The 54,196-nt window shown below is 69.4% G+C and carries 61 protein-coding genes and 1 riboswitch (1 of these 62 running past the window's edge); of the genes, 37 read left to right on the top strand and 24 right to left on the bottom strand.

The annotated features are described in order from the left end of the window. The first annotated feature begins 145 nt into the window (after positions 1-145). The 3 genes from LYSHEL_RS09540 to LYSHEL_RS09530 are packed head-to-tail and all read left to right on the top strand — an operon-like array spanning position 146 to position 2,322. Positions 146-1,648, top strand: coding sequence for a M20 family metallopeptidase (locus LYSHEL_RS09540; protein ID WP_213433817.1), 1,503 nt, complete (start codon positions 146-148; stop codon positions 1,646-1,648). A gap of 50 nt (positions 1,649-1,698) precedes the next feature. After that, positions 1,699-2,019 carry a hypothetical protein gene (locus LYSHEL_RS09535; protein WP_213433816.1) on the top strand — a complete coding sequence of 107 codons (321 nt, stop codon included), beginning with the start codon at positions 1,699-1,701 and terminating at the stop codon, positions 2,017-2,019. A 42-nt stretch (positions 2,020-2,061) separates the two neighbouring features. Continuing rightward, the gene (locus LYSHEL_RS09530) at positions 2,062-2,322 is read left to right on the top strand and encodes a GlsB/YeaQ/YmgE family stress response membrane protein (RefSeq protein WP_213433814.1); all 261 of its coding nucleotides are present in this window, start codon (positions 2,062-2,064) and stop codon (positions 2,320-2,322) included. Between the two features lie 46 nt (positions 2,323-2,368). Here the strand turns inward: LYSHEL_RS09530 and cysN are convergent, their stop codons facing one another. Genes cysN through LYSHEL_RS09515 form a run of 3 tightly spaced genes read right to left on the bottom strand, consistent with a single transcriptional unit; the run spans position 2,369 to position 5,976 of the window. Beyond that, positions 2,369-4,270 (bottom strand): sulfate adenylyltransferase subunit CysN, encoded by a 1,902-nt coding sequence (gene cysN / locus LYSHEL_RS09525; RefSeq protein WP_213433812.1) that lies wholly within the window; start codon positions 4,268-4,270, stop codon positions 2,369-2,371. Then, positions 4,270-5,169, bottom strand: coding sequence for a sulfate adenylyltransferase subunit CysD (cysD, locus tag LYSHEL_RS09520; protein ID WP_213433810.1), 900 nt, complete (start codon positions 5,167-5,169; stop codon positions 4,270-4,272). Before cysD ends, cysN begins: the two co-directional genes overlap by 1 nt. 60 nt (positions 5,170-5,229) lie before the next feature. After that, on the bottom strand, positions 5,230-5,976 hold the full coding sequence (locus LYSHEL_RS09515) for a sulfite exporter TauE/SafE family protein (RefSeq protein WP_213433808.1): 747 nt from the start codon (positions 5,974-5,976) through the stop codon (positions 5,230-5,232). A gap of 117 nt (positions 5,977-6,093) precedes the next feature. Between LYSHEL_RS09515 and LYSHEL_RS09510 the strand changes: the two genes are divergently transcribed. After that, positions 6,094-7,137: an aminoglycoside phosphotransferase family protein gene (locus tag LYSHEL_RS09510; protein WP_213433806.1), complete on the top strand. Its 1,044-nt coding sequence runs from the start codon at positions 6,094-6,096 to the stop codon at positions 7,135-7,137. After that, a complete protein-coding gene (gene murU, locus LYSHEL_RS09505; protein WP_213433804.1) occupies positions 7,134-7,865 on the top strand; it encodes an N-acetylmuramate alpha-1-phosphate uridylyltransferase MurU in 732 nt (243 codons plus the stop codon). The genes LYSHEL_RS09510 and murU overlap by 4 nt, the downstream gene beginning before the upstream one ends. Here murU and hda read toward each other — a convergent pair. Genes hda through LYSHEL_RS09490 form a run of 3 tightly spaced genes read right to left on the bottom strand, consistent with a single transcriptional unit; the run spans position 7,825 to position 10,746 of the window. Next, entirely contained in the window at positions 7,825-8,523 is a 699-nt protein-coding gene (hda, locus tag LYSHEL_RS09500; protein ID WP_213433802.1) for a DnaA regulatory inactivator Hda, read from the bottom strand. The two genes, murU and hda, sit on opposite strands and share 41 nt — an antisense overlap. Before the next feature lie 5 nt (positions 8,524-8,528). Continuing rightward, positions 8,529-9,677 (bottom strand): AI-2E family transporter, encoded by a 1,149-nt coding sequence (locus tag LYSHEL_RS09495; RefSeq protein ID WP_213433800.1) that lies wholly within the window; start codon positions 9,675-9,677, stop codon positions 8,529-8,531. A gap of 1 nt (position 9,678) precedes the next feature. Next, positions 9,679-10,746, bottom strand: coding sequence for a DUF2066 domain-containing protein (locus LYSHEL_RS09490; RefSeq protein ID WP_213433798.1), 1,068 nt, complete (start codon positions 10,744-10,746; stop codon positions 9,679-9,681). A 124-nt stretch (positions 10,747-10,870) separates the two neighbouring features. Here LYSHEL_RS09490 and purM point away from each other — a divergent pair, with 124 nt between their 5' ends. The 4 genes from purM to LYSHEL_RS09470 are packed head-to-tail and all read left to right on the top strand — an operon-like array spanning position 10,871 to position 14,077. Then, positions 10,871-11,905 (top strand): phosphoribosylformylglycinamidine cyclo-ligase, encoded by a 1,035-nt coding sequence (gene purM, locus LYSHEL_RS09485; protein ID WP_213433796.1) that lies wholly within the window; start codon positions 10,871-10,873, stop codon positions 11,903-11,905. An 11-nt stretch (positions 11,906-11,916) separates the two neighbouring features. Continuing rightward, a complete protein-coding gene (gene purN, locus LYSHEL_RS09480; RefSeq protein WP_213433794.1) occupies positions 11,917-12,585 on the top strand; it encodes a phosphoribosylglycinamide formyltransferase in 669 nt (222 codons plus the stop codon). Beyond that, positions 12,582-13,376: a DUF3108 domain-containing protein gene (locus tag LYSHEL_RS09475; protein WP_244858497.1), complete on the top strand. Its 795-nt coding sequence runs from the start codon at positions 12,582-12,584 to the stop codon at positions 13,374-13,376. Before purN ends, LYSHEL_RS09475 begins: the two co-directional genes overlap by 4 nt. Further along, complete coding sequence (locus LYSHEL_RS09470; RefSeq protein ID WP_213433793.1) at positions 13,376-14,077, top strand: DUF3108 domain-containing protein; 702 nt, start codon at positions 13,376-13,378, stop codon at positions 14,075-14,077. The genes LYSHEL_RS09475 and LYSHEL_RS09470 overlap by 1 nt, the downstream gene beginning before the upstream one ends. A 110-nt stretch (positions 14,078-14,187) precedes the next feature. Here the strand turns inward: LYSHEL_RS09470 and murA are convergent, their stop codons facing one another. Both murA and LYSHEL_RS09460 read right to left on the bottom strand, forming a co-directional pair. Further along, positions 14,188-15,465, bottom strand: coding sequence for a UDP-N-acetylglucosamine 1-carboxyvinyltransferase (murA, locus tag LYSHEL_RS09465; protein WP_213433791.1), 1,278 nt, complete (start codon positions 15,463-15,465; stop codon positions 14,188-14,190). A 1-nt stretch (position 15,466) separates the two neighbouring features. Further along, complete coding sequence (locus LYSHEL_RS09460) at positions 15,467-15,700, bottom strand: BolA family protein (protein ID WP_213433789.1); 234 nt, start codon at positions 15,698-15,700, stop codon at positions 15,467-15,469. Between the two features lie 63 nt (positions 15,701-15,763). On the opposite strand from LYSHEL_RS09460, the gene LYSHEL_RS09455 reads away from it, so the two are divergent. From LYSHEL_RS09455 to ptsP, 13 genes are all read left to right on the top strand, one after another. Beyond that, complete coding sequence (locus tag LYSHEL_RS09455) at positions 15,764-16,768, top strand: KpsF/GutQ family sugar-phosphate isomerase (RefSeq protein ID WP_407075183.1); 1,005 nt, start codon at positions 15,764-15,766, stop codon at positions 16,766-16,768. Positions 16,769-16,782: 14 nt separating this feature from the next. Continuing rightward, complete coding sequence (locus LYSHEL_RS09450; RefSeq protein WP_213433786.1) at positions 16,783-17,358, top strand: KdsC family phosphatase; 576 nt, start codon at positions 16,783-16,785, stop codon at positions 17,356-17,358. Further along, positions 17,355-17,939, top strand: coding sequence for an LPS export ABC transporter periplasmic protein LptC (lptC, locus tag LYSHEL_RS09445; RefSeq protein WP_213433784.1), 585 nt, complete (start codon positions 17,355-17,357; stop codon positions 17,937-17,939). The genes LYSHEL_RS09450 and lptC overlap by 4 nt, the downstream gene beginning before the upstream one ends. Next, positions 17,920-18,453: a lipopolysaccharide transport periplasmic protein LptA gene (lptA, locus tag LYSHEL_RS09440; RefSeq protein ID WP_213433782.1), complete on the top strand. Its 534-nt coding sequence runs from the start codon at positions 17,920-17,922 to the stop codon at positions 18,451-18,453. The genes lptC and lptA overlap by 20 nt, the downstream gene beginning before the upstream one ends. After that, a complete protein-coding gene (gene lptB / locus LYSHEL_RS09435) occupies positions 18,453-19,172 on the top strand; it encodes an LPS export ABC transporter ATP-binding protein (RefSeq protein ID WP_213433780.1) in 720 nt (239 codons plus the stop codon). The genes lptA and lptB overlap by 1 nt, the downstream gene beginning before the upstream one ends. 46 nt (positions 19,173-19,218) lie before the next feature. After that, complete coding sequence (locus LYSHEL_RS09430; protein WP_213433778.1) at positions 19,219-20,661, top strand: RNA polymerase factor sigma-54; 1,443 nt, start codon at positions 19,219-19,221, stop codon at positions 20,659-20,661. A 79-nt stretch (positions 20,662-20,740) separates the two neighbouring features. Further along, positions 20,741-21,061, top strand: a complete 321-nt coding sequence (hpf, locus tag LYSHEL_RS09425) for a ribosome hibernation-promoting factor, HPF/YfiA family (protein ID WP_213433776.1) — start codon at positions 20,741-20,743, stop codon at positions 21,059-21,061. Positions 21,062-21,071: 10 nt separating this feature from the next. Beyond that, positions 21,072-21,548: a PTS sugar transporter subunit IIA gene (locus tag LYSHEL_RS09420; protein WP_213433774.1), complete on the top strand. Its 477-nt coding sequence runs from the start codon at positions 21,072-21,074 to the stop codon at positions 21,546-21,548. Further along, positions 21,548-22,495, top strand: a complete 948-nt coding sequence (hprK, locus tag LYSHEL_RS09415; RefSeq protein WP_213433773.1) for an HPr(Ser) kinase/phosphatase — start codon at positions 21,548-21,550, stop codon at positions 22,493-22,495. The genes LYSHEL_RS09420 and hprK overlap by 1 nt, the downstream gene beginning before the upstream one ends. Before the next feature lie 52 nt (positions 22,496-22,547). After that, entirely contained in the window at positions 22,548-23,393 is an 846-nt protein-coding gene (gene rapZ, locus LYSHEL_RS09410; protein ID WP_213437752.1) for an RNase adapter RapZ, read from the top strand. 58 nt (positions 23,394-23,451) lie between these two features. Then, complete coding sequence (locus LYSHEL_RS09405; protein ID WP_213433772.1) at positions 23,452-23,844, top strand: PTS sugar transporter subunit IIA; 393 nt, start codon at positions 23,452-23,454, stop codon at positions 23,842-23,844. An 18-nt stretch (positions 23,845-23,862) separates the two neighbouring features. Next, a complete protein-coding gene (locus LYSHEL_RS09400) occupies positions 23,863-24,132 on the top strand; it encodes an HPr family phosphocarrier protein (protein ID WP_213433771.1) in 270 nt (89 codons plus the stop codon). Then, entirely contained in the window at positions 24,132-25,853 is a 1,722-nt protein-coding gene (gene ptsP / locus LYSHEL_RS09395; RefSeq protein ID WP_213433770.1) for a phosphoenolpyruvate--protein phosphotransferase, read from the top strand. The genes LYSHEL_RS09400 and ptsP overlap by 1 nt, the downstream gene beginning before the upstream one ends. Positions 25,854-25,862: 9 nt before the next feature. Here ptsP and LYSHEL_RS09390 read toward each other — a convergent pair whose 3' ends face one another. The 8 genes from LYSHEL_RS09390 to LYSHEL_RS09355 form a co-directional block, all read right to left on the bottom strand. Next, positions 25,863-26,357, bottom strand: a complete 495-nt coding sequence (locus LYSHEL_RS09390; RefSeq protein ID WP_213433768.1) for a hypothetical protein — start codon at positions 26,355-26,357, stop codon at positions 25,863-25,865. Further along, positions 26,354-27,106: a tetratricopeptide repeat protein gene (locus LYSHEL_RS09385; RefSeq protein ID WP_213433766.1), complete on the bottom strand. Its 753-nt coding sequence runs from the start codon at positions 27,104-27,106 to the stop codon at positions 26,354-26,356. Before LYSHEL_RS09385 ends, LYSHEL_RS09390 begins: the two co-directional genes overlap by 4 nt. Continuing rightward, complete coding sequence (gene mgtE, locus LYSHEL_RS09380) at positions 27,103-28,464, bottom strand: magnesium transporter (protein WP_213433764.1); 1,362 nt, start codon at positions 28,462-28,464, stop codon at positions 27,103-27,105. The genes LYSHEL_RS09385 and mgtE overlap by 4 nt, the downstream gene beginning before the upstream one ends. A gap of 111 nt (positions 28,465-28,575) precedes the next feature. Next, positions 28,576-29,523, bottom strand: coding sequence for an aspartate carbamoyltransferase catalytic subunit (locus tag LYSHEL_RS09375; RefSeq protein WP_213433762.1), 948 nt, complete (start codon positions 29,521-29,523; stop codon positions 28,576-28,578). Further along, the gene (ruvX, locus tag LYSHEL_RS09370) at positions 29,520-30,002 is read right to left on the bottom strand and encodes a Holliday junction resolvase RuvX (RefSeq protein ID WP_213433760.1); all 483 of its coding nucleotides are present in this window, start codon (positions 30,000-30,002) and stop codon (positions 29,520-29,522) included. Before ruvX ends, LYSHEL_RS09375 begins: the two co-directional genes overlap by 4 nt. Before the next feature lie 4 nt (positions 30,003-30,006). Continuing rightward, positions 30,007-30,573 (bottom strand): YqgE/AlgH family protein, encoded by a 567-nt coding sequence (locus LYSHEL_RS09365; RefSeq protein ID WP_213433759.1) that lies wholly within the window; start codon positions 30,571-30,573, stop codon positions 30,007-30,009. Positions 30,574-30,668: 95 nt separating this feature from the next. Continuing rightward, the gene (locus LYSHEL_RS09360) at positions 30,669-31,799 is read right to left on the bottom strand and encodes a PilT/PilU family type 4a pilus ATPase (RefSeq protein WP_213433758.1); all 1,131 of its coding nucleotides are present in this window, start codon (positions 31,797-31,799) and stop codon (positions 30,669-30,671) included. 16 nt (positions 31,800-31,815) lie between these two features. Then, entirely contained in the window at positions 31,816-32,853 is a 1,038-nt protein-coding gene (locus tag LYSHEL_RS09355) for a type IV pilus twitching motility protein PilT (RefSeq protein ID WP_213433757.1), read from the bottom strand. 146 nt (positions 32,854-32,999) lie between these two features. On the opposite strand from LYSHEL_RS09355, the gene LYSHEL_RS09350 reads away from it, so the two are divergent. From LYSHEL_RS09350 to LYSHEL_RS09340, 3 genes are read left to right on the top strand one after another with little or no spacing between them, the layout of a single operon-like run. After that, positions 33,000-33,677: a YggS family pyridoxal phosphate-dependent enzyme gene (locus tag LYSHEL_RS09350; protein ID WP_407075182.1), complete on the top strand. Its 678-nt coding sequence runs from the start codon at positions 33,000-33,002 to the stop codon at positions 33,675-33,677. Positions 33,678-33,687: 10 nt separating this feature from the next. Further along, positions 33,688-34,518, top strand: a complete 831-nt coding sequence (proC, locus tag LYSHEL_RS09345) for a pyrroline-5-carboxylate reductase (RefSeq protein WP_213433754.1) — start codon at positions 33,688-33,690, stop codon at positions 34,516-34,518. After that, positions 34,505-34,981: a DUF4426 domain-containing protein gene (locus LYSHEL_RS09340; RefSeq protein WP_213433753.1), complete on the top strand. Its 477-nt coding sequence runs from the start codon at positions 34,505-34,507 to the stop codon at positions 34,979-34,981. The genes proC and LYSHEL_RS09340 overlap by 14 nt, the downstream gene beginning before the upstream one ends. Before the next feature lie 3 nt (positions 34,982-34,984). Here the strand turns inward: LYSHEL_RS09340 and LYSHEL_RS09335 are convergent, their stop codons facing one another. Both LYSHEL_RS09335 and pdxH read right to left on the bottom strand, forming a co-directional pair. Beyond that, positions 34,985-35,776 carry a cobalamin-binding protein gene (locus LYSHEL_RS09335; protein WP_213433751.1) on the bottom strand — a complete coding sequence of 264 codons (792 nt, stop codon included), beginning with the start codon at positions 35,774-35,776 and terminating at the stop codon, positions 34,985-34,987. Next, on the bottom strand, positions 35,776-36,387 hold the full coding sequence (pdxH, locus tag LYSHEL_RS09330; protein ID WP_213433749.1) for a pyridoxamine 5'-phosphate oxidase: 612 nt from the start codon (positions 36,385-36,387) through the stop codon (positions 35,776-35,778). The genes LYSHEL_RS09335 and pdxH overlap by 1 nt, the downstream gene beginning before the upstream one ends. Positions 36,388-36,419: 32 nt before the next feature. On the opposite strand from pdxH, the gene LYSHEL_RS09325 reads away from it, so the two are divergent. Genes LYSHEL_RS09325 through hemE form a run of 4 tightly spaced genes read left to right on the top strand, consistent with a single transcriptional unit; the run spans position 36,420 to position 39,427 of the window. After that, positions 36,420-36,962 carry a shikimate kinase gene (locus LYSHEL_RS09325; protein WP_213433747.1) on the top strand — a complete coding sequence of 181 codons (543 nt, stop codon included), beginning with the start codon at positions 36,420-36,422 and terminating at the stop codon, positions 36,960-36,962. Beyond that, positions 36,959-38,038 (top strand): 3-dehydroquinate synthase, encoded by a 1,080-nt coding sequence (gene aroB / locus LYSHEL_RS09320; RefSeq protein WP_213433745.1) that lies wholly within the window; start codon positions 36,959-36,961, stop codon positions 38,036-38,038. Before LYSHEL_RS09325 ends, aroB begins: the two co-directional genes overlap by 4 nt. Before the next feature lie 38 nt (positions 38,039-38,076). Further along, entirely contained in the window at positions 38,077-38,334 is a 258-nt protein-coding gene (locus LYSHEL_RS09315) for a WGR domain-containing protein (RefSeq protein WP_213433743.1), read from the top strand. A 31-nt stretch (positions 38,335-38,365) separates the two neighbouring features. Beyond that, positions 38,366-39,427, top strand: a complete 1,062-nt coding sequence (hemE, locus tag LYSHEL_RS09310) for a uroporphyrinogen decarboxylase (RefSeq protein WP_213433741.1) — start codon at positions 38,366-38,368, stop codon at positions 39,425-39,427. On the opposite strand, the gene LYSHEL_RS09305 is transcribed toward hemE, so the two are convergent. Continuing rightward, entirely contained in the window at positions 39,428-40,531 is a 1,104-nt protein-coding gene (locus LYSHEL_RS09305) for a M23 family metallopeptidase (protein WP_213433739.1), read from the bottom strand. Positions 40,532-40,692: 161 nt separating this feature from the next. Here LYSHEL_RS09305 and LYSHEL_RS09300 point away from each other — a divergent pair, with 161 nt between their 5' ends. From LYSHEL_RS09300 to LYSHEL_RS09290, 3 genes are read left to right on the top strand one after another with little or no spacing between them, the layout of a single operon-like run. After that, complete coding sequence (locus LYSHEL_RS09300; protein WP_213433737.1) at positions 40,693-41,370, top strand: YceI family protein; 678 nt, start codon at positions 40,693-40,695, stop codon at positions 41,368-41,370. After that, positions 41,367-41,972 (top strand): cytochrome b, encoded by a 606-nt coding sequence (locus LYSHEL_RS09295; protein WP_213433736.1) that lies wholly within the window; start codon positions 41,367-41,369, stop codon positions 41,970-41,972. Before LYSHEL_RS09300 ends, LYSHEL_RS09295 begins: the two co-directional genes overlap by 4 nt. Continuing rightward, positions 41,962-42,522, top strand: coding sequence for a YceI family protein (locus LYSHEL_RS09290; RefSeq protein WP_213433734.1), 561 nt, complete (start codon positions 41,962-41,964; stop codon positions 42,520-42,522). The genes LYSHEL_RS09295 and LYSHEL_RS09290 overlap by 11 nt, the downstream gene beginning before the upstream one ends. A gap of 2 nt (positions 42,523-42,524) precedes the next feature. Here LYSHEL_RS09290 and LYSHEL_RS09285 read toward each other — a convergent pair whose 3' ends face one another. Further along, positions 42,525-42,749, bottom strand: coding sequence for a glutaredoxin family protein (locus LYSHEL_RS09285; RefSeq protein ID WP_213433732.1), 225 nt, complete (start codon positions 42,747-42,749; stop codon positions 42,525-42,527). A 74-nt stretch (positions 42,750-42,823) separates the two neighbouring features. On the opposite strand from LYSHEL_RS09285, the gene LYSHEL_RS09280 reads away from it, so the two are divergent. Both LYSHEL_RS09280 and LYSHEL_RS09275 read left to right on the top strand, forming a co-directional pair. Continuing rightward, entirely contained in the window at positions 42,824-44,206 is a 1,383-nt protein-coding gene (locus tag LYSHEL_RS09280) for an L-serine ammonia-lyase (RefSeq protein ID WP_213433730.1), read from the top strand. A 72-nt stretch (positions 44,207-44,278) separates the two neighbouring features. Continuing rightward, a complete protein-coding gene (locus LYSHEL_RS09275) occupies positions 44,279-46,489 on the top strand; it encodes a putative bifunctional diguanylate cyclase/phosphodiesterase (protein ID WP_213433728.1) in 2,211 nt (736 codons plus the stop codon). Here LYSHEL_RS09275 and LYSHEL_RS09270 read toward each other — a convergent pair. Genes LYSHEL_RS09270 through metX form a run of 3 tightly spaced genes read right to left on the bottom strand, consistent with a single transcriptional unit; the run spans position 46,414 to position 49,639 of the window. Further along, positions 46,414-47,433 carry a homoserine dehydrogenase family protein gene (locus LYSHEL_RS09270; protein WP_213433726.1) on the bottom strand — a complete coding sequence of 340 codons (1,020 nt, stop codon included), beginning with the start codon at positions 47,431-47,433 and terminating at the stop codon, positions 46,414-46,416. The genes LYSHEL_RS09275 and LYSHEL_RS09270 overlap by 76 nt on opposite strands. Further along, entirely contained in the window at positions 47,430-48,623 is a 1,194-nt protein-coding gene (gene metB / locus LYSHEL_RS09265) for a cystathionine gamma-synthase (RefSeq protein WP_213433725.1), read from the bottom strand. Before metB ends, LYSHEL_RS09270 begins: the two co-directional genes overlap by 4 nt. Continuing rightward, the gene (metX, locus tag LYSHEL_RS09260; protein WP_244858496.1) at positions 48,620-49,639 is read right to left on the bottom strand and encodes a homoserine O-succinyltransferase MetX; all 1,020 of its coding nucleotides are present in this window, start codon (positions 49,637-49,639) and stop codon (positions 48,620-48,622) included. Before metX ends, metB begins: the two co-directional genes overlap by 4 nt. Before the next feature lie 83 nt (positions 49,640-49,722). Further along, positions 49,723-49,840, bottom strand: a riboswitch (SAM riboswitch). A 150-nt stretch (positions 49,841-49,990) separates the two neighbouring features. On the opposite strand from metX, the gene LYSHEL_RS09255 reads away from it, so the two are divergent. The 3 genes from LYSHEL_RS09255 to LYSHEL_RS09245 all read left to right on the top strand — a co-directional run bounded on the left by LYSHEL_RS09255 (position 49,991) and on the right by LYSHEL_RS09245 (position 53,709). Then, the gene (locus tag LYSHEL_RS09255) at positions 49,991-51,124 is read left to right on the top strand and encodes an NHL repeat-containing protein (protein ID WP_213433724.1); all 1,134 of its coding nucleotides are present in this window, start codon (positions 49,991-49,993) and stop codon (positions 51,122-51,124) included. 2 nt (positions 51,125-51,126) lie between these two features. After that, on the top strand, positions 51,127-52,041 hold the full coding sequence (locus LYSHEL_RS09250; protein ID WP_244858495.1) for a peptidoglycan DD-metalloendopeptidase family protein: 915 nt from the start codon (positions 51,127-51,129) through the stop codon (positions 52,039-52,041). Positions 52,042-52,104: 63 nt separating this feature from the next. Next, the gene (locus tag LYSHEL_RS09245) at positions 52,105-53,709 is read left to right on the top strand and encodes a peptide chain release factor 3 (protein ID WP_213433723.1); all 1,605 of its coding nucleotides are present in this window, start codon (positions 52,105-52,107) and stop codon (positions 53,707-53,709) included. Here LYSHEL_RS09245 and LYSHEL_RS09240 read toward each other — a convergent pair. Next, positions 53,706-54,196, bottom strand: partial view of an aspartyl/asparaginyl beta-hydroxylase domain-containing protein gene (locus LYSHEL_RS09240; protein WP_213433722.1) — the 3' portion only. 112 nt of this gene lie beyond the right edge of the window; 491 of the gene's 603 nt are visible here — the last part of the coding sequence; its start codon lies beyond the right edge, outside the window; it ends in the stop codon at positions 53,706-53,708. The genes LYSHEL_RS09245 and LYSHEL_RS09240 overlap by 4 nt on opposite strands.

Below are 54,196 nucleotides of genomic sequence, written 5' to 3'. Positions count from 1 at the left end.
CCCGTCCTGCCCCGCCCCGCCCCATCCGGAATGCCCCCGCCCGCGTGTCCGGCATCGGCGCGACCGCATGTCAGGGATGTCTGAACCGGCTTCGCGGGCCACCCGGTAGAATGCGCGGCTCGCCTCCCCCAGGATTGCGCGCAACATGGATTCCAACTTCGACGCCCCCGCCATCGAGCGCCATGTCAGCGAGAAGTGGGACGACGACATCGTCCCCCGCCTCGTCGATTACATCCGCATCCCCAACAAGTCGCCGATGTTCGACACCGACTGGGTGGCGCACGGCTACATGGATGCCGCCGTCAAGCTGATGGAAGACTGGGCGAAGGCGCAGTCCATTCCCGGCATGGTCGTGGACGTGGTGCGCCTGGAAGGCCGCACGCCGCTGATCTTCCTCGAGATCCCCGCCGCCAACGGCGGCAGCGACGACGACTGCGTGCTGCTCTACGGCCACCTCGACAAGCAGCCCGAGATGACGGGCTGGGACGACGACCTCGGCCCGTGGACGCCCGTGATCAAGGGCGATCGCCTGTACGGCCGCGGCGGCGCCGACGACGGCTACGCATTGTTCGGTTCGCTCGCCGCGATCCTCGCGCTACAGGCGCAGAAGATCCCGCACGCGCGCTGCGTGATCCTGATCGAAGCCTGCGAAGAATCCGGCAGCTACGACCTGCCCGCCTACGTCGACCACCTGGCCGCACGCATCGGCATGCCCTCGCTCGTCGTGTGCCTCGATTCGGGTTGCGCCAACTACGACCAGCTGTGGTGCACCACCTCGCTGCGCGGCCTGGCCGGCGGCAACCTCACGGTGAAGGTGTTGTCCGAAGGCGTCCATTCCGGCGACGCGTCGGGCATCGTGGCTTCGAGCTTCCGCATCCTGCGCCAGTTGCTCTCGCGCATCGAAGACGAGAAGACCGGCCGCATCCTGCTCGACGGCTTGCACAGCGAAGTGCCCGCCGAGCGCCTCGTGCAGGCGAAGGAAGCGGCGAAGGTCGTCGGCACCGCGGTCTACGACAAGTTCCCGTTCCTGCCCGGCATGGTGCCGATGGCCGACGACCTCACCGAACTCGTGCTCAACCGCACCTGGCGCCCCGCGCTGTCGGTGACGGGCGTCGACGGCATGCCGGCCCTCTCGTCGGCAGGCAACGTGCTGCGTCCCTTCACCGCGGTGAAGCTGTCGCTGCGCCTGCCGCCCACGCTGGACGGCAAGCGCGCCGGCGAACTGCTCAAGCAGACGCTCGAACGCGATCCGCCCTACGGCGCGCAGGTCACGCTGGACCTCGAGAAGGCTTCCACCGGCTGGAATGCGCCCGCGATGTCGCCGTGGCTCAACCAGGCCATCGACGATGCGAGCCGCGAGTTCTTCGGCCAGCCCGCGATGTACATGGGCGAAGGCGGCACGATCCCCTTCATGGGCATGCTCGGCGAGAAGTACCCGGACGCGCAGTTCATGATCACCGGCGTGCTGGGCCCGCATTCCAACGCGCATGGCCCGAACGAATTCCTGCACATCCCGATGGGCAAGCGCGTCACCGCGTGCGTCGCACGGGTGATCGCGCGCCACCACGAAGCGGGCACGCGCGGCGAGACCCGCCGCAGCGCGCACGTGGCCGGTGGCAGCGACCACGGGGACCACGGCTGCTGCTGATCCACCGCAACTAGGCGATCCAACGTCCGCGAACCAGGGGAGCGCGCGCGATGACCCAGGGACCGATCGAGTTCGTCCTGGCCGCGCGCGCCTTCGGCGACATCGGCCATGGCTGGCCCGCGCTGATCGTCATCGGCTGCCTGGCGGGCCTGGTCGCCCGCTGGATGACCTCCTCGCAGAAACGCATCGGCCTGCTGTCGTCGTTTGCGCTGGGCATCGCGGGTGCGGCGCTGGCGTGGTTCGCCACGCGCTGGGCCGGTTACACGCCCGCCGGCCCCGGCATGCGCTTCGTCGTTGCCCTCGGGGGCAGCCTGGTCCTGGCGATGCTGGGCGGCGCAATGGGCAGAATGCTGCGGCGCACACCACGCTAGCATCCCCCCGGCGCCATCCCGGCGCGGCTGGAGGGGCACACCATGTTCGACGGACTCCTGATGTACCTGGTCGGCGGTGCGGTGATCGGCATCCTTGCGCGTTTCTTCAAGCCGGGCGCGGACCCGGTGGGCTGGATCATGACGATCGTGCTGGGCGCGCTGGGTGCGCTGGCCGGTGGTTACATCGCAGGGATGCTCGGCGTCGGCAATCGCATCCTGGTCTGGGTGATCGCGATCGTCGCGGCCATCGTGCTGCTGTTTCTGTGGGAAGCCATCCGCGGCAAGCGTCCGCGCGCGGCCTGATCCAACGCAGCCTGCAACGAAACGCCCCGCATCGCGGGGCGTTTTTTTATCCGCGACCGAGCAGCATCGCAACGACGCGTTCGGCCAGTTCCTCGGCCGGCGCACTGGTCGTATCCAGCACCAGCTCCGCCGCCTCCGGCGCTTCGTAGGGCGAATCGATGCCGGTGAAGTTCGGCAGGTCGCCGCGCCGCGCCTTCGCGTAGAGGCCTTTCACGTCGCGCGCTTCGGCCACGGCCATCGGCGTGTCCACGAACACTTCGAGGAACTCGCCTTCGCCGAACAACGCACGCGCCGTGCGCCGCTCCGCGCGGAACGGCGAGATGAAACTGACGAGCACGATCAGCCCCGCGTCCGTCATCAGCCTGGCCACCTCGCCCACGCGGCGCAGGTTTTCGACGCGGTCTTCGTCGGTGAAGCCCAGGTCGCGGTTGAGGCCGTGGCGCACGTTGTCGCCGTCGAGGACGAACGCGTGCAGCCCCATCGCCTGCAACCGGCGATCGACGAGGTTGGCGATCGTCGACTTGCCGGACCCCGACAAGCCCGTGAACCACACGCACCGCGGCGCCTGCCCGAGGCTGCGCGCGCGCGTCGCGCGATCCACGTCGATGTGCTGCCAGTGCAGGTTGCCTGCGCGGCGCAGCGCGAAGTCGAGCGTGCCGGCCGCGACCGTCGTGTTATCGATGCGATCGATGAGGATGAAGCCGCCGAGCGCACGGTTCTTCGCATACGGTTCGAACGCGATCGCCTGGTCGAGCGAGAGGTTCACGTAACCGACTTCGTTGAGGTCCAGGTGCGTCGCCGCGAGCGAGGCCTGCGTATCGACGTCGACCTTGTGCTTGAGCGCACTCACCGTCGCGCCCACGGTGCGCGTGCCCAGCTTCAGCCAGTACGGACGCCCCGGCAGCAATTGTCCTTCGCCCATCCACAGCACGTGCGCGGCGAACTGGTCCGACACCTCGGGTGCATCGTCGCCGGCCGCGATCACATCGCCGCGGCTCACGTCGATCTCGTCCTCGAGCACCAGCATGATTGCCTGCCCCGCGACGGCCGATTCGCGCGCGCCTTCCGGCCCGAGCACGCGCGCCACGCGCGATCGCCGCCCCGCCGGCAACACCACCACCGCACCGCCCGGCGCGACGCGCCCAGCGACCAGGGTGCCGGCGTAACCCCGGAAATCACGATCCGCGTCGCGACGATCCGGCCGCTGCACCCACTGCACCGGCAGGCGGAAGCCGCCTTCGGCTTCGACGCGGTCGACCTGCACCGTGTCGAGGTATTCCAGCAACGCCGGGCCGTCGTACCACGGCATCGCCTGCGAGCGTTCGATGAGGTTGTCGCCCTGCAGCGCCGACAACGGAATGCACTGCACGTGCGGGATCCCGAGCGACGATGCCAGCGCTGCGTACTCGTTCGCGATCGTTTCGAACACCGCGAAGTCGTAGCCGACGAGATCCATCTTGTTCACCGCCAGCACCACGTGCCGCAGCCCGAGCAGCGAGGCGATGTACGTGTGCCGACGCGTCTGCGGCAACAAGCCCTTGCGCGCATCGACCAGCACCACGGCGAGGTCCGCCGTCGACGCACCGGTGGCCATGTTGCGCGTGTACTGCTCGTGCCCCGGGCAATCGGCGACGATGAACTTGCGCCGTTCCGTATCGAAGAAGCGATACGCCACGTCGATGGTGATGCCCTGCTCCCGCTCCGCGGCCAGGCCGTCGAGCAGCAACGCGTAATCGATGTTCTCGCCCTGCGTGCCGTGGCGGCGGCTGTCGGCGGCGAGCGCGGCCAGCTGGTCTTCGAACAGGCGCTTGCTGTCGTGCAGCAGCCGCCCGATCAGCGTGCTCTTGCCGTCGTCCACGCTGCCGCAGGTGATGAAGCGCAGCAGGTCCTTGTGCTCGTGGCGGCGCAGCGCCGCGGCGATGTCGGTATCGTCGTAGACGCGCGTCATCAGAAGTACCCCTCCTGCTTCTTCTTCTCCATCGACGCACTGGGGTCGTGGTCGATCACGCGGCCCTGCCGCTCCGACGTGGTCGCCACCAGCATCTCCGCGATGATCTTGTCGAGCGTGTCGGCGTCGGATTCGATCGCGCCGGTGAGCGGATAACAGCCCAGCGTGCGGAAGCGCACGCGGCGCATCGCCGGCACCTCGCCTGCACGCAGCGGCAGTCGTTCGTCGTCGACCATCAGCAACGCGCCGTCTCGTTCCACCACCGGGCGCTCCTTCGCGAAGTACAGCGAGGGCACCGGGATGTTTTCCCGATAGATGTAGAGCCACACGTCGAGCTCGGTCCAGTTCGACAGCGGAAACACGCGCACGCTCTCGCCCGCGGCGATGCGCGTGTTGTAGAGGTCCCACAGTTCGGGGCGCTGATGCTTCGGGTCCCAGCGGTGCTGCGCGTTGCGGAAGGAGAACACGCGTTCCTTCGCGCGCGACTTCTCCTCGTCGCGGCGCGCGCCGCCGATGGCCGCATCGAACCCGTACTGATCGAGCGCCTGCTTCAGTGCCTGCGTCTTCATCACGTCGGTGTGCACGGTGGCGCCGTGCGTGATCGGCCCGATCCCGCGCGCGACGCCGTCGGGATTGGTGTGCACGCGCAGGTCCACGCCCGTCTCGGCCGCGCGACGATCGCGGAACTCGATCATCTCGCGGAATTTCCAGCCGGTATCCACGTGTAGCAGCGGAATGGGCGGCCGCCCCGGCGCGAACGCCTTCATCAGCAAGTGCAGCAACACCGAGCTGTCCTTGCCGATCGAATACAGCAGGACCGGATTGCGGAAGCTCGCCGCCACCTCGCGCAGGATGTGCAGGCTCTCGGATTCGAGGCGGTCGAGGTGGCTCGGGGTCATGCGGTTCTGCGCCATGCGTGGAACCGCGATCTTACGGAGCCCCGGCCGAAGGTGCGACGCTCACGCGGCGAAATGCAGGTAGAGCGTCCGCGTGCTCAGGCCGACGACCAGCAGGCCCACCACCACCAGCAGCCAGCGCGCATGCAGGCGCTTGACCAGCCACCCGCCGATCGGGGCCGCCGCCACGCCGCCCAGGGCCAGGCCCACCACGATCTGCCAGTGCGAGATGCCCAGCGTCATCAGGAACACCAGCGACGCCGTCACGGTGACGAAGAACTCCACCGCATTGACGGTACCGATGGTGAAACGGGCCTCGTTGCCGCGCGCGAGCAGGTTGGACGTGACCACCGGCCCCCATCCGCCGCCGCCGATCGCATCGACCAGCGCGCCGAAGAATCCCAATGGAATCAGGTGCGAGGTGACGCGCTTGGACGTGAGTTCGCGGAAGCCCTTCGCGATGATCACCAGGCCCATCACCAGCAGGTATCCCGCGATCCAGGGCTTGATCGCATCGCCCGGCAGGTGCACCAGGACATATGCGCCCACGGCCGCACCCAGCATGCCGGGTAGCAGCAGGCGGCGGAACAGGTGCTTGTCGATGTTGCCGAAGGCGTGGTGCGAGATCGCGGAGGTGCCGGTGGTGAAGCATTCGGCCGCGTGCACCGTGGCGCTGCTCAGCGCCGGCGGCACGCCCACGCCCAGCAGCAGGCTGGAGGCCGTCACGCCGTAGGCCATGCCGAGCGCGCCATCCACCAGCTGCGCGGCGAAGCCGATCACCACGTAGACGATGAAGTCGTAGGACAGCATTTCATTCACGGCGGGGGGACCGATGCGGGCGACAAGGGGAATGTACGCAAGAGTTCCGGACCGTACCGGCACGCAGGCTTCTCGCGCCGTGAAGGCCCGCCGGTTTACCCTTCGCGCATGACCGCCGACCCCGCTTCCGCGCCTTCGCGCGACGACCAGCGCCTCGCCTGGGCCCGCACCGCCACCGGCCACGCCGACCTGGGCCTGGCGCGCGCCTCCATGGATGCAGGCTTCCGCAGCTACTGGCGCACGCTGGGCCCCGAGCCGAGCCGCATCGTGATGGACTCGCCGCCCGACAAGGAAGACGTGCGCCCGTGGCTGCGCATCCGCGCGATGCTCGAAGCGGCCGGCGTGCGCGTGCCGCAGGTGCTGGCCGAAGACGCGGCGACGGGCTTCCTGCTGCTCGAAGACCTCGGCGCCGACACCTACCTGCATGTCATCCACGCCGACAACGCCGACGCGTTGTTCGACGATGCGATCACGCAGCTGCTGCGCCTGCAGGCCGCGCCGGTGCCGGACGACTTCCCGGCGTACGACGAGCCCCTGCTGCTGCGCGAACTGCGCCTGTTCGACGAGTGGTACCTCGGGCGACATCTCGCGCTCGTGCTCGACGACAGCGACCTGCAACGCCTCGAGCGCGTGCATCGCGTGCTGATCGACGCCGCGCTCGCGCAACCGCAGGTGCTGGTGCATCGCGACTTCATGCCCCGCAATTTGATGCCCGCGTCCGATGGGCCGGCCGTGCTGGATTTCCAGGACGCGGTGCGGGGCCCGATCGCGTACGACCCGACGTGCCTGTTCAAGGATGCGTTCCTGAGCTGGCCGGTCGAGCGCATCCACGGCTGGCTGGATCGTTACCACGCACGTGCGGCGGAGGCCGGATTGCCGGTGCCGTCGCTGGAACGCTTCCGCCGCGACGCCGACCTGATCGGCGTGCATCGCCATCTGAAAGTCATCGGCATCTTCGCGCGCCTGCACCATCGCGATGCGAAGCCGAAGTATTTGCAGGACGTGCCGCGCTTCTTCGCCTACCTGGACGACGTGTTGCCGAAGTACCCGGAACTCGCCCCGCTCGCCGAACTGATCGCCACGCGCGTGAAGCCCGCGATCAAGGAATACGGCCACTGGACCGAAGGCACCGCGGAAGACGCCACGCGATGAAGGCACTGGTCCTCGCCGCCGGCCTCGGCGAACGCATGCGGCCGCTGACGAACACGACGCCGAAGCCGCTGCTGGAAGCGGGCGGGAAGCCGTTGATCGCGTGGCACCTGGAGAAACTGGCGGCGATGGGCATCGTCGATGTCGTCGTCAACACGAGCTGGTTGGCGGCGCGGTTCCCGGATGTGCTGGGCGATGGATCGCGATGGGGAGTGCGGCTGCATTACTCGTACGAAGGCGCGACGCCGCTGGAAACGGGCGGCGGCCTCTTCAATGCGTTGACGTTGCTGGGCGATGCGCCGTTCCTTGCCGTGAATGGCGACGTGTGGACGGATTTCGATTTCGCGCGGTTGCCGAGCGAGCCGCGTGGCGAAGCGCATCTCGTGCTCGTCGACAATCCGCCGCAGCATCCGAACGGCGATTTCGCGTTGCGCGCCGACGGCACGGTGGCGTCGGACGGCGAAGCGCGCCTGACCTTCGCGGGGATCGGCGTTTATCGGCCGTCGTTGTTCGATGGCTGGCGCGGGATCGTCGGCAACGTGCCGGGTGTCGATGAGACACCGCCGCGGTTCAAGCTTGCGCCGCTGTTACGTCACGCGATGGGCCGCAACGCCATCGACGGTACGCATCACCGCGGCGCGTGGACGGATGTCGGGACGCCGCAGCGGCTGGCCGAACTCGATGCGTCGCTCAACGCGCGCCCAACGTCTCCTTCAAGAACGGCACCGTAATCCGCCGCTGCGCCGCCAGCGACGCGCGGTCGAGCACATCCAGCAACCCGGTCAGCGTCGCAAGATCGCGCCCCTGCCGCCGCAACAGCCAATCGATCGCCGCGTCATCCAGCATCAAGCCGCGGCGCTGCGCACGGTCGCGCAACACATCGCGCCGCCCCGCGTCATCCAGCGGCGCCAGCACGATCCGCGTGCATTGCTGCAGGCGCGAACGCAGATCCGGCAACGCCAGCGTCAACGCATCCGGCGACACCGTCGCGGTGTAGAGCACGGCGATGCCCGCACTGCGCGCGCGATTGTGGAAGTCGAACAACGCCACTTCGTCTTCGCGCTCGCCGGCGATCGCATCCAGGCCGTCCAGCGCCACCAGCGCATGCGTATCGAACGCTTCCAGCGCATCCCGCATCCGCCCCGCCGCGGCCCGCACCGGCACGTACGCGGCGCTGCGCCCCACGGCTTCCGCCGCCGCGCACGCCGCCAACGCAAGATGCGTTTTGCCGACCCCAGCAGGCCCGGCGAGGTACAACCAATCCGACTGCGCGACTTCCGCGAGCGCACGCACCTGCGCCAACGCGCCGTCGGGCGCGGCAACGAACGCTTCCAGCCGCTGGTCCGGCGGATAGCGCAACGCCAGCGGCAACTGCGGGGCGGGCGACATCTGCGTCAGGCGTGGTCGTCGTCCGGCGTCGGGCGTTCGATGCCCGCGTCGACGTACGCATCCAGTTCGATGCCGGGCGGCGCTTCGCCGGCGTAGAGGCGACTGCGCGTGTAACGCTCGTGCGCGTAGCGCAACAGCACGTTGACCACCGCGGCGACGGGCAGCGCGAGCAGCACGCCCAGGAAACCGAACAACTGTCCGCCCGCCATGATCGCGAAGATCACCGCGACCGGATGCAGGCCGATGCGATTGCCGACGAGGCGCGGCGTGAGCACGTAGCTCTCGATGACCTGGCCGACGCCGAACACGCCGAGCACCAGCGCCACGTGCTTCCAGTCGCCGAACTGCACCATCGCGGCGATCACGCCCATCACCACGCCGGTGGCGGGCCCGAGGTACGGCACGAAACTCACGATGCCCGCGATGAAGCCGATCAGCAGGCCGACGTTGAGGCCCACGGCCCACAACCCCAGCGCATACAGCACGCCCAGCGCGAGCATCACGCTGAACTGCCCGCGCAGGAATGCACCGAGCACGACGTCCGATTCCTTCGCCAGGCGCGTCACCGTGGCGATGTGGTCCCGCGGCACGAGCGCGGCGAAGCGTTCGACCAGCAAATCCCAGTCGCGCAGGAAGTAGAACGTGAGCACCGGGATCAGCACGATGTTCGCCACCCACGCGATCAGCGCGAACCCGGACGCCGACAGGTACCCGAGCATCGTCGTGGCGATGCCGCCCGCGCGCTCCCAGTGTTCGCGGATCAGTTGCACGATGCGATCCGGATCCAGCCACGAGGCGAGTTCCAGCCCCGTGCGGCGCTCGACCCACGGCAACGCGGTGCCGATGAACCAGTCGCGGTAGGTCGGCAGCGATTCCATCAGCGTGACGAGCTGGCGTTCGATCATCGGCACCAGCAACACCAGCGCGATGAGCAGCAGCATCGTCATCAGGCAGAACACGATCACGACCGCGGTGGTGCGCGACCAGCCGCGGCGTTCGAGGCGATCCACCGTGGGATCGCCCAGCCAGCCGAGCATCGCGGCGATCACGAACGGCGTGAGGATCGGGGCGAGCAGGAAGACCAGCACGCCCGCGATCGCGGCGATCAGCGCCCACTGCCAGCGGCGCGCGAGGGTGGCCGCGTGCAGGTCCATGTCAGCGCAGGTGCAGGACCGGGGCGTCGCCTTCGTCGGCCGTGAGCACTTCGCCGTTGCCCAGCGCGCGCTTCAGGCCCGGCAGGCCGGTGATCAGGTCGAGCTCCAACGTCAGGCCTTCGGCGTTCGCGCGCACCGGCGCCATGCCGCGCACGACGGCCAGCGACTGCAGGTAGGACATCAGGCGCAGGTAGTCCTCGCTGTCGCGCACGCCGTCGATCTGCACGGTGTAGCGCCCCGCGGTGCCGGCCGCGCTGCTGCGCTTGGCGTATTTCTTCGACAGCGCGTCGGCCGCGCCGTCGGCGCCGGAGGCCATCGCGCGGCGCGCGTCGGGCTGCGTGGACGTCCAGGTGGACAGCACCTTGCCGCTGTCGACGAACGTCCAGTCGGCGGTCCAGCCCCCGCCTTCGGCGCGGTAGAGCTTGCCGATCAGCTGCATCGGCGGGCTGTAGCGCGAGGACAGGCGGGCGATGGCCGCGGTGTCGCCGCGCCAGATGGCGCCGACGGCCGCTTGTTCGGCGGCGCTGCCGGACGGCAGGCCGAGGCGATAGCCGCGTTCCTGCGCGCGGTCGAGCACGGCGCGCGCGGCGCCGGTCTGCGCCAGCGCGACCAGGCGCGGGCCGCGGCCGTCGTTGATCGCCAGCCACAGCACGGGCTTGGGCCGCGGTTCGGCCCAGATCGGCAGGCCCAGCGTGGCGGCGATGCCGTCCACCTGCTCCTGGTCGAACCGCACGATCAGCGTGGTCGTGTAGGTGGGGGCGCCGGTGGCCGAGCGGCCTTCGTCCTGGCGGTAGTCGTAGCTCTTCACGTAGTCGCGGGCGCGGCGCAGTTCCTGCCCCACGCCCGGCATCGAAGCGGCGCTGCGGTTGCCCGACAGCTTGCCCAGCACCTGCGACATCGCGCGGGCGAAGGCGGTATTGCGCTCGGTTTCGCCCTGGCCGTTGACGTTGACCTCGGCCTCGTACATGCCATGCGCGCCGGCACGGTCGCCTTCCACGCGCTGCGCGAACGCGGCGCCGAACGCCAGCCAAAGTGCCACCACGCCCGCGATCCGGATTGCCAGACGCATCGTTCATCCCTGCTGCGAAACCGGGGGCATGGTGCCGCAGCGGCGCCTCGCGCGTCCAATCGGGGGGCGCGCGCCGAGCCCGCACTGTTAAAATCTCGGCCCCGCAGCGCCCTCCCGGACCGACGTGACCACCCCCACTCCGCTCACCTACCGGGACGCCGGCGTCGACATCGACGCGGGCAACGCCGTCGTCGAACGCATCAAGCCGCTGGTCAAGCGCAGTTTCCGGCCCGAGGTGATGGGCGGCCTGGGCGGGTTCGGCGCGCTGTTCGACCTGTCGGGCAAGTACCGCGAACCGGTGCTGGTCTCCGGCACCGACGGCGTGGGCACCAAGCTCAAGCTGGCGCAGCAGCTCAACCGCCACGACACGATCGGCATCGACCTCGTCGCCATGTGCGTGAACGACGTGCTGGTGCAGGGCGCCGAACCGCTGTTCTTCCTCGACTACTTCGCCACCGGCAAGCTCGATGTCGACACCACCGTCGCCGTCGTCGGCGGCATCGCGCGCGGTTGCGAACTCTCCGGCTGCGCGCTGATCGGCGGCGAGACCGCCGAGATGCCCGACATGTACCCGCCGGGCGAATACGACCTTGCCGGGTTCTGCGTCGCGGCGGTGGAGAAGTCGCAGATCGTCGACGGCGCGAAAGTGCGCGCGGGCGACGTGCTGCTGGGCATCGCGTCGTCGGGCCCGCATTCCAATGGCTATTCGCTCGTGCGTCGCATCTACGATCGCGCGGGCCGTCCGGCCGATCTCGACCTCGGCGGCGTGAAGCTCGTCGATGCGCTCATGGCGCCGACGCAGCTGTACGTCAAGCCGATCCTCGAACTGCTCGGCAAGCACGACCTGCACGCCATGGCGCACATCACCGGCGGCGGCCTCACCGAGAACATCATCCGCGTGATCCCCGACGGCCTCGGCCTCGACATCGATGCGTCGACGATCGTGTTGCCGCCGGTGTTCGACTGGCTGCAGCGCGAAGGCGCGGTGCCGAGCGACGAGATGTGGCGCACGTTCAATTGCGGCGTGGGCTTCGTGCTCGTCCTCGCGCCGAACGATGTCGCCGCCGTGTCGGCGGACCTGGATCGCCTCGGCCTCGCGCATCGCCCGATCGGCGCGGTGGTGGCGTCGGGCGGCGGCGAACGCGTCCGCATCGGCTGATCGCGTTGGCCATGCGTCGCCTCGCGATCCTCGCCTCCGGGCGCGGCAGCAACCTGCAGGCGCTGCTGGATGCGATCGCGGCGGGCATGCTCGACGCGGAGATCGTCGGCGTGTTTTCCGACAAGCTCGAAGCACCCGCATTGCAACGCGTCGAGGCATCCAAGCGCTGGAGCCGCGATGCGAAGGCCTATGCGCACCGCAGCGACTTCGACGATGAACTCGCCGAGGCCATCGCCGCCACGTCGCCCGATTGGGTCGTGTGCGCGGGATACCTGCGGTTGCTCGATGCCGGTTTCGTCGCGCGGTTCCGCGGCCGCCTGCTCAACATCCACCCTTCGTTGCTGCCGGCCTATCGCGGCCTGAAGACGCATGCGCGCGCGATCGCCGACGGCGTGGCCGAACACGGCGCGAGCGTGCATTTCGTGAGCCCGGAACTGGATGCCGGCGCGGTGATCGCGCAAGCGACCGTTCCGGTGTTGCCGGGCGACACCCCCGACGCCCTCGCCGCGCGGGTGCTCGCGGTCGAACACCCGCTGCTGCTCGCCGTGGTCGCGCTCGCGGTGGCCGGGCGCATCGCTGAATGCGATGGCACGGTCCTCATGGATGGTCATCCCATGTTGCGTCCGCTCCGCGTAGAGTCCGCCGCATTCCCCGCCCCGCCTGGCCCGACGCCCCCGTGAAGCGCCGCTTCCGCCCCCTGCCCCTCGTCCTCTCCGCCTTGCTGGCGGGCGTGTGCGCGCTTGCGCCCGCAGTGGCCCAGGTGGCGGCGCCGGCAACGACGGCGACTCCGGCGACGACCGCACCGGCGCCGGTCGTCGAAAGCCATGCGTTGGTCCCCTTCCTCGCCACGTACGCGGTCTTCCGCGACGGCAAGCCGCTGGGCGACGCCACGCTGCAACTCGTCGCGCTGGACAACGCGCGCTGGCGCGTCGACCTGCGCATCGACGCCACGCATGGCCTGATCGGCATCGCCGGCGTGAACCTGCAGCAGAGCACGCTGTTCGACGTCGCCGGCACGCAATACCGGCCGCTCACGCAGAGCTCCGTGCGCAAGGTGGTCTTCAGCAAGAAGGTGATCACGGGCGTCTACGACTGGTCCGCGCAGGCCGCGCATTGGACCGGCGACCTCAAGAAGACGCGCCGCACCGCGGTGGCCCTGCAACCGGGCGACATGAGCGGCCTGCTGATCAACCTGGCCGTGCTGCGCGATGCCGTCCCCGGCACCACGCTGCATTACCGTTTCGTCGACGAAGGCCGCGCGCGCGACCAGCAGTACGTGGTCGCGGCGCAACGCGAATCGCAGGCCGTCGACGAGTTGTCGTACAACGCCATGCGCGTGGATCGCGTGCGCGCCGGCGGCGAAGCCACCACGCTGTGGGTCGTCGAAGGCGTGCCTTCGCCGATCCGCATCCTGCAACAAGACGACGACGGCGCGATCGACCTGCGCCTGGTCGACTACAAGGAATCCTGATGCATTCGATCCTCTCCCGTGCCCTGCGCCCGCTCGCCGTGGTCGTGCTCGCCGCCTCCGCGACGCTCGCGCCCGCCATGGCCGCCGACGCCACGCTCAAGCCGTTCAACGCCGACTACGTGGCCAACTACATGGGCATGGAAGCCTCGGCGCGCATGTCGCTCGCGCAGGCCGGCGCGCAGTGGAAGTACACGCTCAGCATCAAGAGCAGCCTGGCCTCGCTCAGCCAGTCGACCACCTTCGACGAACAGGGCGGCCAGTGGCGCCCGCTGTCGGGCACCGACAACGCCTCGGTGATCATCAAGAAGGTCAACAAGCAGGCCACGTACGACTGGGCGCACGGCGTGGCGACGTGGACCGGCGACGTGAAGCCCGATCGCGCCGGCCCGGTGAAGCTGCAGGCCGGCGACCTCGACGCGATGCTGGTCAACCTGGCGATCGCGCGCGACGTCGCCGCAGGCAAGCCGCTGAAGTACCGCATGGTCGACGAAGGCCGCGCCAAGGACCTCGTGTATACGGTCTCGGGCAAGGAACAGATCACCTTCGCCGGCAAGGCGCACCAGGCCACCAAGGTCTCGCGCACGGACGGCAACAAGCAGACGGTGCTGTGGGTGGTCGATGGCCTGCCGGCGCCGGCGCGCATCCTGCAGCGCAAGGATGGGCAGGACGAGATGGACCTGAAGTTGCAGGCGATGCACTAAGCGGGGACCCGGGACCGGGGACCAAAAGCAAAAAAGCCGCGAGCGATTCGCGGCTTTTTCTTTACTGGTCCCGGGTCCCGGGTCCCGGGTCCCCGGTCCCTGGTCCCGCGTCAGCCGACGCGCCGGATCCGCGCGCCGAGCCCCGACAGTTTTTCTTCGATGTTCTCGTAGCCGCGATCCAGGTGGTAGATGCGGTCGATGGTCGTCTCGCCGTCCGCCACCAGGCCCGCGAGGATCAGCGACGCCGATGCGCGCAGGTCCGTCGCCATCACCGGTGCGCCGCTCAGCTGCGCCACGCCGCGCACGATCGCCGTGTGGCCTTCGACGCGGATGTCGGCGCCCAGGCGCAGCAGTTCCTGCACGTGCATGAAGCGGTTCTCGAAGATCGTCTCGTTGATCACGCCCACGCCGTCGGCGATGCAGTTGAGCGCCATGAATTGCGCCTGCATGTCCGTCGGGAACGCCGGGTGCGGCGCGGTGTTGAAGTTCACCGCGCGCGGGCGGCGGCCGTGCATGTCGAGGGTGATGCGGTCGTCTTCGATTTCGATCTCGGCGCCGGCTTCGCGCAGTTTCTCGAGCACCGCATCCAGCGTTTCCGGACGCGTGCGGCGCGCCGTGACGCGGCCGCCGGTCATCGCGGCGGCGACGAGGAACGTGCCGGTCTCGATGCGATCGGCCACCACCGCGTGCTTCGCGCCATGCAGGCGCTCCACGCCGTGCACGGTGATCTTGTTGCTGCCCGCGCCTTCGATCCGCGCGCCCATCGCGTTGAGGCAGTCGGCGAGGTCGACGATCTCCGGTTCCATCGCCGCGTTCTCGAGCACGCTGGTGCCCTGCGCGAGGCAGGCCGCCATCAGCACGTTCTCGGTGGCGCCCACGCTCACCAGGTCGAACACGACGCGGCCGCCCTTCAAGCGACCGGCCTTCGCCTTGATGAAACCGTGGTCGACGCTGATCTCGGCGCCCAGCGCCTGCAGGCCCTTGATGTGCAAATCGACGGGGCGCGAACCGATCGCGCAGCCGCCGGGCAACGACACTTCCGCCGCGCCGTACTTGGCGAGCAACGGGCCGAGCACCAGCACCGACGCGCGCATCGTCTTGACCAGTTCGTACGGCGCGATGTGCGAATTGACGCTGCGCGGATCCACGACCATCCCGCTTTCGCTGCCCTTGCCGATCGTGCCCTGGTCCACCGTGATCTCCGCGCCCAGGCCCGCGAGCAGCTTGGCGGTGGTGACCACGTCGTGCAGGTGCGGCACGTTGCTGATCTGCACGGGTTCGTCGGCGAGCAGCGTCGCGCACAGGATCGGCAGCACGGCGTTCTTCGCGCCGGAGATCTGCACGTCGCCATTGAGCGGCGTGCCGCCCTCGATCAGGATCTTCTGCATGTCAGGCGTTCGCCTCGTCCGGCGTGAGCGTCTTGAGGGCGAGCGCATGGATTTCGCCGCCCATGCGATCGCCCAGCGTGGCGTACACCATGCGATGGCGCGCGAGCGGCAACTTGCCGGCAAACGCAGCGCTCACGACGGTGGCTTCGAAGTGGACCCCATCCTCGCCCTGCACGCTCGCCTGCGCACCCGGCAGGCCCTGTTCGATCAAGTGGCGGATGGTGTCGGCGTTCATTCGGGGTGGTCCTGTAAACTGCGCCCCTCAGTCTAGCGGAAGGCCGCGCCAGTCCCCATGGCCCTGCACCCGGAACACCTCCCACCCAGCGCCTCGGCGGCCTTCGATTTCGCCGCCAGCGGGCGGCGCGTCATCGCCATCGAAACCCAGGGCCTGGAAGCGGTCGCCGCGCGGCTGGACGGGGCGTTCACCGCCGCCTGCCAGTTGATGCTCGCCTGCCGCGGCCGCGTGGTGTGCACGGGCATGGGCAAGTCGGGCCACGTGGCGCGCAAGATCGCCGCCACCCTCGCGTCCACCGGCACCCCCGCGTTCTACGTGCATCCGGGCGAAGCCGGCCACGGCGACCTCGGGATGATCACCGACGCCGACATCGTGCTGGCCCTGTCGTATTCCGGCGAAAGCGATGAGTTGCTGATGCTGCTGCCGGTGCTCAAGCGCCAGGGCAATGCGCTGATCGCGATGACGGGCCGCCCCGGTTCGTCGCTGGCGCGCGAAGCCGAAGTCCACCTGGATGCCAGCGTGCCGGCCGAAGCCTGCCCGCTCGCGCTCGCGCCGACGTCCAGCACCACCGCCGCGCTCGCGCTCGGCGATGCGCTCGCCGTCGCGCTGCTCGAAGCGCGCGGCTTCACCGCGGAAGACTTCGCGCGTTCGCACCCGGCCGGCGCGCTCGGCCGCCGCCTGCTGCTGCACATCCGCGACGTCATGCATTCCGGCGACGAAGTCCCGCGCGTGCGCGAAGGCGCCTCGCTCAGCGAGACGCTGGTCGAGATGAGCCGCAAGCGCCTGGGCATGAGCGCCATCGTGGACGCGGACAACAAGCTGCTCGGCCTCTACACCGACGGCGACCTGCGCCGCACGCTCGACGACGCCAGCATCGACGTGCGCGCCACGCCCATTGCGAAGGTGATGACGCGCAACCCGAAGGTCATCGACGCCGATGCGCTCGCGGTGGAAGCCGCGCAGCTGATGGAAGCGCACAAGATCAACGCCCTGCTCGTCATCGACCAGGACCGCCGCGTCGTCGGCGCACTCAACATCCACGACCTGCTGCGCGCGCGCGTGGTGTGAGGGACGCAACCGACATGTATTCCCACCTCAACGATTTCCCCGGCGATATCCGCGAACGCGCCGCGCGCATCAAGCTGGTGTGCTTCGACGTGGACGGCACGCTCACCGACGGCCGCCTGCTCATCGACGCCGACGGCCGCGAATCGAAAACCTTCCACGTCTTCGACGGCCTGGGCATGAAGCTGCTGATGCGGCACGGCATCGCGGTCGCGTTCGTCACCGCGCGCCTCAGCCCGTCGGCCGAACGCCGCGCGCACGAACTGGGCGTCGAGTCCTACACCGGCGTGCACGACAAGCTCGACTGCGTGGAAAAGATCGCCGGACGCATGGGCATCGGCATGGACGAAATCGCCTTCATGGGGGATGACCTGCCGGACCTGCGCGTGATGCAGCAGGTGGGCCTGTCGGTCGCCCCGGCGCAGGCGCATCGCTGGACGAGCGAACGCGCGCACTGGCGCACCGTGTCGCGCGGCGGCGAAGGCGCGGCGCGCGAACTGTGCGACCTCATCCTCGCCGCGCAGGGCCACGCCGAACACCTGGTGTCCGACATCGCCCACGTCACCGGCGTGCGCGTCGAGACACAGGCGTGAGCACGCGCGGATGGCTGACGCTGGGCCTGGCCGCGGCGGCCGCGATCAGCGGCTGGTCGATCTGGCAGCACCGCCCGCCGAAGAGCGCGCTGGTCGCGGTGGATTCGCGTTCGGATTACGTGCTGCAGGATTTCGAAGTGGTCGTGCTCGACAACCTCGGGCATGAGTCCTTCACGCTGCAAGCCCCGCGCCTGGCGCGCAGCCCCGGCGACCGCACGATGACGCTGGCCACGCCCACCTTCCTCATCCCGGCCGCGGCCACCGCGGGCGCGGTGCCCACGCGCGAAGCGGGCTGGATCGTCACCTCGCAAACCGGCTGGGTCAGCGCCGCCGGCGACGAACTGCGCCTGGCGGGCACGGTGCTGGCGAAGACCGCCGGCACGCGCGCGCAACCCATCGAGATGGCGACCGAGCAACTGAACGTGTTCCCGCACGCCAACCGCGCCACCTCGCCCACCACGGTCACGGTCACGCAGCCGGGTTCTATACTGCGCGGCCAAGGCATGGAGGCGTTGCTTGACAGCAAGCGCGTCCGGCTCACGTCGAACGTCAAGGTCCACTATGCGCCGCAAGCCCGCTGAATCCCTGCGTCCCGCCGCCCTGCTCGCCCTCGGCCTGTCCACGGCGCTGGCGTGCGCCGGTGCCGTTGCGCGCACGTCGGATCGCAACCAGCCGCTCGACGTGGAAGCCACCAGCACCGATTGCACGGTGGCCGGCGACGGCCCGTGCTCGTTCACCGGCAACGTCCACCTCACCCAGGGCACGCTGCTCGTGCAGGCCGCCAAGGCCGTCGTACACCGCTCCAACGGCGACATCCGCCGCGTCATCCTGACGGGTGCGCCCGCGCAGATGAGCCAGGAGCTCGACGACGGCTCCACCGTCACCGGGCGCGCGTCCAACGTCGACTACGACATGAGCACCGACACCGTCGTGTTCACCGGCAATGCGGTGATCGACCAGCGCGGCGGCGGCAACATCACCGCCGGTCGCATCTCGTACAACATGAAATCCGGCCAGGTGCAGGGCAGTGGCGGCGAAGGCCCCGGCCGCGTGCACGTGAAGTTCCCGCCCAAGACCCAGCAGGGCACGCGCTGATGCTGGTGGCCGAAGGGCTGCGCAAGTCGTATCGGAATCGCGCGGTCGTCCGCGATTTTGGCCTCACGCTCGATGCCGGCGAAGTGGTCGGCCTGCTCGGCCCCAACGGCGCCGGCAAGACCACGTGCTTCTACATGATCGTGGGCCTGGTGCCCGCCGACGCCGGCAAGATCGTGCTCGACGGCCGCGACATCACCGGCGAGCCGATGTACACCCGCGCGCGCCTGGGCGTCGGCTACCTGCCGCAGGAACCGTCGGTGTTCCGCAAGCTCACCGTCGCCGACAACCTGCGGCTGGTGCTCGAACTGCGCCCCGACCTGTCGGAAGACGCACGCGAGCGTGAACTCGAAAGCCTGCTCGACGAACTGCAGATCTCGCACGTCGCCGGCCAGCTCGGCGCCAGCCTCTCCGGCGGCGAGCGTCGCCGGGTGGAAATCGCCCGCGCGCTGGCGGCCAAGCCGCGCCTGATGCTGCTCGACGAACCCTTCGCGGGCGTGGATCCCATCTCGGTCGGCGAAATCCAGCGGATCGTCCGCCACCTCAAGGCGCGGGGCATCGGGGTGCTCATCACGGACCACAACGTCCGCGAGACCTTGGGCATCTGCGACCGTGCGTATATCCTCAACGAAGGCAGCGTGCTCGCGCAGGGGGCTCCGGACGCGCTGCTGGCGAACCCCGACGTCCGCCGCGTGTACCTGGGTGAAGCATTCCGCCTGTAGGTGCGCGTCCCGGCCGTCGAAACCATCCGGCCACGTTGATATCGCCATGAAGCCCCGCCTCCAGACATCGCTGGGACAGCACCTGGTGATGACCCCGCAGTTGCGGCAGGCCATCCGCCTGTTGCAGCTGTCGACCGCGGAGCTCGAAGTCGAGATCGCCAGCGCGGTCGAGAGCAACCCGTTGCTGGACTGGGAGGAATCCCCGCCGCTGGAAACCCACGACGGCAACGGCGACGCCCGCGTCCGCGACGACGGCACCGGCGACGAACGCAGCAGCCACGACGACGACCGCCCGCCGCCGGAAGCCTCCGCGTGGGACGGCGACGAAAACGAAACCTGGTACGAACGCATCGGCCCGGCCGACAGCGACGACGAACCCCTCGCCGAACAGGTCGCCGAAGGCGAGACGCTGCAGGACCACCTGCTGTGGCAGCTGCACCTCAGCCACCTCTCGCAGCGCGACCGCACGATCGGCGTGTCGATCATCGAGTCGATCGACGACGACGGTTACCTGCGCGAAACGATCGAAGCCATCGCCGAAGGCCTGCGGCCCGGCATGAACCCGAGCCTGGACGAAGTGCTGACCGTGCTGCACCAGGTACAGCGTTTCGATCCGCCCGGCGTGGGCGCGCGTTCGCTCAACGAATGCCTGCAACTGCAACTCGACCTGCTGGACGCCGACACGCCCGGACGCGAACTCGCGCGGCGCATGGCCGACGGTCCGCTCGAACGCCTGCCGAAGATCGGCGTCGCCGGCCTGGCGCACGAACTGCAGCGCCCCACCGAAGACATCGAATGCGCCGTGCACCTGCTGCGTTCGCTCGAACCGCGCCCCGGCGCGCAGCTGGGCGGGTTGTCCGCGGATACCTACGTCACGCCCGACTGCGTCGTGTGGCGCCAGCAGGGCCAGTGGCGCGTCGCGCTCGCCGCCGGCGGCCGTCCGCGCATCTCGATCCATCGCGGCTACGAACGCATGATCCGCTCGGCGAACGAAAACGACGCGCTCTACCTGCGCGGCCGCCTGCAGGAAGCGCGCTGGCTGCTCAAGAGCCTGGAAGCGCGCGGCGACACGCTGCTCAAGGTGATGCGTTGCCTGTTGCGCCAGCAATCGGCGTTCCTGGAATTCGGCGACCAGGCCTTGCGCCCGCTCACCCTGCGCGAAGTCGCCGGCGAAGTGGGCCTGCACGAATCCACCATTTCCCGCGCCATCGCACGCAAGTACGTCCGTACACCGCGCGGCACGATGCCGTTGCGCGCGTTCTTCGCGTCCGGCATCGACACCGGCGGCGGCGGCGAAGCCTCCAGCACCGCCATCCAGGCGATGATCCGGCGCCTGATCGAAGGCGAAGACCCGCGCAAGCCGCTCTCCGACGCGCGCCTGGCCGAGAACCTCAAGGCCTCGGGCGTCCCGGTGGCCCGCCGCACCGTGGCCAAGTACCGCGAGGCCATGAGCATCCCGTCCTCGCAGGACCGCCTGCGCATCGGCTGAGATTGCCCGGCCGTGGCCCTTCCCCTCACGCCGCCGCGGCGTATCCTGTCCCTCCGAACGTGAGTGAAGGAGGCCCGCGATGCGCATCGATACCTATGGCCAGCAGCTCGAAGTCACCCCGGCGTTGCGCGACTACGTCGAGTCCAAGCTGCAACGGCTGGCGCGCCACTTCGACCAGCCCTTCGATGTCCGCACCCAACTCAGTTGTGAAAAGCAGCAGCACTGCGCCGAAGCCAACGTGAACATCTCCGGCAAGACGCTGCACGCCGATGCCTCCGCCGAAAACATGTACGCCGCGATCGACCTGCTCGCCGACAAGCTCGATCGCCTGCTGATGAAGCACAAGGAAAAGCTCGTCGACCACCACCGCGGCGAGACCGTCCGCGGCGACCTCGGCTGACGCCCTCCGCATGCCGCTCCACGCGCTGCTCGCCGCCGACCGCATCGTCCTGCTGGTCGAACCGGTCGACCGCGACAGCGTGCTCGACGCTGCCGCGCGCCTGCTCGCCGATGGCTCGCCCGTGATCACCCAGGCCATCGGCACCAGCCTGCGCGCGCGCGAACGCCTCGGCAGCACCGGCATCGGCTGCGGCATCGCGATCCCGCACGGCCGCACCAACGCCTTCGAAACCGCGCGCGGGGCGTTCCTGCGCCTCGCGCACCCGGTGGACTTCGGCGCGGCCGACGGCGAACCGGTCGATCTCGTGTATGCGATGGCGGTGCCGGAGCATTTCACGCAACAGCACCTCGAATTGCTGTCGGAACTGGCCGAACGCTTCGCCGATCCGGGGTTCCGCGCCGCCTTGCGCAACGCCCCGGACATCGAGGCGCTGCGGGCCGTGCTGTTCGCCCCGGCGCGCGCCGCCGTCGCCATCGGCGGGGCCTGATGCCGCAGCGAATCACCGCGCAGGAATTGTTCGATCGCCACGTCGGGCACCTGGCGTTGCGCTGGGTGGCCGGGCAAGCGGGCGCCTCGCGCGTGCTCGAGGCGGTGGATACCGTCGCGCGGCGCCCGTCGCTCGCGGGTTACCTCAACATCATCTATCCCAACAAGGTGCAGATCCTCGGCAGCGAAGAGCTCGCGTGGCTCGACGGCCTGGATTCGCGCGCGCGCTGGGAAGTGATCGAGAAGATCATCGATGCGCGTCCGCTCGCGATCGCGATCAGCAAGGAACAGCGCGTCCCCGAAGACCTGCGCACCGCGGCCGAGGAAACCGAAACGCCGTTGTGGGTGTCGCCGCGCCGCGGGCACGAACTGCTCAACCACATGCAGTACCAGCTCGCGCGCACGCTCGCGCCGCGCGTCACGCTGCATGGCGTCTTCATGGAGATCTATTCCATCGGCGTGCTGATCACCGGCGAATCCGGATCGGGCAAGAGCGAGCTCGCGCTGGAACTGGTCACGCGCGGCCATCGCCTCGTCGCCGACGACGCACCGGAATTCACCCAGATCGCACCGGACGTGCTCGACGGCACGTGCCCCGACCTGCTGCAGGATCTGCTGGAAGTACGCGGCCTGGGCGTGCTCAACGTGCGCCAGATGTTCGGCGACACCGCGGTGAAGAAGAACAAGTACCTGCGCCTGATCGTGCACCTGACCAAGCCGCACCTCGAACCGCAGCCCAGCGGCATGGAACGCATCCTCGGCGACCTCAGCGTGCGCCGCGTGCTGGACCTGGACGTGCCGCAGATCACCCTGCCCGTCATGCCCGGCCGCAACCTGGCCGTGCTGACCGAAGCCGCCGCCCGCGCGCACATCCTGCGCGCGAAAGGCGTGGATCCCGCGGCCGCCTTCATGGCGCGCCATTCCCATTTCCTCGAACGCTCGAGCTGACCTCGTGAGCAACGTTCCGCCCGCCCCGCCCGCCCACCCGGCGCCGAGCCTGATGATCGTCAGCGGCATGTCCGGTTCGGGCAAGTCCGTCGCGCTCAACACGCTGGAAGACCTCGGCTTCTACTGCGTCGACAACCTGCCCGCCGATTTGCTGCCCGAATTCGTCAAGCGCGTGATGCGCGGCGAGGATCGCCCGGAAAAACTCGCGGTCGGCCTGGACGTGCGCAGCGGCGGCGACCTGGGCGTGATCCCGGACGTGCTGTCGGAAGTCGGCGGCCTGGGCCTGGATCCGAAACTCCTGTTCTTCGATGCCGCCGACGACGTGCTGCTGCGCCGTTACGCCGACACGCGCCGCCGCCATCCGCTGAGCCACCTCGGCCTCGCGCTCGCCGATGCGATCGGGCTGGAACGCCAGGCGCTTAAGCCGCTGCGGCAGATCGCGGACGTCGTGCTCGATACCAGCCACCTCAACGTGCACAAGCTGCGCCGCGTGGTGATCACCGAATTCGGCCTGAGCGACGCGAGCAGCCTGTCGCTGCTGTTCGAATCCTTCGCCTACCGCCGCGGCGTGCCGCCGGACGCGGACTTCGTGTTCGACGCGCGCTGCCTGCCAAACCCGCACTGGGATGCGCGCCTGCGTCCGCTGTCCGGGCGCGACCAGGACGTGTGCGAATACCTCGAAGCCCAGCCGGACGTCGTGCAGTACGCCGGGGAGATCGAAGGCTTCCTCGACACCTGGCTGCCCCGCCTGCAGTCGGACACGCGCAGCTACGTCACCGTGGCCTTCGGGTGCACCGGGGGCCGGCACCGTTCGGTGTACCTGGCCGAGCGGCTCGCGCGCCATTGCCGCGAAAAGGGATGGGCCGAGGTTGCAGTGCACCATCGGGAGCTCGACTGACGGCATTCGTGTGGTCCGTCGCTTCCGGCCCGTCGCGTCCCTCTGCTAAGTTGCAGCCATGTCCGTCGGCATCCTCCTGATCACGCATGAAGGCATCGGCTCGGCGCTGCTCGCCGTGGCCACGCGTTTGCTGCGCCAGTTGCCGCTGAAGACCGAAGCCTTCGAAGTCCCGTTCGACGCCGACCCCGACGCATTGCTGCCGCAGGCCAGCGCCGCGCTGCGGCGCGTGGATGGCGGCCAGGGCGTGCTGGTGTTGGTGGACCTGTACGGCGCCTCGCCCAGCAACCTCGCCGCGCGCCTGTCGCGCATCGGCACGCCCGTGCGCCGCGTGTCCGCGCTGAGCCTGCCCATGCTGCTGCGCGTGATGAACTACGCCGAGATGGACCTCGACGAACTCCCGAACGTCGCCGCCGCCGGCGCCCGCAACGGGGTGATCCATGACGACGCCTGACAACGCCAGGGACTGCACGTGATCGAACGCGAACTCCTCGTCGCCAACAAGCTCGGCCTGCACGCGCGCGCCACGGCGAAGCTCGTGCAACTGCTGTCGGGCTTCCGCAGCGGCGCCACGCTCAGCGCGAAGGGTCGCGAAGTGAATGCCAAGAGCATCATGGGCGTGATGCTGCTCGCCGCGGGCCAGGGCACGCCGGTCACGCTGCGCGTGGATGGCGAAGACGAAGCCGAAGCCGCCGCCGCGGTGGCCGACCTGTTCCAGCGCCTCTTCGACGAGGGCAGCTGATGCGGCAACTCCTGCCCGGACACGGCGCCTCGCGCGGCAGCGCGCTCGGCCGTGCCCGGGTCCGCTTGCCGCACGTGCTGGATGTCGCCGAAGAACGCATCCCCGCCGATGCCGTCGAAGACGAACTGCAACGCCTGCATGCCGCGATCGACGTCGTGCGCGACGAGATGCGCGTGCTGCGCCAGCGCCTGCACGGCGCGCTCGCGCAGGAAGTCGGCGAGTTCCTCGACCTGCACGCCTTGCTGCTCGACGATCCCGAACTGCTGCACGGCCTCGACGACCTGATCCGCACCGGCCGCTACACCGCCGACTACGCCCTGCGCCTGCAACGCGACCGCATCGCCGGCGTGTTCAAGGGCATGGACGATGCGTACATGCGCAGCCGCATCGAGGACATCGACCAGGTCATCGGCCGCATCCACGCCGCGTTGCATCGCCGCGCCACCGAAGTGCGCGGCCTCGCCGGCGACATCCTCGTCACCGACAACGTCGCGCCCGCGGAACTCGCGCAGTTGCAGGCGCAGGGCGTGATGGCCGTGGTCACCGCCGGCGGCAGCGCGCTGTCGCACACCGCGATCCTCGCGCGCAGCCTGCACGTGCCGCTCGTGGTGGGTGCGGTGCAGGCGCTGATGAAGGTCAACGACGGCGACGTACTCGCGGTCGATGGCACCAGCGGCCTCGTCGTCGTCGAACCCAACGCCGAAGACCTGCGCGGCCACCGCGCGCGCATGCGCGACCAGGTGCGCGAACGCCGGCAGCTCAACCGCCTGCGCCGCGAACCCACGCGCACGCTCGACGGCGTGGACATCAAGCTGTGGGCCAACGCCGAATCGCGCGCCGACGTCGCCGAAGCGCATGCGCTGGGCGCGGCGGGCGTGGGCCTGTACCGCACCGAATTCCTGTTCCTGCAGCGCAACGAACTGCCGGACGAAGAAGAACAGTTCCGCGCCTACCGCGACGTCGTGCTCGGCATGACCGGCCGCACCGTCACCATCCGCACGCTCGACCTCGGCGCCGACAAGGCCGACCGCAGCGGCCTGGTGCTCGACGACGAACCCAACCCCGCGCTCGGCCTGCGCGGCGTGCGCCTGTCGCTCGCGCGCGACGCGTTGTTCCGCACGCAGTTGCGCGCGATCGTGCGCGCCTCCGGCTATGGCCCCGTGCGCGTGCTCGTGCCGATGATCAGCTGCCGCGAGGAGATCATCGCGGTGCGCACGATGCTGCGCGAGGTACTGGCCGAAGTCCGCAAGGAAGGCCAGGAAGTCGCGGAGACCTTGCCGCTCGGCGCGATGATCGAAGTGCCGGCCGCGGCGATCGCCCTGCCGACGTTCGTGGGCGCGGTGGATTTCCTGTCGGTGGGCACCAACGACCTCATCCAGTACCTGCTCGCCGCCGACCGCAACAACGAAGCCCTCGGCGACGTGTACACGCCGCTGCACCCGGCGCTCATCCGCCTGCTGCACGGCGTGATCCGCATCGCGCACAAGCGCAACAAGCCGATCGCGGTGTGCGGCGAAATGGCGGGCGATTCCACGTTCGCACCGATGCTGCTCGCGCTGGGGCTGAGCGAATTCAGCCTGCATCCCAATACGCTGCTGGAATTGCGCCGCGCAATCCGCGGGTTCGACCTCGCCGCGCTGCGCGCGAAGGCGCCCGCGCTGGTGCGTGCGCGCGACCGGAACGCCATCGAAGGCTGGTTGCGGTCGGTGGGCGCGACCTGACGGACAGCGTCAGCGTTGCTGGTAGCCGGCGAAGCGCGCCGCCAACGCATCCTTGTGCTCGCGCACGAAGTACACGTTCTGCCGGTTCACGCCGTGCGGGATGGCCTTCAGCCGGCCGGCCGTGAGCGCTTCCTGCGTCATCAGCGCGGTCATCAACGCTTCGCTCGTCAGCGCGTAGTCGCGCGTCGACAGGCCCGACTTCGCGATGGCATCGCGCAACGCGGGCGTGGCTTCCAGGCGCGCGGCGTAACGCACGCCGTCTTCGCCGGAGGCCGCTTTCATCGCGACTTCGAGCGTCGGATCATCCTTCACCGCCGCGGCGAGGTACGACTGCGCGACGAGCATCGCGTCGATGCGCTCCATCGTGAGCTCGTAGTTGCTGTACGGCGAGGTGGCGTCGAAGCCCTTGGGCGCGGCCGTCGCCGATGTGGCTTGCGTTTCTGCAGGCTGCGTGCAGGCGGCGAGCAACCCGGTAAGTGCAATCACGCGCAGGGCCGATTTCATCGCGCGTCCCCGGGCTGCGTCTTTTCGGTCGAAGGCTTCGCTTGGGGCGCGTTCTTCTCGATGAACGCCAGCTCGTCCAACGCGATCCGGTTCCCCGGCTCGATGGCCAGCGACTTGTCGTACGCCTCGCGCGCTGCCTGCCACTGCTGCATTTCGACCAGCGTGTACCCCAGGCCGCGATACGCGACGGCGGCGCCTTCCTTGCTGCGGCTCGCTTCCGCGAGCGCGATCGCCTGGCGATAGGACGCCAGCGCTTCGTCGCGACGCCCGGCCTGCGCCAGCAGGAAGCCGCGTTCGTTGTGCGGTTCGGCCCAGTACGGCGCGATCGCGATGGCGCGGTCGAGCGCGCGCAGGACCTCGGCGGATTCGCGCTTGAGCTCGATGAGCGCAAAGGCCTGCGCGTGGAAGGCCATCGGACACGTCATGTCCACCAGGTCGACCGGCGTGCCCGGATGCTCGGCGAGGTAGCGGTCGTATTCCGCTTCTTCCGCGACCGCGATCGATCGCATGCCGGGGCGCTGCAACGCTTCGCAGAATTCGCCGATCGGCGCGAGCAAGGCCAACGCCTTCGCGGCGTCGTGGTCATCCTGCAGCGCGCGCATCGCCGTGTTGAAATCCGGGCGGTACTGCGCGCCGATGCCGGCCTTGTAGATGCTCGTGCGGCCCGGCGTGACGAGTACTTCCTTCTGTGCACAGGCCATGCCGGGCACGAGCGCGATGGCCAGCAGGAGACGCCCGAGGCAGCTCATCGCAGCAGGATCAACGTCGCCAGGCCGAGGAACGCGAGGAAGCCCATCACGTCGGTCACCGTCGTCAGGATCACGCCGCCCGCGAGCGCGGGATCCAGGTTCATGCGCTTGAGCGTCAGCGGCACCAGCACGCCGGCGCTGGCGGCGAACAACAGGTTCAATGTCATCGCCGCGCCGATCACCAGCGCGAGCATCCCGTTGCCGAACCACGCCCATGTCGCGAGCGCGACGATGCCGCCCAGCATCACGCCGTTCATGGCGGCCACGCGCAGTTCCTTCCACAGCAGCACCTGCACGTTCGACGCGCCCACCTGGCCGAGCGCCAAACCGCGCACCATCAGCGCGAGCACCTGCGTGCCGGCGTTGCCGCCCATGCCCGCGACGATCGGCATCAGCACGGCCAGCGCGACGATGTGGTCGATCGTGCCCTGGAACTGGCCGACGACGCTCGACGCAAGGAACGCGGTGCCGAGGTTGACGCCCAGCCACACGATGCGGCGGCGCCACGCGCGCGGCACCGGCGAGAACAGGTCTTCGTCTTCGTCCAGGCCCGCCGCGCCGAGCACCTGGTGTTCGGCCTGCTCGCGGATGATGTCGACCACGTCATCGATGGTGATGCGGCCGAGCAGGATGTTGTTGTCGTCCACGACCGGGGCGCTGATCCAGTCATGGTCGGAGAACTGGCGCGCGACTTCGTCCGCGGATTCGTCCACGCCGATCGCCGGTTGCTCGTCGTCGATCAGCTGGTTGATCGGCGTGTTGGCCTCGTGCGTGAGCAGCGACTGCAACGCGATGCGCCCGAGGTACTGGTGCCGGCGGCTGACGACATAGAGATGATCGGTGTGGTCCGGCAGTTCGCCGCGCAGGCGCAGGTAACGCAGGACGACATCCACCGTGGTGTCGGTGCGCACCGTCACCACGTCGGGGTTCATCAGGCGGCCGGCGGTGTCCTCGTCGTAGGACAGCACCTGTTCCAGGCGCTCGCGGTTCTCGCGGTCCATCGACTTGAGGACTTCGTCGATGACGGTGTCCGGCAGGTCTTCGACGAGGTCCGCGAGATCGTCGATGTCGAGGTCTTCGACCGCCGCGACGATTTCGTCCGGGTCCATTTCCGCCAGCAGGCTTTCGCGCACGTCGTCGCCGACATGCACCAGCACTTCACCGTCGTCCTCGGCATCGACCAGGCCCCACACGATGGTGCGCTTGGCGGGCGGGAGGGATTCCAGCAGGTTGCCGATTTCCGCCGGCGAGAGCGTGTTGACGAGACGCCGCACGGGACCGAGGCGGCCGCTGTCGAGCGCGTCCGACAACAGACGCAGCTGGCGCGCGGTTTTCTCGTGGCGGATCGCTTCGGCCATGCGGGAGTTCCAATGGCGCGTCGCGACGGCAGGTGCGCGACAGGGGTCAGGCGTTCATGGCGCGGATTATGGACTGCGGCCGCGCGACCGCACACCCCCAAAGCGGATGCATCACGCCCCGAGCAGCACCTCGAGCACCGCCATGCGCGCGGCGACACCATTGGCGACCTGGCGCAGGATCAGCGACTGGGGACCATCGGCCACGTCGTCGTCGATCTCGACCCCGCGGTTCATCGGCCCCGGATGCAGCACCACGGCCCCGGGCGCGGCGCGCTTCAGGCGCGCTGCGCTCAAGCCGTAATCGCGGTGGTAGTCGGCCAGCGAACCCACCAGGCCTTCCTCCATCCGCTCGCGTTGCAGGCGCAGCATCATCACGGCGTCGACGCCTTCCAGCGCCGCATCGAAATCGTCCGTGACCGTGCAACCTTCCAGCGTGGCATCGGTGGGCAGCAAGGACGCCGGCCCGCACACGCGGATCTCGCCCGCGCCCAGCGTGCGCAGCGCATGCAGGTCGGTGCGCGCCACGCGCGAATGCTTCACGTCGCCCACGATCGCAACCTTGAGCCGCGAGAAGTCCGCGCCCTTGGCCTGGCGCAGCGTGAGCATGTCGAGCACGCCTTGCGTGGGATGCGCGATGCGTCCGTCGCCAGCGTTGATCAGTGCGGTGCCGGGACGCGCTTCGGCCGCGAGCGCGGCGACGGCGCCATCGTCCTTGTGGCGCACGATGAAGCCGTGCACGCCCATCGCTTCGAGCGTCTTGAGCGTGTCGCGCGCGGTCTCGCCCTTGCTGGTCGACGACGTGGACGCATCGAAGTTCAGCACGTCCGCACCGAGCGACTGCGCGGCGATCTGGAAGCTGGAGCGCGTGCGCGTGGACGGTTCGAAGAACAGCGTGCACACCGTGCGGCCGGCGAGCGTGTGGCGCAACGCGGGATCGCCGCGGCGTTCGTCGAAGTGTTGCGCCAGGTCAAGCAGGCGCACGAGCACCGTGCGCGGGAAGCCTTCGAGCGTGAGGAAATGGCGCAGGCGTCCCTGCGCGTCCACCTGGGCGACGGTCACTCTGCGGCTCCGGGTTGCAAGGGGGCGTCGGGGTCGACGGTGATGGCGTCGTTGGGCGCGGCGAGCCAGCGTTCGACGATGACGGCGGCGGCGACGGCGTCCAGCGCCGCGGCGTCGCGGCGTTTCTTGCGGCCTTCGGCGCGGTCGGCGGCGAAGCGTTGCGCGGCTTCGATCGAACTCATGCGCTCGTCCACCATCACCACCGGCAGGCGATAGCGCCCGGACAACGCGCGCGCGAACGCTTGCGCACGCTGTCGGATGGGTTGGTCGCCGCCGTCGAGCGTCATCGGATCGCCGACGACGAGGCCATCGGGCCGCCATTCGGCGCGGATGCGGTCGATCGCGGACCAGTCGGGACCATGCGCGTGCACGTCGATCACCGCGAGCGCGCGCGCCCCGCTGCCGTACGCACTGCCAACCGCCACGCCGATGCGGCGCGCGCCGACGTCGAAGCCGAGCACGGTGCCGTCGAGTTTCATGGGGTCACGCGTGCCCGCTGTAATCGGCGACCTGGGCCAGGTCGACGCCGATGCTGCCGGCGGCGGCCTGCCAGCGCGCGTCGATGGGCGTGTCGAACAGCAGGCCGGGCGCCACGGGCACCATCAGCCAGCTGTCTTCGGTGAGTTCGTGTTCGAGCTGTCCCGCGCCCCACCCGGCGCAGCCGAGCGCCACGACGGCGTGCTTCGGGCCCTTGCCGCCGGCCATCGCCTCGAGGATGTCGCGCGAGGTCGTCAGGTACAGCTTGTCGCTGACCGCGAGCGTGGAATCGAATCCGTCGCCACCATCGTGCAGCACGAAGCCGCGTTCGGGATGCACGGGGCCGCCGGACAGCACGACCTGCCCGAGCAGCGCCGGATCCTCGGCTTCGATGCCCATCTGCTGGAAGACGTCGCCCAGCGTGTATTCGGAGGGCTTGTTGACCACCACGCCCATCGCCCCTTCTTCGTCGTGCTGGCAGACGAGGGTGACGCTGCGTGCGAACTGCGGGTCGGCGAGCGCCGGCAGCGCGATGAGCAAGCGGTTGGCGAGCGGCGTGGGGGTGGCCTGCATGGGGGCGATTCTAGCCCGACACGCCCGCGGTGATCCAAGCACGCGAAAGGCGCGGTTGCCCGCGCCTTCCGTTGGACCCTGCAGCGGCGGTGGCCTCAGCGGGCTTCGGCGACCTCGACGCCATCCAGCCCCTGCGACAAGGTGCGCGCATCGCCGCCCTGGGCGAGCTTGATGCGCAGGCGTACTTCGTTCGCCGAGTCGGCGTAGCGCAGGGCGTCCTCGTAGGAGATCTCGCCGGCCTGGTACAGCTCGAACAGGCTCTGGTCGAAGGTCTTCATGCCGAGGTTGGTGGATTCCTTCATCACTTCCTTCAGCTTGTGGATCTCGCCGTCGCGGATGTAGTCCTGCACCAGCGGCGTGCCCAGCATGATTTCCATCGCCACGCGGCGCGACTTGCCGTCGGGCGTGGGGATGAGCTGCTGCGCGACCACGCCCTTGAGGTTGAGCGAGAGGTCCATCAGCAACTGGTTGCGACGGTCTTCCGGGAAGAAGTTGATGATGCGGTCCATCGCCTGGTTGGCGTTGTTGGCGTGCAGCGTGCACAACACCAGGTGGCCCGTTTCGGCGAAGGCGATGGCGTGGTCCATGCCTTCGCGCGTGCGCACCTCGCCGATCATGATCACGTCCGGCGCCTGGCGCAGCGTGTTCTTCAGCGCGGCGTCCCAGCTGTCGGTGTCGATGCCCACTTCGCGCTGCGTGATGATGCAGCCCTCGTGCTTGTGCACGAATTCGATCGGGTCTTCGATGGTGATGATGTGGCCGGTGGAATTCTGGTTGCGGTAGCCGATCATCGCGGCCAGCGACGTGGACTTACCGGTACCCGTGGCGCCGACGAAGATGATGATGCCGCGCTTGGTCATCGCCAGCGTCTTGATCACCGGCGGCAAATTGAGCTCTTCGACGCTGGGGATCTTGGTCTCGATCCGGCGCAGCACCATGCCGACCTGGTTGCGCTGGTAGAAGCACGACACGCGGAAGCGGCCGACGCCGGCCACGCCGATGGCGAAGTTGCACTCGTGCGTCTTTTCGAACTCTTCCCGCTGCTGCGGGTTCATCACGTTCAGCACCAGGTCGCGGCTCTGCTGCGGCGTGAGCGGGTTCTGGGTGATGGGCGAGATCTTGCCGTGGACCTTCATCGACGGCGGCATGCCGGCCGTGATGAACAAGTCCGACGCCTTCTGGTGCGCCATCAGCTTGAGGAACGAGGTGAAATCGATGCTGCTCATGGTGTGCTCCAGGCTGTCACTCGAACAGCCGCTTGTCCTTCGCGTATTCCTTGGCGTGCTGGCGCGTGACCATGCTGCGCTTCACGAGGTCCTGCAGGTGCTGGTCGAGGGTCATCATCCCGTGCGCGCCGCCGGTCTGGATCGCCGAATACATCTGCGCGACCTTGTCCTCGCGGATCAGGTTACGGATGGCCGGGATGCCGACCATGATTTCCCACGCCGCGGTACGACCGCCGCCCACTTTCTTCAGCAGCGCCTGCGAGATCACCGCGCGCAGCGACTCCGACAGCATCGAGCGCACCATCGGCTTCTCGCCGGCGGGGAACACGTCGATGATGCGGTCGATGGTCTTGGCGGCCGACGAGGTGTGCAGCGTCGCGAACACGAGGTGGCCGGTTTCCGCGGCGGTGAGCGCCAGGCGGATGGTTTCGATGTCGCGCATTTCGCCGACCAGGATGTAGTCGGGGTCTTCGCGCAGTGCCGAACGCAGGGCTTCGTTGAAGCCGTGCGTGTCGCGGTGCACTTCGCGCTGGTTGATCAGGCACTTCTGCGAGGTGTGCACGAACTCGATCGGGTCTTCCACCGAGAGGATGTGCGCGTACTCGCTCTTGTTGACGTGGTCGAGCATCGCCGCCAGCGTGGTGGACTTGCCCGAGCCAGTGGGGCCGGTCACCAGGATCAGGCCCTGCGGCTGGTCGATGAGTTCCTTGAAGATGCGCGGGCAGCCGAGGTCTTCGAGCGTCAGCACCTCCGAGGGCACCGTGCGGAACACCGCACCGGCGCCGCGGTTCTGGTTGAACGCGTTCACGCGGAAGCGCGCCAGGCCCGGGATCTCGAAGGAGAAGTCGACCTCGAGGAATTCTTCGTAATCGCGCCGCTGCTTGTCCGACATGATGTCGTAGACGAGCGCGTGGACCTGCTTGTGGTCGAGCGCGGGGATGTTGATGCGCCGGACGTCGCCGTCCACGCGGATCATCGGCGGCAGGCCTGCGGACAGGTGCAGGTCGGACGCTTTGTTCTTGACCGAGAACGCCAGGAGTTCGGCGATATCCATTGAACGTGCTCCCCCGCACGAGTTGAAACGATGTACGACTGGTGCCGGGCACCCCCCGGCGGGCAGTATGGGCGCCGCCCCACCCGCGGTGTCAACCGCGATTCCCAGCGCGGCCACGAGGTTGAGACGAAGTGCTTGGTTCTGCCCTGAACGTGCTCGTTCAACGTCTTGATAACGCGGCCCGGCAGTCGGGTCGGCCACGGCCCGTGCTGCTTGCGGTCTGCAAGGGCCAGCCCGCGGAGGCGGTCGCCGCACTGGCCGCCGCCGGCCAGCGGGACTTCGGCGACAACTATGTCCAGGAAGCGCAGGCCCGGCAGGTGGCCCTCTCGGGCGACCCGCGCGCGCAGGGCCTGGCGTGGCATCTCATCGGCGCCCTGCAATCCAACAAGGCCGCGCTCGCCGCGACGTTGTTCGACTGGGTGCAGACCGTCGACCGGGCCAAACTCGTGCCCCTGCTCGCCGCCGCGCGCCCCGCCGACCGGCCGCCGCTGAACGTGCTGGTGCAGGTCAACATCGACGACGAAGCGAGCAAGCACGGCTGTCGCCCGGAGGACGCGGCGGCCCTGGCCGACCTGGTGGCCGCGCAACCGCGGCTCGCGTTGCGCGGGCTGATGGCAATCCCGGCGCCGGCGGAAGATCCGGCCGCGCGCCGTGCCGCCTTCGCCCGCATGCGCGCGTTGTTCGATGCGATCGCCGCGCGGCATCCGGGCGTGGACACCCTGTCGATGGGCATGAGCGACGATTTCGAACTCGCCATCGCCGAAGGCGCGACGCTGGTGCGCGTGGGCACGGCGTTGTTCGGCGCGCGACCGCCGAAGGCATAGACTCGCGGCCATGGCACACGACACGCACGACACTTTGGCGTTCATCGGCGGCGGCAACATGGCGCGCAGCCTCATCGGCGGACTCGTCGCGCGCGGGACGCCCGCGTCGGCAATCCGCGTCGCCGAACCCGTGGACGCCTTGCGCGAGGGACTCGCGAACGACTTCGGCGTCGCCGTGTTCCCGGACAACGCGGACGCCGTCGCCGGTGCGGGCACCTGGGTGTTCGCGGTGAAACCGCAGGTGATGCGCACGGTGTGCGAAGCGCTGGCGCCGGTGGCGCAGTCTTCGCGTCCGTTGATCGTGTCGATCGCCGCGGGCATCACCACGGCGCAACTCGCACGCTGGCTCGGCGGCGACCTGGCCGTCGTGCGCACGATGCCGAACACGCCCGCGCTGCTGGGTGCAGGCGTGACCGGCCTGTTCGCGAACGCACGCGTCGATGCGGAAGGCCGCACGCGCACCGCCACGTTGTTGTCGGCCGCCGGTCCCACGGTGTGGCTCGACGACGAAGCGCGAATGGATGCGGTGACCGCCGTCTCCGGCAGCGGGCCCGCGTATGTCTTCCTGCTCGCCGAAGCCCTGCAGGCCGCGGGCGAAGCCGAAGGCCTGCCGCCCGAGGCCGCGCGCACGCTCGCGTTGCAGACGATCCTCGGCGCGGGCCGCATGCTCACCGAGAGCGACGTCGATGCCGCGGAACTGCGTCGTCGCGTCACGTCTCCGAACGGCACCACGCACGCCGCGATCGAAACCTTCGAAGCCGGCGGTTTCCGCGCCCTCGTGGCGCGCGCCGTGCATGCCGCCGCCGTGCGCGGCAAGGAACTGTCCGATGCGAACGACTGACGGCCTCCGTCTCTTCGCGATCACGGCGTGCCTGGCGCTCGCTGCGTGCGGCGGCGGCAGCGCGCCGCAACCCGCGCAGGCCGCGCCACCGCCGGCGGAACTGCGCGTCGGCGACCTGCGCATCATCGCCACCGCGGTCGAAACCAATTCGCTGCCGACGAGCGTGACGAAAAGCTACGGCATCGCGCGCGGCGAGCAGACGTGGTTGCTGCTGGTGACGGTGCGTCGCGGCCCGGAAGGCGCGGAGAAGGCCGTGTCCGCGACCGTGGAAGCGCGGGCGCGCGACCTGCAGGGCCGCACCATCGACATCCCGATGCGCGAAATTCCGACGGCCGAGGATTACGTCGACAACGTCGGCACGTTCGCGATCACGCCGCCGGACACGTTGCAGTTCAGCGTGCGCGTGATGCCGCAGGGTGCGGCGCCGGCGACGCTGGAATTCACGCGCGAGATCTCCAAGTAGCGATCAGCGGCCGTTCGCCCACGCGCGGATGATCCGCGCGATTTCGCTCACGCCATCGGTCAGCGCCGCCGGTCCCGGCTGCAGGATGATCGGCGACTTGATCTCGTGCAGTTGTCCGTCGCGCACCGCGGGGATCGCGTCCCAGCCCCTGCGCGCCGCCACGCGTTCCGGGCGGAAGCGCTTGCCGCACCACGAGCCCAGGATGATGTCGGGCGCGCGGCGGATCACTTCGTCGGGATCTTCCAGGATGCGCTGCTTCGCCAGCGATTCCATCGCGCGCTCGGGGAACACGTCGTCGCCGCCGGCGATGCGCACGAGTTCGGCCACCCAGCGGATGCCGGTGATCTGCGGGTCGTCCCACTCTTCGAAATACACGCGCGGGCGTTGCGGCAGTTTCGCGGCGTCCGCGGCGATCGCGTCGAGGCCCCGTTGCAAGTCATCCGCGTAGCGCGCCGCGCGATCGCCCGCGCCCACCAGTGCACCGAGGCGGCGGATGTAATCGAGGATCCCGTCGACGCTGCGATGGTTGGAGATCCACACCTCCACGCCGCGGCGCACGAGTTCGGCGGCGATGTCGGCCTGGATGTCGGAGAAGCCGATCGCGAAGTCCGGTTGCAGCGCGAGGATTGCCTCGATCTTCGCGCTCGTGAACGCGCTGACCTTGGGCTTCTCGCGTCGCGCGATCGACGGGCGCACGGTGAAGCCGCTGATGCCGACGATGCGGTCCTGCTCGCCGAGCGCGTACAGCGTTTCGGTCGGTTCCTCGGTGAGGCAGACGATTCGCGTCGGACCCATCACGGATACAACATGCGCTGCGACCACTGCCCATCCGCGCCGCGTTCGAACAGCTGGCGCTCGTGCAACCGGAATTCGGCGCCGTACCAGAACTCGACCGCGTGCGGCACCACGCGGAACCCGGTCCAGCGCGGCGGACGCGGCACGTCCCGTCCGGCGAAGCGATGTTCGGCTTCGTCGAGGCGCGCTTCGAACGTGGCGCGCGCGTGCAGCGTTTCCGATTGCAACGACGCCCACGCGCCGATCTGGCTTCCGCGCGGACGCGACGCGAAGTACGCGTCGGCTTCCGCATCGTCGACCACCACCACGTCGCCCTCGATGCGCACCTGCACCCCGTGCCGCACGCGCGGCCAGTGGAACAGCAGCGCCGCGCGCGGGTTGGCCTGCAGGTCGCGGCCCTTGCGGCCGTCCAGGTGCGTGTAGAAGACGAAACCGCGCGCGTCGTGCGCCTTCAACAGGACCGTGCGCGCGGAGGGCGCGCCGTCGGGCGTGGCGGTGGCGACGGTCATCGCCGTGCGGTCGGGTTCGCCGGCGACCGCCGCCTCGTCGAACAGGGCGTCGAACGCGTCCAGGACGGCCTGCGGCAGCGGCGTGTGCGGGGTCGGGTGCATGGCCGGCATTCTCGCGCATTAAGATCGCGGGCATGAATCCCGCATCGCACCTCGTCCTGGTGGGCCCGATGGGCGCCGGCAAGACCTCGATCGGCCGGCGCCTCGCCGACCGGCTGGGGCTGCCCTTCACGGACGCCGACCACGCGATCGAAGCCCGCGCCGGTGCCGCCGTATCGGCGATCTTCGACGTGGAAGGCGAGGCGGGCTTCCGGGTGCGCGAACGCGCGTTGCTGGCCGAATTGCTGGCCGGGCCGCCGGGCGTGCTCGCCACCGGCGGGGGCGTGGTGGTCTCGGCGGAGAACCGCGCGCTGCTGCGCGACGGCGCGTTCGTCGTGCACCTGCAAGTCGGCACCGACGCCCAGCTGCATCGCCTGGCGCGCGATCGCACGCGGCCGTTGCTGCAGACGCCGGACCGCGCCGCGGTGCTGCAACGCCTCGCGGAGGAACGCGCACCGCTGTACGCGGACGTCGCCGACTGCACGTTCGCCACCGATGGCATGACGCCCGACGAAGCCGCCGTCGCCCTCGCCCGCTTCCTGCACGATCGCTGGCAACGCACGGAGGTGGCGGCATGACGCGCATCGTCGACGTCGGCGGCCACGCGCCGTATCGCATCGCCATCGGCGACGGGTTGCTGTCCGACGGCGCCGCACTTGCATCGCACGTGCGCGGCCGCCACGCGATGATCGTCAGCGATGCGCACGTCACGCCGTTGTATGCGCGTGGTGTCGCCGACGCGTTGCAGGCTGCGAATCCCGGCCTGCGCTGCATGGTCACCTGCATCCCGGCCGGGGAATCGGCCAAGTCGCTCGATCGTTTCGCCGAACTGCTGCGCGAACTCGCCGACTTCGGCGCCACGCGCGATGCGTGCGTGTTCGCGCTGGGCGGCGGCGTGGTCGGCGACCTCGCGGGATTCGCCGCCGCGTGCTGGATGCGCGGCATCGATTGCGTGCAGTTGCCCACCACGTTGCTGGCCATGGTCGATTCGTCCGTCGGCGGCAAGACCGCCGTCGACCTGCCGCAAGGCAAGAACCTCGTCGGCGCGTTCCATCTGCCGCGCGCCGTCTTCGCCGACACCGCCACGCTGCGTACGCTGCCCGATCGCGAACTGCGCGCTGGCCTGGCGGAAGTGGTGAAGTACGGCGCGATCCGCGATGCCGCCTTCCTCGACTGGATCGAAACGCACGCGGACGCCCTGCTCGCCCGCGATGCCGACACGCTCGCCGAGGCCATCGCCCGCAGTTGCGCGCACAAGGCCGCGATCGTCGAACGCGATCCGTTCGAACGCGGCGAGCGCGCGCTGCTCAACTTCGGCCACACCTTCGCGCACGCCATCGAGACCGAACAGGGCTACGGCGGCCTCAACCATGGCGAAGCGGTCGCGGTCGGCATGGTCTGCGCGGCGCGGTTGTCGGCGCGCCTGGGGATGGCGGTGGCGGACGACACGCAGCGGCTGGCCGCCCTGCTTCGCCGCCTCGGGCTGCCCGTCGACGTGCCGGCCGGCCTCGACCCCGCGGCCCTGGTCGCCCACATGCGGCTGGACAAGAAAGCCATCGCCGGGCGGCTGCGGTTCGTGCTGTGGTCCGGCGCCGGCGCGGCGCAGGTGGTACCGGACGTGGCCGAAGCCGAGGCGTTGGCAGCCCTCGGGTAAACGCCCGGCGACTGCGCGCCAGTTACAATCGCGCCCCCATGCGCATGCTCCTGCAAGAACGCCCCAACGGGCGCGAGGCCCCGCGCTTCGTCCAGCTGCAACTCGAGGCCGACCTGCTCGGTGGCTGGACGCTCGTGCGCGAGACCGGCCAGATCGGCGGGCGCAGTTCGCTCAAGCGCGAGCAGTACCTGGACCAGGGCAGCGCGCAGGCCGCGTTCGAACACGCCCGCGATGCGCAATTGAAGAAAGGCTTCCAGCTGATGTTCGTGCAGGGCGCCGACGCCCCGCGCGCCTGACGCATTCCCCCGTTTTTTTCCGAGACCCCCCGTGCCCGCCACCCTGAAGAACGATCGCCTGCTCCGCGCGCTGCGCCGCGAACCCGTCGACCGCACCCCCGTCTGGCTGATGCGCCAGGCCGGCCGCTACCTGCCGGAATACCGCGCCACGCGCGCGAAGGCCGGCAGCTTCCTGGCGATGGCGAAGAACCCCGACCTCGCCTGCGAAGTCACGCTGCAGCCGCTGGCGCGCTTCGACCTGGACGCCGCGATCCTGTTCTCCGACATCCTCACCGTGCCCGATGCGATGGGCCTGGGCCTGTATTTCGTCGAAGGCGAAGGGCCGAAGTTCGAGCGTCCCGTGCGCACCGCCGCCGACATCGCGAAGCTCGGCGTGCCCGACATGGGCACCGAACTGCGCTACGTGATGGACGCGGTGTCGGTGATCCGCCGCGAACTCGATGGCCGCGTGCCGCTGATCGGTTTCTCCGGCAGCCCGTGGACGCTGGCCTGCTACATGGTGGAAGGCGGCGGCAGCGACAACTTCTCCAAGGTGAAGCGCCTGGCGCTCGACGATCCGAAGGCGATGCACCAGTTGTTGTCGATCAACACCGACGCCGTCATCGCCTACCTGCGCGCGCAGTACGAAGCCGGCGCGCAGGCGCTGCAGGTGTTCGATACCTGGGGTGGCGTGCTGTCGCCGTCGATGTACCGCGAGTTCTCGCTGCCGTACCTCACGCGCATCGCGCGTGAGCTGAAGCGCGACGACGCGCCGCTGATCCTGTTCGGCAAGGGCAATGCGCCGTATCTCGAAGAGCTCGCGGCCAGCGGCGCGGAAGGCGTCGGCGTGGACTGGTTGATCGAGTTGTCGGAAGCCGCCAGCCGCACGCAGGGCAAGGTGGCGCTGCAGGGCAACCTCGATCCGGCGATGTTGTACGGCTCGCCGGACAGCGTGCGGATGCGCGTGCGCGAGGCCCTCGACAGCTTTGCTGCCGGCAACAACGGCTCGCGCGAGGGCCACGTGTTCAACCTCGGCCACGGCCTGTCGCCCGACATGAATCCGGAACACGTCGGCGCGCTGGTCGACGAAGTGCACGCGCACTCCGCGCGCTGATCACTCCACCGCTTCGACCACGTCGCCGCTGTCCACGGGCCCGGTGAACACCGGGCTCCAGCCGGCGCCGGTCTTCGCGCGCAACTGGCCGAAGTACGCCGGCAAGCCTTCCTCGAACCCGGGGCCCGACTGCAGCTGGTAATGCAGGTGCACGAGGAAGGCGTCGCCCGACATGCCCATCCCGCCGAGCTGCGCGCCGGCGGCGATGCGCTGGCCCGGCTTCACGCGCACGCTGCCTTGCCTGAGGTGCGCGAACAGGCTGTATTCGCCGTTGCCGTGGTCGATCACGACGTGGTTGCCGAGGAACAGTTTCAGGTTCTGCATGATCTGTTCCTGCGTGAACGGCGGCGGCCCGCCCTTCACGTTGTCGCGCATGCCGTCGGTGGCTTCGACCACCACGCCGTCGCCCGTCGCGAACACGGGTGCGCCGTAGCCGTACCAGTCTTCCGGCTTCGCGCCATCGGTGCGGAACAACTTCCCTTGCGCATCGGCGATCGTGAAGTCGTGCGCGTAACGCATGAAGTTGGCGGTGATGCCGAAGTGCGTCGTCATGCCGCCGGTGATGTCCAGGCGCCGATGGTGCGCGAGCAGGTCGTGGCCGTCGTGCACGAAGACTTCGCCGCGCAGCGGGAAGCGCAGCGCCGTGCGCGGTGCGAACGCGCGCGGGGCCACGCGCAATGCGACGCGCGATTCCGCACCGTCCTCCACGCCTGCGGGCACGAACGTCGCGACGTAACGCAGGTCGCCGAGCCACGCCTGTGACGGAAACGCCGCGAACGGATTGAAGACGACCAGGCGGCCCTTCGCGGGCAGCGTGCGATTGGGCAACGTGGCGAGGCTCATCGTCGTCGCATCGCCGTTGCGGTCCAGCCGGCGTTGCGACCAGAAGTGGCCGTCGCGATCGAACAGGGTGACTTCCAGGCCCGTCAGCTCCAGCGCGGTGTCGCCGGGGTTGTCGAACACCAGGTCGAAGTTGAGATGCTGCGCATCGCGCGTGCGTTCGACCAGCGGCTGCGCTGGTAAGGGTTGCACCGTCACAACGGCCGTGGCCGGGAACGGGGTGGCGAAGGCGAGCAGCAGCGGCAACAGGAAGGACGGGCGCATTGCGGGTTCCGGACGGCGGCGGTTGCCGGGAGGGATACGCCGGCGGCCGACCCGGTTGCGGCGCGACGGTGCATTCCGTCCGCCACGCGCTCCCGTTCACGTGGCCGGCCTAGAATCCACGGGCCTTGAACCCCCACGGCGCGACAGGACATCGACCCCACATGCCGCATCGCCCGATCGCCGCCGTCGTGTTGTTGTTCGCCGCCCTGGCGCCCGTCGCGGGCCGCGCCGCCGAAGCGACGTACGCGATCGACCCGGTCCACACGCGCGTGATGTTCGCGGTGAGCCACGCGGGGTTCTCCAATGCGCTGGGCACGTTCTCCGGGTCGACCGGCACGCTGGTGTTCGATCCGGACGACTGGGAGTCCGCGCGCGTCGACGTGGAAGTGCCGCTGAAGCGCCTCGACCTCGGCGACGCGAAGTGGAACGCCGCGGTCCTCGCCAGGAATTTCCTCGACGCCGACGCGCATCCCGTCGCGCATTTCGTCTCCACGCGCATCGAACCGATCGACGCCACGCACGCCACCGTGGTCGGCAACCTCACGCTGCGCGGCGTGACGCGCGAAGTGCGCCTGGACGCCACGTTCCACCAGCTCAAGCGCCATCCGCTGCCGCCCTTCCGCCGCACCGCCGGGTTTTCCGCCACCACGACGTTCAGCCGCAAGCTGTTCACGATGACGGCGTGGCCCAGCGTGGTGGGCGATGAAGTGGAACTGCGCATCGAAGCCGAAGCCACGCGTTCGCGCGCGGACGCCGACGATGCGATGCCTGCCACCGATGCGACCACGACGCCCGCGCCGTCGGCCGAACCCGCCCCTGCCACCACGACGACCCCATGACTGCATCGACCTCGCGCCGCTTCGCCAACATCGACCGCTGGGGTCCGGTGAGCCAGTTGCTGCACTGGACCATCGTCGTGCTGATCCTGGTCATGGCCTACCTCGGCCTGACCATGACGGACATGCACAACGGGCCGGACAAGATCCGCATCTACAACCTGCACAAGTCGATCGGCCTGACGATCCTGGCGCTGGTGACGCTGCGCGTGCTGTGGCGTGCGTGGGCGGGTGCGCCGCGACCGCTGCAAGGGCCCTTGTGGCAACGCCGCGCCGCGTCGACCACGCATGTGGGCCTGTACGCGTTGCTGTTCGCGGTGCCGATCAGCGGCTGGATCATGAATTCGGCGGCGGGCTTCCCGCTGCGCTGGTTCGGCCTCGTGCGCGTGCCCGCGCTGACCGCGCGCGACCACGCCATGCACGAACTGTTCGAGACCACGCATGAGGTGTTGTTCTGGACGTTGATCGTCGTGGCGCTGGGCCACGCCGCGATCGCGATCTGGCACCACCTGTTCGCGCGCGACGCCACGCTCGCCCGCATGCTGCCCAATGGCTGGCTGCGCGTGCCCGACCCGACCCACGAGGAACCCCGCGATGTCCGCTGACCGCCTTCGCCGCTTCGCGCTCGCCTGCGCGCTGCTGTCCTGCACCGCGTTCGCGCACGCGGCCGATTACGTGCAGGCCGCCGGTTCGACGCTGCAGTTCACCGCGCGCTACCAGGGCGACCCCGTCCCCGGCCGGTTCCCCGGCTTCACGACGACGCTGCGCTTCGATCCGCAACACCTCGCCGATGCGCGCCTCGACGTGACGATCCCGCTCGCCAGCGCGACGACGGGCAACGAGGACTACGACCCGGAACTCACGGGCACGTTCTTCGAAAGCCAGCGCTTCCCGCAGGCGCGTTACACGGCGACGAAGTTCCGCGCGCTCGGCGGCAACCGCTACGCGGCCGACGGCACGCTGTCGCTGCATGGCGCGAGCAAGCCGGTCACGCTCGTGTTCACGTGGACAGCCGGTGCGAAGCCGGTGCTGTCCGGCACGGCGACGGTGAAGCGCCTGGATTTCGGCGTCGGCGGCGGCGACTGGAAACAGACCGACCTCGTGCCGAACGAAGTCGCGATCACCACGAAAGTGGTCTTCACGCCGAAGCGCTGAGGTCAGCGCAGAAAGGCGCGGATCGCGTCGGCGTCGAACGGCCAGTCGAGCTCGATGTCGCGATCCTCGTCCCGCAGCACCGGCACGCGTTCGCCGAAGCGCGCCTCCAGGGCCGCGTCGTCGTCGATCCAGACTGGTTCGAAGTCCGGCGTCCGCGCTTCGGCCAGCACGGCCAGCGCGGCGTCGCACAAGGGGCAGTCGTCGCGCTGGTAGAGCCGCAGGCGCACTCCGGGATCCTTTCGGGGGCGGCGAAAATCGCCGGGGCATAGAATAGGCGCCCTCCGTCCCCACGTAGTCCCCCATGGCCGTCAGCACCTTCGACCTGTTCAAGATCGGCGTCGGGCCGAGCTCCTCGCACACCGTGGGGCCGATGCGCGCCGCGTGCCGGTTCGCGCAGAAGTGGCTCGAGGAGAGCGGGCGGCTTGGCCAGGTGGCGCGCGTGCGTGCGGAAGTCTTCGGTTCGCTCGCGCTCACCGGGCGCGGCCACGGTACCGACAAGGCCGTGCTGATGGGGCTGGAAGGCCACCTGCCGAACCTGATCGACCCGGACGTGATCCCCGCTTCGCTCGAACGCATCCGCGGGACGGGGCGCATCAACATCCTGGGCAAGCACGAGATCCCCTTCGACGAGAAGCGGGACATGATCATGAACAAGCGCCAGAAGCTGCCGTTCCACACGAACGGCATGCGCTTCACGGCGTTCGACGCGGCGGGCGCGGAAATCGCGACGCGCGATTACTACTCCGTCGGCGGCGGCTTCGTGGTCAACCAGGACGAAGCGGCGGAAGACCGCATCGTGGCCGACACCACCGAACTCGCCTATCCCTTCCACAGCGGTGCCGACCTGCTGGCCCAGGCCGAACGCACCGGGCTGACGTTCGCGCAACTGATGTTCGCCAACGAACATGCCTGGCGCGACGACGAGGGCATCCGCGAAGGCCTGCGCGAACTGTGGCTGGCCATGCAGTCGTGCGTGCAGCGCGGCATCCGCGAAAGCGGCACGCTGCCCGGCGGCCTGCACGTGCAGCGCCGCGCGCCGGCCCTGTTCAACGAATTGAACGTGCGCCCCGAAGCCGCGATGCGCGACCCGCTCACCGTGCTCGACTGGGTGAACCTGTATGCGCTCGCCGTGAACGAAGAGAACGCCGCCGGCGGCCGCGTGGTGACGGCGCCCACCAACGGCGCGGCGGGCATCATCCCGTCGGTGCTGCATTATTACGATCGCTTCTGCCCGGGCGCGAACGAACAGGGCATCTTCGATTTCCTGCTGACCGCCGCGGCGGTGGGCATCCTCTACAAGGAAAACGCGTCGATCAGCGGCGCGGAAGTCGGCTGCCAGGGCGAAGTGGGCGTGGCGTGCTCGATGGCGGCCGCCGGCCTGACTGCGGCCCTGGGCGGCACGCCCGGACAGATCGAGAACGCGGCCGAGATCGGCATGGAACACAACCTCGGCCTGACCTGCGATCCCATCGGCGGCCTGGTCCAGATCCCCTGCATCGAACGCAACGCGATGGGCGCGGTGAAGGCGATCAACGCCTCGCGCATGGCCCTGCGCGGCGACGGCAAGCACAAGGTGTCGCTGGACAAGGTCATCAAGACCATGCGCGACACGGGCCGCGACATGCAGGACAAGTACAAGGAAACCTCGCGCGGCGGCCTCGCGGTCAACGTCATCGAGTGCTGATCGTCGCGCGCTGACCGGCGCGCGTCGGTCGGCGCCCCTGCCCGCCGCCGCTTTCGGCATACACTCGGCGGCATGGGGCATGCCTTGGGGACGCTGAAACGCTTCCTGCTGCTGACCGGCCTGTATTACGCCGGGGCGGTGCTCGCGTCTTTTTACCTGCGCACCCCCGACGACATCACCCTGTTCTGGCCGAGCGCCGGCGTGGGCTTCGCGGTGGTCGTGCGCTACGGCTTGCGCTGGGCGGTGATCGTGCCCGCCGCGCTCCTCCTGCTGCACCTCACGGTCGACCCGGTCCCCGACGCGTTCGTGCCCTACTCCGTCGCGGCCAACACCCTGTCCACGCTCGCGGCCGGCTGGTACGTGCTGCGCCACCGCCGCAACGACGGCCTGCACCTGCGCACGTCCGACGGGCTGATGCTGTTGCGCGGCGGCATCCTGCTCGGCGTGGCCGGCGCGACGATCGGGACCATCGGCCTGGTCTATTCGGGGATGGTCCCGCCGATCGAATCGGGTCGCGCCTGGTTGCTGTGGACGCTGGGCGACCTGCTCGGGATCACGACGATGGCGCCCGCGTTGTCGGTGGTGCTCGGCGAAGGCGGCCTGCGCGAAAGCCTGTGGAAGGACCGCGTCGACAAGCGCGAGCAAACGGTATGGACGTTCGCGCTGGTCGCCTCGATGGCCGCCATCGTCAGCGCGGGCCAGAGCGGCAACCTCTACGCGCTCGGCCTGGTGAGCCTGCCGCTGGCGCTGCTGCTGTGGGCGGCCGTGCGCTTCTCGCCGCTCACCACGATGGTGGGCACGATCCTCGTCGTCACGTTCATCAGCCTGCTGACGGGCCTGGGGCTGGGCGGCTTCACGCGTCCGCTCACGCTGCTCGATGCGTCGGTGCTGATGTTGCTGCTGGTGCTGATCTCGGTGATCCCGGTGATGCTGGCGGTGGCGACGTACGAACAACGCCACACCGCGGCGGCGCTGTACCAGCGCGCCACGCGCGACCAGCTCACGGGCCTGCTCAACCGCGCCACGTTCGAGGAACGCGCGCGCGAACGCCTCGCCGGCGCCGAACCCGACCTCAGCCTGCTGTACCTGGACCTCGACCATTTCAAGCTGGTCAACGATTCGGCCAGCCACGTCGCGGGCGACGACATGATCCGCTCGGTGGCCGGCGTGGTGTCGGGCGAATTCGGCGACAGCGCGCTCGTGGCGCGCACCGGCGGCGATGAATTCGCGGTGCTCGTGCCCATCACCGAATCCGCGGCGATCGCCTGCGGCCGGCGCGTGCTGGCCGCGATCGACGGCCTGCGCATCGACTGGCAGGACCAGATGCTCACCGCCGCGGCCAGCATCGGCATCGCGCACAGCGCCACGCCGCACGTGGACTTCGATGGGTTGCTGTCGCACGCGGATGCGGCGTGCTTCGCGGCGAAGGAATACGGCGGCAACCGTTTGGTCGCGGCCTCGCGCGAAGGCGACGAGCTCGCGGTGCGCACCGCGTCGATGCGGTCCGCGCTGCAGGTGCGCGAGGCGCTGGACCAGCGGCGTTTCACCTTGTTCGCGCAGCCGATCGTGCCGCTGGATCCCGCGGCGGCCTCGCACCTGCGCAACTTCGAAGTGCTGCTGCGCTGGACCGACGCCACCGGCGCCCCGCGCGCGCCCGCCGAACTGATCGCCGCGGCCGAACGCTATCGCCTCGGGCCGCGCCTGGATCGTTACGTGGTGGATGCGGTGCTCGAATGGCTGGAAGCGCGTCCCGACCAGGCCGCGATGATCCACCACTGCGGCATCAACCTCGGCGGCGGCACGCTGGTGGACGAGGAGTTCAGCGATTACTTCGCCGCGCGGCTGCGGCGCAGTTCGGTGCCGGCGGAAAAGCTGTGCCTGGAAATCACCGAGACCAGCGTCGTGCGCGATCGTGCGCGCGCGCAGCGGTTCATCGCCCGCATGCGCGACCTCGGCTGCCGGTTCGCGCTGGACGACTTCGGCACGGGCTTCTGTTCGTTCGGTTACCTGCAGCATCTCGATGTCGATTACCTGAAGATCGACGGCAGCTTCGTGCGCGACCTCGGGCAGTCCGAGCTCGCGAACGCGGTGGTGCGGTCGATCACGCAGATCGCGCACGTGCTCGACAAGCGCACGGTCGCCGAGCAGGCCGAAACGGTCGAGCAGCTGGACGTGCTGCGCGGGATGGGCGTGGATTACGCGCAGGGTTACGCGATCAGGCGCCCGCAGTCGATCGAGAGTTTCTTCTCCGAGGCGCCCGCGCGGATCGACGCGCTGCGCTGAAGCGCGGTGGTGTTGCGGATCGTCAATACATCGTCGAGCAGCGCGGCCGCGGTGATGTCCGCGCCGGCGCCCGGCCCCTGGATCACGAGCGGACGCAACGCGTAGCGCGCCGAGTGCAGCGCGACGCGGTTGTCGGTGCCCTGGCCGCCGGCGAGCGGGTCGTCGTTCGACAGCGCTTCGAGTCCGACGCGCGCGCCGCTGGCATCCCAGCGCGCGACGAGGTGCAGGCGCGTGTTGCGCGCCTGCGCGGCGTGGAAGCGATCGCGCATCCCGGCATCGAGGGACGGCAAGGCGTGTTCGATGTCGCCGGGCGTCGTGGCCGCGAGCAGGCGCGGCGTGGTGACGCCTTCCAGCGCGACCTCGTTCGCCTCGAGCGCGATGCCCGCCGCACGCACGAGGATCAGCAGCTTGCGGCGCACGTCTTCGCCCGACAGGTCCACGCGCGGATCCGGTTCCATGAAGCCCGCCGCCTGCGCACGACGCACCAGCGCGGAGAACGGTTGTTCCCCGTCGTAGGCGCCGAGCAACCACGCGAGCGAACCCGACAGGACGCCAGCGACGCCATGGATCGCATCGCCGCCGTCGCGCAGCGCGCGCAAGGAACGCAACAGCGGCAGCCCTGCGCCGACGGTCGCGCTGTCGCCGTAACGCGCACCGCTGGCGCTGCATGCCGCTTCGATCGCTTGCCAGCGCGCGAGGTCTGCGCCCTGCCCGAGCTTGTTCGCGGTGACGACGTGCAATCCGCGGCCGAGCCAGTCCGCATGGCGTGCGGCGACCGCGTCGCTCGCGGTCGCATCGATCACGACCGTCGCGTCTTCGAATGCGCCCTGCGTCCAGCGCGTGTTGGCGACGTGCACGAGCGCGAGATCCGTGCGCGCGTCCAGCCGCGCCAGCAGCGCGCGGCCCACCTGCCCGGTGCCGAGCAAGGCGATGCGCAGGCTCACGTCGCGGTCTCGCGGCGGGCGGCTCGGGCGACGGCATGCGCGCGTTCCAGCGCATCGGACAGATCGGCGAGCAAGTCCTCCGCGTGTTCGATGCCGACCGACAAGCGCAGCAAGCCTTCACCGATCCCCGCGACTGCGCGCGCCTCGGCCGACATCGCCGCGTGCGTCATCGTCGCCGGATGCGCCACCAGGCTTTCCACGCCCCCGAGCGATTCGGCGAGCGTGATGCAGCGCAGTCCGTCGAGGAACGCGCGCACCGCCGGCACGCCGCCGTCGAGTTCGAACGACAGCATCGCGCCGAAACCGGATTGCTGGCGTTTGGCGAGTGCGTGCCCCGGATGCCGCGCGAGGCCCGGCCAATGCACGGCGCACACCGCGGGATGTTCGTCGAGCAGCGCCGCGATCACCTGCGTGTTCTCCTGGTGCACGCGCAGGCGCGCATCCAGCGTGCGCAGGCCGCGCAGCGTGAGGAAGCTGTCGAACGGCGCGCCGGTCACGCCGAGCGCGTTGGCCCACCACGTGAGCTGCGCGTGGTCTTCCGGGCTGCGCGCGACGACCGCGCCACCGACGACATCGCTGTGACCGTTGATGTACTTCGTCGTGGAATGCACGACGACGTCCGCGCCGAGCGCGATCGGGCGCTGCAACGCGGGCGAAAGGAAGGTGTTGTCGACGACCACGCGCGCGCCGGCCGCGTGGGCGGCTTCGCACACGAAGCGCACGTCGGTGATGCGCAGCAGCGGATTGGACGGCGTCTCCACCCACACCAGCGCCGGCGCGCGCGCGAGCGCGGCGGCCAGCGCACGCGGGTCGGCGAGATCGGCGAGCACGAGTTCGAAATGTCCCTTGCGCGCCAGCGCATCGAACAGGCGCCAGCTGCCGCCGTACGCATCGTGCGTGGCCACCAGCACGTCGCCCGGCTGCAGGAAGGCGTTGAGCACCAGCGCGATCGCCGACATGCCCGTCGAGGTGACCACGCCGCCGGCGCCGCCTTCGAGTTCGGCAAGCGCGTCGGCGAGCAGGTCCCGCGTGGGATTGCCGCTGCGCGTGTAGTCGTAGCGGCGCTTGCAGTCGAATCCTTCGAAGCTGAAGTTGGACGACAGCACCAGCGGTGGCGTCACTGCACCGAAGGCCTCGTCGCGATCGATGCCCGCGCGCACCGCGGCAGTCGCAGGATGGAAGGCGCTCATGCGCACACCTCGCGCGGGGCGTCGAACGCCAGGCGCAGGCACGCGGCGATCGCATCGGGTTCCTTCAGGAACGCGTCGTGCCCGTAGCGCGAATGCAGCGCGTGCAGGCGCACCGGCGCGGCGATGCCGGCGGCGAGCGCGCGCACGTCGTCGATCGGCACGAGGCGGTCTTCGGCGAAGGCGACGAGCGTGGTGGGCACGCGCACGTCGGCGGGATCGAGGCGATGCAGGTCGATGGATTCGGACAGGCGCAGGAACGCAGTCGTCGGCGTGCGGTGCGCGTACTCGGCGCCGTGGTGCGCGAGCCAGTCTTCCGACGCACACCGTGCGGCGCCGGCCTGCAACGTGGCGGGCGCATCGAAACGTTCGTCGAATTCCTCCGGCGTGCGATAGCTCAGCAGTGCGAGCTGGCGCGCGAGCGAGAGGCCGTGGGTTTCGTCGCACTGCAGCTGGCCGAGCGCGACCACGTTGCGCTGCAAGGCGCGCCATGCGCTCGCGAAGGGATGCGGCCGGTGTGCGCCGGCGATCGCGACGAGGCGTCCCACGCGCTCGGGGAACGCCGTCGCGAACGCGAGCCCCACCATCGCCCCGTACGAACAGCCCACCAACGCGTCGAGTCGCGCGATCCCGAGGTGATCGAGCACCAGCGCCAGCGCGCGCGCCTGGTCGGCGGTGTCGATGGGCGCATCGAGGGTGCCGTCGGCGCCGATCCAGTCGAAGGACACGCAACAGTGGTCGGCGAACGTTTCGCGCTGCGATTCCCACCAGCCCGGCGCCGGCAGGTGCGCGCTGGAGGCGACGTGCGCATCGGCGGAAATCCCACCGAGCACCGCCACGGCCGGTCGCGCGCGGTCGCCGCGCACTTCCCACTGCAGGCGCACGCAGCGCAGGCCGGCGTGGCGCAGGTCGAGGACGGCATCGAAGGCGCCGCGGCGGGCATCCGGCAACGGGGCGCGCGGAACCGCGAAGGCGGGCGCGACGGGGGACGAGGGGGACAACGCGATCGCGGCAGTCATCGGACGCTCCTTGAAGGTGGACAAGCCACCACCGAGGTCCGCGGGTACGACGAAGAATCGAGGCGCGGCGACAGCGCGCGATCGATCCATCTGCCGGCGGACGCAAGCGTCCCCGCAGGATTTGGCACCAACACGCCGCTTGCGCGCCATGCGGTTGCCCCGGCTTCTTCGGGCCTGTCCCTCAGCCGGTCTCGATGGATGGCGCGCAGGATGCCGGAGCCTTTCCGCATCTGTCAATCGCTTCATTGCGATGAAGCGATGAATGGTCGGATCCGGGCCGCGGCCGTCGCATCGGCGGCAAGACGATTTGCCCCCGAATACATCGGCCGCTTGCTCCCGCATACTTTGCGCATGCCTATCCGACATCGGGCGAATTCCGCCCCCCGCCTCCTTGCGCTCACCCTCGCCATCGCCCTGCTCGGCGCCTGCGCGACCACGTCCACGCCCGCGCCGGAAGCCCCGGCGCCGAAGCCCGCCCTCGTCGCCCCGCCGCAACCGGTAACCGTGCCCGAGGCGTATGTTTCGGCCGAGATGCCCGAAGAAGAACTCGATTCGCTGGCGACCTGGCCCGGCGCCGATGGCCTCAACTGGCTCATCGCCACGGGCAAGTCGGGGCACAACCTCGTGATCTTCGATGCCGAGGACGGCACGCGCCTGCGCACGTTCGGCAGCGAAGGCACCGGGCCCGGCCAGTTCGACCGCCCGAACGGCATCGCGGTGTACGCCGACTACGTGTTCGTGGTCGAACGCGACAACCATCGCGTGCAGGTGCTGCAGCTCCCCGACTTCAAGTTCGTCGGTTTCTTCGGCGAGAAGGAACTGCGCAGCCCGTACGGCCTGTGGGTCAACGAGACCGAGCCGGGCGAGCTGGAGGTCTACGTCACCGACAGCTTCATGTACGGCAAGAAGTTCGACGAAGTGCCGCCGTTCGCGGAACTGGACCAGCGCGTGCGCCGCTATCGCGTGCAGTTCGACCAGGCCGGCCGCCTGCGTGCGAACTACGGTGGCGCGTTCGGCGACACGCGCGAGGCCTACGCGCTGCGCATGGTGGAATCCATCGCCGGCGATCGCGCGAACGACCGCCTGCTCGTCGCCGATGAAGACCAGCGCCACGAATCGACGCTGCGCGAATACACCTTCTCCGGCAAGTACACCGGCCGCAGCCTGCCGCAGGACAGCTTCGGCGCCGAAGCCGAAGGCGTTGCGCTGTGGACGTGCCCGGATGGCGGCGGGTACTGGATCGCGGTGGACCAGCTCGCGCCGCTCACGCTGTTCCATGTCTTCGATCGCGTGACGCTGCAACCGCGCGGCACGTTCCAGGGCAACACGACGTCGCACACCGACGGCGTTGCCTTGCATGCCGCGTCGATGCCGCACTTCCCCGGCGGCGCGCTGTTCGCGGTGCACGACGACAAGGCCGTCACCGCGTTCGACCTGCGCGACGTCGCCACGGCGCTGGGCCTGGCGCGGGATTGCGTGGACTGACGATGCGCGCGTGGCCGCTCGCGCTGGCCGTGGCGCTCGCGATGTTCGCGGGCCCGCTGGCGCGCGACGCCGGCGCGGCCAACAAGGTGTATCGCTGGGTCGACAAGAACGGCATCGTGCATTACGGCGATCGCCCGCCCGCGGAACCGCAGGCGGCCGGCCGGCAAGTCCGCATCATTCCCGTGCGCGCCGAACCCGGTGCGATGGCGCGCCTGCGCGTGGAGAACGAAGGCGGCCATTACCTCGCTTTCGCCGACAACCTGCTCGATGGCCCCGTCGAGGTGATGCTGTCCTTCGACAAGGCGACCAACATCCGCGGCGAACCCGAACTGCCCGCGCGCGCCACGGTGCCCGCGCACGGCAGCGCGCTGGTGTCGCGGTTGCAGATCGTCGGCAGCGGCGCGTCGGAATTCGTGGTGGGCCTGCAGGCCATCCCCGGCGATCCGAACGCGAAGCCGCGCGATGTCGAGTACGCCCTGCCGCTGCCGCGCGCGGCGATGCGCATCGACCAGGGCTTCGGCGGCACGTTCAGCCACACCGATCCGCAGAACCGCTACGCCATCGACTTCGGCGTGAAGCAGGGCACCACGATCACCGCCGCGCGCGGCGGCGTGGTGATGCAGGTGGAATCGGACTTCGACAAGGCCGGCCTGGACCTGGAGAAATACGGCGGCCGCGCCAACTACGTCCGCATCCTCCACGACGACGGCACGATGGGCCTGTATGCGCACCTCAAGCCCGAGGGCGTCTACGTGCGCGTGGGCCAGCGCGTGAAGGCGGGCCAGCGCATCGGGCTGTCCGGCAACACCGGCTTCACCACCGGCCCGCACCTGCACTTCGCCGTGCAGGTGAACCGGGGCATGCAGCTGATCGCGATCCCCTTCCGCATGGATGGCGTGTCGACCGGCGCGCACTGACGCGAACGCTATAATCCGCGCCCTTCCCCGCTGTGCCCTGCGCGCGCCCCGCGCCCCCCGACCATGTCCGATGTCTCCATCGAAGCCGCGCGCCGGCGCACCTTCGCCATCGTCTCGCACCCCGACGCCGGCAAGACCACGCTGACCGAAAAGCTGCTCCTGTTCGGGGGCGCGATCCAGATGGCCGGCTCCGTGAAGGGCCGCAAGGCCGCGCGCCACGCCACGTCCGACTGGATGGCGCTGGAAAAGGAACGCGGCATCTCGGTGACCTCCTCGGTGATGCAGTTCCCGTACGAGGACTGCATCGTCAACCTGCTCGACACGCCGGGCCACGCCGACTTCGGCGAGGACACCTATCGCGTGCTCACCGCGGTGGACTCGGCGCTGATGGTCATCGACGTCGCCAAGGGCGTCGAGGAACGCACGATCAAGCTGATGGAAGTCTGCCGCCTGCGCGACACGCCCATCATGACCTTCATCAACAAGCTCGATCGCGAAGGCAAGCCGCCGATCGACCTGCTGGACGAAGTGGAATCGGTGCTCGGCATCCAGTGCGCGCCGGTAACCTGGCCGATCGGCATGGGGCAGCGCCTGAAGGGCGTCGTGCACCTGGTGAGCGGCGAGGTGCACCTGTACGAACCGGGCCGCAACTTCACGCGCCAGGATTCCACCATCTTCGCCTCGCTCGACGATCCGCAGGTGGAAGCGCGCATCGGCGCGGCGATGCTGGCCGAGCTGCGCGACGAACTCGAACTCGTGCAGGGCGCCTCGCATCCCTTCGACCAGGCCGCGTACCTGGCGGGAAAGCAGACGCCGGTGTTCTTCGGCTCGGCGGTCAACAACTTCGGCGTGCAGTTGCTGCTCGACTTCTTCGTCGAACACGCACCGGAACCCAAGCCCCGCGCGACCACCACGCGCGAAGTCGGCCCGTACGAGCCGCACCTGTCGGGCTTCGTGTTCAAGATCCAGGCGAACATGGATCCGCAGCACCGCGACCGCGTCGCGTTCATGCGCATCTGCTCGGGCAAGTTCACCGCCGGCATGAAGGCGATGCAGTCGCGCACCGGCAAGGAAGTGAAGCTGGCCAACGCGCTGACGTTCATGGCGAGCGATCGCGAGATCGTCGAGACCGCGTACCCGGGCGATGTCATCGGCATCCACAACCACGGCACGATCTCGATCGGCGACAGCTTCAGCGAAGGCGAGATGCTGTCGTTCACCGGCATCCCGAACTTCGCGCCGGAACTGTTCCGACGCGCGCGCCTGCGCGATCCGCTGAAGCTCAAGCAGCTGCAGAAGGGCCTGGCGCAGTTGTCGGAGGAAGGCGCGACGCAGTTCTTCCGGCCGTTGATGTCGAACGACCTGATCCTCGGCGCGGTGGGCACGCTGCAGTTCGACGTGGTCGCGTACCGGCTGAAGGACGAATACAGCGTGGACGCGTCGTTCGAACAGGTGCAGGTGGCCACGGCGCGCTGGATCCGCTGCGACGATGCGAAGAAGCTCGAGGAATTCCGCGAGAAGAACGCGATGCACCTGGCACTGGATGCGGCCGGGCAGCTGGTCTACCTGGCGCCGACGCGCGTCAACCTGCAGCTGGCGCAGGAACGTGCGCCGGCGGTGACCTTCCTCGCCACGCGCGAACACGCGCACGCGGTGGCGATCGACTAAGCGATGGGCGGCGGCGCCGGCTGGTCTTCGTCGAAGTATTCGAAGATCAGGTGGATGCGATCGGTCGTGCCGTCGTTGCGCACGGCGTGGCGGCCGAGGTTGTTGACCTCCACCGCGCGGCCTTCTGGGAAGTGGTACACGCGCTCGCCGATGAGGAACCCGACCTGCGGGTTGGTGAGCAGCGGCACGTGGATCTTGTGCGGCCAGCTCGCGGCGGGATTGGCGTCGACGTGCGGATGGATGATGCCGCCCGGCGCCATGCGCGCCAGCATCACGCGCGGGAACGTGGCGCGCGCATAGCCATAGGGCTTGGTCGCTGCGTCCATCACCGGCTGCAGCAGCGCGCGCCAGTCGGCCCACAGCGGCCGGTCGTGCGAGCCGCGCCAGTCGCGCACGCTGTCGACGAAGCGGAACACGATGTGGCGCGTGCGGTCGAGCGCTTCGAACTTGTTGGGCTTGCTCGCGTTTTCCGCATCCCACAAGGCAT

This window comes from Lysobacter helvus, assembly GCF_018406645.1.
Lineage (GTDB): Bacteria > Pseudomonadota > Gammaproteobacteria > Xanthomonadales > Xanthomonadaceae > Noviluteimonas > Noviluteimonas caseinilytica.
The sequence above is the reverse complement of the archived record's forward strand: the minus strand, read 5'-3'. Positions and strand labels throughout refer to the sequence as shown.

Bases quoted from the DNA above. Each gene is read 5' to 3' on its own strand.
- LYSHEL_RS09250 (WP_244858495.1), top strand. From the start codon at position 51,127: ATGCGCGCGTGGCCGCTCGCGCTGGCCGTGGCGCTCGCGATGTTCGCG.
- LYSHEL_RS09300 (WP_213433737.1), top strand. From the start codon at position 40,693: ATGCCGCATCGCCCGATCGCCGCCGTCGTGTTGTTGTTCGCCGCCCTG.
- LYSHEL_RS09535 (WP_213433816.1), top strand. From the start codon at position 1,699: ATGACCCAGGGACCGATCGAGTTCGTCCTGGCCGCGCGCGCCTTCGGC.
- metX (WP_244858496.1), bottom strand. From the start codon at position 49,639: ATGACTGCCGCGATCGCGTTGTCCCCCTCGTCCCCCGTCGCGCCCGCC.
- LYSHEL_RS09295 (WP_213433736.1), top strand. From the start codon at position 41,367: ATGACTGCATCGACCTCGCGCCGCTTCGCCAACATCGACCGCTGGGGT.
- LYSHEL_RS09385 (WP_213433766.1), bottom strand. From the start codon at position 27,106: ATGAGCTGCCTCGGGCGTCTCCTGCTGGCCATCGCGCTCGTGCCCGGC.
- LYSHEL_RS09355 (WP_213433757.1), bottom strand. From the start codon at position 32,853: ATGGATATCGCCGAACTCCTGGCGTTCTCGGTCAAGAACAAAGCGTCC.
- lptA (WP_213433782.1), top strand. From the start codon at position 17,920: ATGCGCCGCAAGCCCGCTGAATCCCTGCGTCCCGCCGCCCTGCTCGCC.
- murU (WP_213433804.1), top strand. From the start codon at position 7,134: ATGAAGGCACTGGTCCTCGCCGCCGGCCTCGGCGAACGCATGCGGCCG.
- proC (WP_213433754.1), top strand. From the start codon at position 33,688: ATGGCACACGACACGCACGACACTTTGGCGTTCATCGGCGGCGGCAAC.
- LYSHEL_RS09255 (WP_213433724.1), top strand. From the start codon at position 49,991: ATGCCTATCCGACATCGGGCGAATTCCGCCCCCCGCCTCCTTGCGCTC.
- LYSHEL_RS09495 (WP_213433800.1), bottom strand. From the start codon at position 9,677: ATGGACCTGCACGCGGCCACCCTCGCGCGCCGCTGGCAGTGGGCGCTG.
- purN (WP_213433794.1), top strand. From the start codon at position 11,917: ATGCGTCGCCTCGCGATCCTCGCCTCCGGGCGCGGCAGCAACCTGCAG.
- LYSHEL_RS09280 (WP_213433730.1), top strand. From the start codon at position 42,824: ATGGCCGTCAGCACCTTCGACCTGTTCAAGATCGGCGTCGGGCCGAGC.
- LYSHEL_RS09540 (WP_213433817.1), top strand. From the start codon at position 146: ATGGATTCCAACTTCGACGCCCCCGCCATCGAGCGCCATGTCAGCGAG.
- ptsP (WP_213433770.1), top strand. From the start codon at position 24,132: ATGCGGCAACTCCTGCCCGGACACGGCGCCTCGCGCGGCAGCGCGCTC.
- aroB (WP_213433745.1), top strand. From the start codon at position 36,959: ATGACGCGCATCGTCGACGTCGGCGGCCACGCGCCGTATCGCATCGCC.
- murA (WP_213433791.1), bottom strand. From the start codon at position 15,465: ATGCAGAAGATCCTGATCGAGGGCGGCACGCCGCTCAATGGCGACGTG.
- LYSHEL_RS09340 (WP_213433753.1), top strand. From the start codon at position 34,505: ATGCGAACGACTGACGGCCTCCGTCTCTTCGCGATCACGGCGTGCCTG.
- LYSHEL_RS09365 (WP_213433759.1), bottom strand. From the start codon at position 30,573: ATGCAGGCCACCCCCACGCCGCTCGCCAACCGCTTGCTCATCGCGCTG.
- LYSHEL_RS09275 (WP_213433728.1), top strand. From the start codon at position 44,279: ATGGGGCATGCCTTGGGGACGCTGAAACGCTTCCTGCTGCTGACCGGC.
- LYSHEL_RS09390 (WP_213433768.1), bottom strand. From the start codon at position 26,357: ATGAAATCGGCCCTGCGCGTGATTGCACTTACCGGGTTGCTCGCCGCC.
- LYSHEL_RS09490 (WP_213433798.1), bottom strand. From the start codon at position 10,746: ATGCGTCTGGCAATCCGGATCGCGGGCGTGGTGGCACTTTGGCTGGCG.
- LYSHEL_RS09450 (WP_213433786.1), top strand. From the start codon at position 16,783: ATGTATTCCCACCTCAACGATTTCCCCGGCGATATCCGCGAACGCGCC.
- LYSHEL_RS09420 (WP_213433774.1), top strand. From the start codon at position 21,072: ATGCCGCTCCACGCGCTGCTCGCCGCCGACCGCATCGTCCTGCTGGTC.
- metB (WP_213433725.1), bottom strand. From the start codon at position 48,623: ATGAGCGCCTTCCATCCTGCGACTGCCGCGGTGCGCGCGGGCATCGAT.
- hpf (WP_213433776.1), top strand. From the start codon at position 20,741: ATGCGCATCGATACCTATGGCCAGCAGCTCGAAGTCACCCCGGCGTTG.
- LYSHEL_RS09405 (WP_213433772.1), top strand. From the start codon at position 23,452: ATGTCCGTCGGCATCCTCCTGATCACGCATGAAGGCATCGGCTCGGCG.
- LYSHEL_RS09290 (WP_213433734.1), top strand. From the start codon at position 41,962: ATGTCCGCTGACCGCCTTCGCCGCTTCGCGCTCGCCTGCGCGCTGCTG.
- LYSHEL_RS09315 (WP_213433743.1), top strand. From the start codon at position 38,077: ATGCGCATGCTCCTGCAAGAACGCCCCAACGGGCGCGAGGCCCCGCGC.
- hda (WP_213433802.1), bottom strand. From the start codon at position 8,523: ATGTCGCCCGCCCCGCAGTTGCCGCTGGCGTTGCGCTATCCGCCGGAC.
- hprK (WP_213433773.1), top strand. From the start codon at position 21,548: ATGCCGCAGCGAATCACCGCGCAGGAATTGTTCGATCGCCACGTCGGG.
- lptB (WP_213433780.1), top strand. From the start codon at position 18,453: ATGCTGGTGGCCGAAGGGCTGCGCAAGTCGTATCGGAATCGCGCGGTC.
- cysD (WP_213433810.1), bottom strand. From the start codon at position 5,169: ATGACCCCGAGCCACCTCGACCGCCTCGAATCCGAGAGCCTGCACATC.
- mgtE (WP_213433764.1), bottom strand. From the start codon at position 28,464: ATGGCCGAAGCGATCCGCCACGAGAAAACCGCGCGCCAGCTGCGTCTG.
- rapZ (WP_213437752.1), top strand. From the start codon at position 22,548: ATGATCGTCAGCGGCATGTCCGGTTCGGGCAAGTCCGTCGCGCTCAAC.
- LYSHEL_RS09515 (WP_213433808.1), bottom strand. From the start codon at position 5,976: ATGCTGTCCTACGACTTCATCGTCTACGTGGTGATCGGCTTCGCCGCG.
- pdxH (WP_213433749.1), bottom strand. From the start codon at position 36,387: ATGCACCCGACCCCGCACACGCCGCTGCCGCAGGCCGTCCTGGACGCG.
- LYSHEL_RS09360 (WP_213433758.1), bottom strand. From the start codon at position 31,799: ATGAGCAGCATCGATTTCACCTCGTTCCTCAAGCTGATGGCGCACCAG.
- LYSHEL_RS09510 (WP_213433806.1), top strand. From the start codon at position 6,094: ATGACCGCCGACCCCGCTTCCGCGCCTTCGCGCGACGACCAGCGCCTC.
- LYSHEL_RS09470 (WP_213433793.1), top strand. From the start codon at position 13,376: ATGCATTCGATCCTCTCCCGTGCCCTGCGCCCGCTCGCCGTGGTCGTG.
- LYSHEL_RS09430 (WP_213433778.1), top strand. From the start codon at position 19,219: ATGAAGCCCCGCCTCCAGACATCGCTGGGACAGCACCTGGTGATGACC.
- ruvX (WP_213433760.1), bottom strand. From the start codon at position 30,002: ATGAAACTCGACGGCACCGTGCTCGGCTTCGACGTCGGCGCGCGCCGC.
- LYSHEL_RS09245 (WP_213433723.1), top strand. From the start codon at position 52,105: ATGTCCGATGTCTCCATCGAAGCCGCGCGCCGGCGCACCTTCGCCATC.
- cysN (WP_213433812.1), bottom strand. From the start codon at position 4,270: ATGACGCGCGTCTACGACGATACCGACATCGCCGCGGCGCTGCGCCGC.
- LYSHEL_RS09325 (WP_213433747.1), top strand. From the start codon at position 36,420: ATGAATCCCGCATCGCACCTCGTCCTGGTGGGCCCGATGGGCGCCGGC.
- LYSHEL_RS09305 (WP_213433739.1), bottom strand. From the start codon at position 40,531: ATGCGCCCGTCCTTCCTGTTGCCGCTGCTGCTCGCCTTCGCCACCCCG.
- LYSHEL_RS09530 (WP_213433814.1), top strand. From the start codon at position 2,062: ATGTTCGACGGACTCCTGATGTACCTGGTCGGCGGTGCGGTGATCGGC.
- LYSHEL_RS09460 (WP_213433789.1), bottom strand. From the start codon at position 15,700: ATGAACGCCGACACCATCCGCCACTTGATCGAACAGGGCCTGCCGGGT.
- LYSHEL_RS09335 (WP_213433751.1), bottom strand. From the start codon at position 35,776: ATGGGTCCGACGCGAATCGTCTGCCTCACCGAGGAACCGACCGAAACG.